62 protein-coding genes and 1 riboswitch (2 of these 63 only partly in view) are annotated in these 54,858 nt (G+C 62.5%); of the genes, 12 read left to right on the plus strand and 50 right to left on the minus strand.

The annotated features are described in order from the left end of the window. Positions 1 to 645 carry the 5' portion of an FAD-dependent oxidoreductase gene (locus FQ755_RS03800; protein ID WP_144151145.1) on the minus strand. 510 nt of this gene lie to the left of the window's left edge, so 645 of the gene's 1,155 nt are visible here — the first part of the coding sequence; it begins with the start codon at positions 643 to 645; its stop codon lies beyond the left edge, outside the window. A gap of 208 nt (positions 646 to 853) precedes the next feature. Then, positions 854 to 965: riboswitch (TPP riboswitch) on the minus strand. Positions 966 to 1,351: 386 nt separating this feature from the next. Here FQ755_RS03800 and FQ755_RS03805 point away from each other — a divergent pair. The 3 genes from FQ755_RS03805 to FQ755_RS03815 all read left to right on the plus strand — a co-directional run bounded on the left by FQ755_RS03805 (position 1,352) and on the right by FQ755_RS03815 (position 4,993). Continuing rightward, positions 1,352 to 3,103, plus strand: coding sequence for an ABC transporter ATP-binding protein/permease (locus FQ755_RS03805; protein WP_144151147.1), 1,752 nt, complete (start codon positions 1,352 to 1,354; stop codon positions 3,101 to 3,103). 447 nt (positions 3,104 to 3,550) lie between these two features. Further along, on the plus strand, positions 3,551 to 4,120 hold the full coding sequence (locus FQ755_RS03810) for a hypothetical protein (protein ID WP_260858289.1): 570 nt from the start codon (positions 3,551 to 3,553) through the stop codon (positions 4,118 to 4,120). 126 nt (positions 4,121 to 4,246) lie between these two features. Next, positions 4,247 to 4,993, plus strand: coding sequence for a response regulator (locus FQ755_RS03815; RefSeq protein WP_144151151.1), 747 nt, complete (start codon positions 4,247 to 4,249; stop codon positions 4,991 to 4,993). 44 nt (positions 4,994 to 5,037) lie between these two features. On the opposite strand, the gene FQ755_RS03820 is transcribed toward FQ755_RS03815, so the two are convergent. The 5 genes from FQ755_RS03820 to FQ755_RS37140 all read right to left on the minus strand — a co-directional run bounded on the left by FQ755_RS03820 (position 5,038) and on the right by FQ755_RS37140 (position 7,461). Then, the gene (locus FQ755_RS03820) at positions 5,038 to 5,706 is read right to left on the minus strand and encodes a flagellar basal body L-ring protein FlgH (protein ID WP_144151153.1); all 669 of its coding nucleotides are present in this window, start codon (positions 5,704 to 5,706) and stop codon (positions 5,038 to 5,040) included. Between the two features lie 59 nt (positions 5,707 to 5,765). Continuing rightward, positions 5,766 to 6,527, minus strand: coding sequence for a hypothetical protein (locus FQ755_RS03825; RefSeq protein ID WP_186308410.1), 762 nt, complete (start codon positions 6,525 to 6,527; stop codon positions 5,766 to 5,768). 3 nt (positions 6,528 to 6,530) lie between these two features. Then, a complete protein-coding gene (locus tag FQ755_RS03830; protein ID WP_313957406.1) occupies positions 6,531 to 6,677 on the minus strand; it encodes a DUF6726 family protein in 147 nt (48 codons plus the stop codon). Between the two features lie 67 nt (positions 6,678 to 6,744). After that, positions 6,745 to 6,918, minus strand: a complete 174-nt coding sequence (locus FQ755_RS37135) for a hypothetical protein (protein ID WP_186308411.1) — start codon at positions 6,916 to 6,918, stop codon at positions 6,745 to 6,747. Between the two features lie 285 nt (positions 6,919 to 7,203). Then, the gene (locus FQ755_RS37140; protein WP_186308414.1) at positions 7,204 to 7,461 is read right to left on the minus strand and encodes a hypothetical protein; all 258 of its coding nucleotides are present in this window, start codon (positions 7,459 to 7,461) and stop codon (positions 7,204 to 7,206) included. On the opposite strand from FQ755_RS37140, the gene FQ755_RS03835 reads away from it, so the two are divergent. Both FQ755_RS03835 and FQ755_RS03840 read left to right on the plus strand, forming a co-directional pair. Then, entirely contained in the window at positions 7,351 to 8,091 is a 741-nt protein-coding gene (locus tag FQ755_RS03835) for a response regulator (RefSeq protein ID WP_144151157.1), read from the plus strand. The genes FQ755_RS37140 and FQ755_RS03835 overlap by 111 nt on opposite strands. Next, positions 8,088 to 9,428 carry an ATP-binding protein gene (locus tag FQ755_RS03840; RefSeq protein WP_144151159.1) on the plus strand — a complete coding sequence of 447 codons (1,341 nt, stop codon included), beginning with the start codon at positions 8,088 to 8,090 and terminating at the stop codon, positions 9,426 to 9,428. The genes FQ755_RS03835 and FQ755_RS03840 overlap by 4 nt, the downstream gene beginning before the upstream one ends. Positions 9,429 to 9,583: 155 nt before the next feature. On the opposite strand, the gene FQ755_RS03845 is transcribed toward FQ755_RS03840, so the two are convergent. The 4 genes from FQ755_RS03845 to FQ755_RS03860 all read right to left on the minus strand — a co-directional run bounded on the left by FQ755_RS03845 (position 9,584) and on the right by FQ755_RS03860 (position 18,116). Continuing rightward, complete coding sequence (locus FQ755_RS03845) at positions 9,584 to 10,504, minus strand: tyrosine-protein phosphatase (protein ID WP_260858277.1); 921 nt, start codon at positions 10,502 to 10,504, stop codon at positions 9,584 to 9,586. A 319-nt stretch (positions 10,505 to 10,823) separates the two neighbouring features. Continuing rightward, positions 10,824 to 12,293: a glutamate synthase subunit beta gene (locus FQ755_RS03850; protein WP_144151163.1), complete on the minus strand. Its 1,470-nt coding sequence runs from the start codon at positions 12,291 to 12,293 to the stop codon at positions 10,824 to 10,826. A 110-nt stretch (positions 12,294 to 12,403) separates the two neighbouring features. After that, positions 12,404 to 17,107, minus strand: a complete 4,704-nt coding sequence (locus FQ755_RS03855; RefSeq protein WP_144151165.1) for a glutamate synthase-related protein — start codon at positions 17,105 to 17,107, stop codon at positions 12,404 to 12,406. 301 nt (positions 17,108 to 17,408) lie between these two features. Continuing rightward, a complete protein-coding gene (locus FQ755_RS03860; protein ID WP_144151166.1) occupies positions 17,409 to 18,116 on the minus strand; it encodes a transposase in 708 nt (235 codons plus the stop codon). Between the two features lie 190 nt (positions 18,117 to 18,306). Here FQ755_RS03860 and FQ755_RS03865 point away from each other — a divergent pair, with 190 nt between their 5' ends. Further along, positions 18,307 to 19,029 (plus strand): OmpW/AlkL family protein, encoded by a 723-nt coding sequence (locus FQ755_RS03865; protein WP_144151169.1) that lies wholly within the window; start codon positions 18,307 to 18,309, stop codon positions 19,027 to 19,029. A gap of 288 nt (positions 19,030 to 19,317) precedes the next feature. After that, positions 19,318 to 19,701 (plus strand): YqjD family protein, encoded by a 384-nt coding sequence (locus FQ755_RS03870; RefSeq protein ID WP_144151171.1) that lies wholly within the window; start codon positions 19,318 to 19,320, stop codon positions 19,699 to 19,701. A gap of 132 nt (positions 19,702 to 19,833) precedes the next feature. On the opposite strand, the gene FQ755_RS03875 is transcribed toward FQ755_RS03870, so the two are convergent. The 7 genes from FQ755_RS03875 to pilM all read right to left on the minus strand — a co-directional run bounded on the left by FQ755_RS03875 (position 19,834) and on the right by pilM (position 27,218). Then, on the minus strand, positions 19,834 to 20,979 hold the full coding sequence (locus tag FQ755_RS03875) for a deoxyguanosinetriphosphate triphosphohydrolase (RefSeq protein WP_144151231.1): 1,146 nt from the start codon (positions 20,977 to 20,979) through the stop codon (positions 19,834 to 19,836). A gap of 263 nt (positions 20,980 to 21,242) precedes the next feature. Further along, positions 21,243 to 22,319 carry a 3-dehydroquinate synthase gene (gene aroB, locus FQ755_RS03880; protein WP_144151173.1) on the minus strand — a complete coding sequence of 359 codons (1,077 nt, stop codon included), beginning with the start codon at positions 22,317 to 22,319 and terminating at the stop codon, positions 21,243 to 21,245. Between the two features lie 7 nt (positions 22,320 to 22,326). After that, on the minus strand, positions 22,327 to 22,878 hold the full coding sequence (locus tag FQ755_RS03885) for a shikimate kinase (RefSeq protein WP_144151175.1): 552 nt from the start codon (positions 22,876 to 22,878) through the stop codon (positions 22,327 to 22,329). Positions 22,879 to 22,973: 95 nt separating this feature from the next. Beyond that, on the minus strand, positions 22,974 to 24,515 hold the full coding sequence (locus FQ755_RS03890; RefSeq protein ID WP_260858278.1) for a type IV pilus secretin PilQ: 1,542 nt from the start codon (positions 24,513 to 24,515) through the stop codon (positions 22,974 to 22,976). 113 nt (positions 24,516 to 24,628) lie between these two features. After that, complete coding sequence (locus FQ755_RS03895; RefSeq protein ID WP_260858280.1) at positions 24,629 to 25,552, minus strand: hypothetical protein; 924 nt, start codon at positions 25,550 to 25,552, stop codon at positions 24,629 to 24,631. Then, complete coding sequence (locus tag FQ755_RS03900) at positions 25,549 to 26,235, minus strand: fimbrial assembly protein (RefSeq protein WP_144151179.1); 687 nt, start codon at positions 26,233 to 26,235, stop codon at positions 25,549 to 25,551. Before FQ755_RS03900 ends, FQ755_RS03895 begins: the two co-directional genes overlap by 4 nt. Beyond that, positions 26,232 to 27,218 (minus strand): pilus assembly protein PilM, encoded by a 987-nt coding sequence (pilM, locus tag FQ755_RS03905; protein ID WP_144151181.1) that lies wholly within the window; start codon positions 27,216 to 27,218, stop codon positions 26,232 to 26,234. Before pilM ends, FQ755_RS03900 begins: the two co-directional genes overlap by 4 nt. Positions 27,219 to 27,504: 286 nt before the next feature. Between pilM and FQ755_RS03910 the strand changes: the two genes are divergently transcribed. After that, positions 27,505 to 29,919, plus strand: a complete 2,415-nt coding sequence (locus FQ755_RS03910) for a penicillin-binding protein 1A (RefSeq protein ID WP_144151183.1) — start codon at positions 27,505 to 27,507, stop codon at positions 29,917 to 29,919. Between the two features lie 83 nt (positions 29,920 to 30,002). On the opposite strand, the gene cyaY is transcribed toward FQ755_RS03910, so the two are convergent. Beyond that, entirely contained in the window at positions 30,003 to 30,320 is a 318-nt protein-coding gene (gene cyaY, locus FQ755_RS03915) for an iron donor protein CyaY (protein ID WP_144151184.1), read from the minus strand. A gap of 35 nt (positions 30,321 to 30,355) precedes the next feature. Here cyaY and lptM point away from each other — a divergent pair, with 35 nt between their 5' ends. Beyond that, positions 30,356 to 30,739, plus strand: a complete 384-nt coding sequence (lptM, locus tag FQ755_RS03920) for an LPS translocon maturation chaperone LptM (protein ID WP_186308412.1) — start codon at positions 30,356 to 30,358, stop codon at positions 30,737 to 30,739. Positions 30,740 to 30,748: 9 nt separating this feature from the next. Beyond that, a complete protein-coding gene (gene lysA, locus FQ755_RS03925; protein WP_144151186.1) occupies positions 30,749 to 32,011 on the plus strand; it encodes a diaminopimelate decarboxylase in 1,263 nt (420 codons plus the stop codon). Positions 32,012 to 32,017: 6 nt separating this feature from the next. Here lysA and msrQ read toward each other — a convergent pair whose 3' ends face one another. The 5 genes from msrQ to FQ755_RS03950 all read right to left on the minus strand — a co-directional run bounded on the left by msrQ (position 32,018) and on the right by FQ755_RS03950 (position 38,096). Continuing rightward, positions 32,018 to 32,716, minus strand: a complete 699-nt coding sequence (gene msrQ / locus FQ755_RS03930; protein ID WP_144151188.1) for a protein-methionine-sulfoxide reductase heme-binding subunit MsrQ — start codon at positions 32,714 to 32,716, stop codon at positions 32,018 to 32,020. Positions 32,717 to 32,728: 12 nt separating this feature from the next. Beyond that, positions 32,729 to 33,724 (minus strand): protein-methionine-sulfoxide reductase catalytic subunit MsrP, encoded by a 996-nt coding sequence (msrP, locus tag FQ755_RS03935; RefSeq protein WP_144151190.1) that lies wholly within the window; start codon positions 33,722 to 33,724, stop codon positions 32,729 to 32,731. A gap of 164 nt (positions 33,725 to 33,888) precedes the next feature. Beyond that, positions 33,889 to 35,103, minus strand: coding sequence for a c-type cytochrome biogenesis protein CcsB (gene ccsB, locus FQ755_RS03940; RefSeq protein WP_144151191.1), 1,215 nt, complete (start codon positions 35,101 to 35,103; stop codon positions 33,889 to 33,891). 4 nt (positions 35,104 to 35,107) lie between these two features. Continuing rightward, on the minus strand, positions 35,108 to 37,315 hold the full coding sequence (locus tag FQ755_RS03945) for a cytochrome c biogenesis protein ResB (RefSeq protein ID WP_144151193.1): 2,208 nt from the start codon (positions 37,313 to 37,315) through the stop codon (positions 35,108 to 35,110). A 127-nt stretch (positions 37,316 to 37,442) separates the two neighbouring features. Continuing rightward, positions 37,443 to 38,096, minus strand: coding sequence for a c-type cytochrome (locus tag FQ755_RS03950; protein WP_144151195.1), 654 nt, complete (start codon positions 38,094 to 38,096; stop codon positions 37,443 to 37,445). Positions 38,097 to 38,298: 202 nt separating this feature from the next. Here FQ755_RS03950 and yihA point away from each other — a divergent pair, with 202 nt between their 5' ends. Beyond that, positions 38,299 to 38,964: a ribosome biogenesis GTP-binding protein YihA/YsxC gene (gene yihA, locus FQ755_RS03955; RefSeq protein WP_144151197.1), complete on the plus strand. Its 666-nt coding sequence runs from the start codon at positions 38,299 to 38,301 to the stop codon at positions 38,962 to 38,964. Between the two features lie 273 nt (positions 38,965 to 39,237). Then, a complete protein-coding gene (gene hemB, locus FQ755_RS03960; protein ID WP_144151199.1) occupies positions 39,238 to 40,236 on the plus strand; it encodes a porphobilinogen synthase in 999 nt (332 codons plus the stop codon). A gap of 206 nt (positions 40,237 to 40,442) precedes the next feature. Here the strand turns inward: hemB and dsbD are convergent, their stop codons facing one another. The 27 genes from dsbD to rplB all read right to left on the minus strand — a co-directional run. After that, positions 40,443 to 42,374, minus strand: a complete 1,932-nt coding sequence (gene dsbD / locus FQ755_RS03965; RefSeq protein ID WP_144151201.1) for a protein-disulfide reductase DsbD — start codon at positions 42,372 to 42,374, stop codon at positions 40,443 to 40,445. Beyond that, positions 42,367 to 42,678, minus strand: coding sequence for a divalent-cation tolerance protein CutA (gene cutA / locus FQ755_RS03970; RefSeq protein ID WP_144151237.1), 312 nt, complete (start codon positions 42,676 to 42,678; stop codon positions 42,367 to 42,369). Before cutA ends, dsbD begins: the two co-directional genes overlap by 8 nt. Positions 42,679 to 42,856: 178 nt before the next feature. Beyond that, complete coding sequence (gene rplQ, locus FQ755_RS03975) at positions 42,857 to 43,249, minus strand: 50S ribosomal protein L17 (protein ID WP_117338015.1); 393 nt, start codon at positions 43,247 to 43,249, stop codon at positions 42,857 to 42,859. A gap of 174 nt (positions 43,250 to 43,423) precedes the next feature. Next, positions 43,424 to 44,401: a DNA-directed RNA polymerase subunit alpha gene (locus FQ755_RS03980; RefSeq protein ID WP_006052226.1), complete on the minus strand. Its 978-nt coding sequence runs from the start codon at positions 44,399 to 44,401 to the stop codon at positions 43,424 to 43,426. A 124-nt stretch (positions 44,402 to 44,525) separates the two neighbouring features. After that, positions 44,526 to 45,149, minus strand: coding sequence for a 30S ribosomal protein S4 (rpsD, locus tag FQ755_RS03985; protein ID WP_074301423.1), 624 nt, complete (start codon positions 45,147 to 45,149; stop codon positions 44,526 to 44,528). Between the two features lie 154 nt (positions 45,150 to 45,303). Further along, positions 45,304 to 45,708 carry a 30S ribosomal protein S11 gene (gene rpsK, locus FQ755_RS03990; RefSeq protein WP_006052224.1) on the minus strand — a complete coding sequence of 135 codons (405 nt, stop codon included), beginning with the start codon at positions 45,706 to 45,708 and terminating at the stop codon, positions 45,304 to 45,306. Positions 45,709 to 45,736: 28 nt separating this feature from the next. Then, entirely contained in the window at positions 45,737 to 46,102 is a 366-nt protein-coding gene (rpsM, locus tag FQ755_RS03995) for a 30S ribosomal protein S13 (protein ID WP_006052223.1), read from the minus strand. Between the two features lie 41 nt (positions 46,103 to 46,143). Further along, positions 46,144 to 46,260, minus strand: a complete 117-nt coding sequence (gene rpmJ / locus FQ755_RS04000) for a 50S ribosomal protein L36 (protein ID WP_004199844.1) — start codon at positions 46,258 to 46,260, stop codon at positions 46,144 to 46,146. Positions 46,261 to 46,280: 20 nt separating this feature from the next. Further along, positions 46,281 to 46,499, minus strand: coding sequence for a translation initiation factor IF-1 (infA, locus tag FQ755_RS04005; RefSeq protein ID WP_004521905.1), 219 nt, complete (start codon positions 46,497 to 46,499; stop codon positions 46,281 to 46,283). Between the two features lie 8 nt (positions 46,500 to 46,507). Then, on the minus strand, positions 46,508 to 47,854 hold the full coding sequence (gene secY / locus FQ755_RS04010; RefSeq protein ID WP_144151203.1) for a preprotein translocase subunit SecY: 1,347 nt from the start codon (positions 47,852 to 47,854) through the stop codon (positions 46,508 to 46,510). Positions 47,855 to 47,900: 46 nt separating this feature from the next. After that, a complete protein-coding gene (rplO, locus tag FQ755_RS04015) occupies positions 47,901 to 48,335 on the minus strand; it encodes a 50S ribosomal protein L15 (protein WP_074301421.1) in 435 nt (144 codons plus the stop codon). 29 nt (positions 48,336 to 48,364) lie between these two features. Continuing rightward, complete coding sequence (gene rpmD / locus FQ755_RS04020; RefSeq protein ID WP_007180126.1) at positions 48,365 to 48,547, minus strand: 50S ribosomal protein L30; 183 nt, start codon at positions 48,545 to 48,547, stop codon at positions 48,365 to 48,367. Positions 48,548 to 48,558: 11 nt separating this feature from the next. Further along, entirely contained in the window at positions 48,559 to 49,077 is a 519-nt protein-coding gene (rpsE, locus tag FQ755_RS04025) for a 30S ribosomal protein S5 (RefSeq protein ID WP_074262697.1), read from the minus strand. 14 nt (positions 49,078 to 49,091) lie between these two features. Further along, complete coding sequence (gene rplR, locus FQ755_RS04030) at positions 49,092 to 49,457, minus strand: 50S ribosomal protein L18 (RefSeq protein ID WP_006052218.1); 366 nt, start codon at positions 49,455 to 49,457, stop codon at positions 49,092 to 49,094. 12 nt (positions 49,458 to 49,469) lie between these two features. Further along, positions 49,470 to 50,000, minus strand: coding sequence for a 50S ribosomal protein L6 (gene rplF, locus FQ755_RS04035; protein ID WP_090695789.1), 531 nt, complete (start codon positions 49,998 to 50,000; stop codon positions 49,470 to 49,472). Positions 50,001 to 50,018: 18 nt separating this feature from the next. Further along, a complete protein-coding gene (rpsH, locus tag FQ755_RS04040; RefSeq protein WP_144151205.1) occupies positions 50,019 to 50,414 on the minus strand; it encodes a 30S ribosomal protein S8 in 396 nt (131 codons plus the stop codon). 14 nt (positions 50,415 to 50,428) lie between these two features. After that, positions 50,429 to 50,734 carry a 30S ribosomal protein S14 gene (gene rpsN / locus FQ755_RS04045; RefSeq protein ID WP_074262700.1) on the minus strand — a complete coding sequence of 102 codons (306 nt, stop codon included), beginning with the start codon at positions 50,732 to 50,734 and terminating at the stop codon, positions 50,429 to 50,431. Between the two features lie 7 nt (positions 50,735 to 50,741). Further along, positions 50,742 to 51,281: a 50S ribosomal protein L5 gene (rplE, locus tag FQ755_RS04050; RefSeq protein WP_006052214.1), complete on the minus strand. Its 540-nt coding sequence runs from the start codon at positions 51,279 to 51,281 to the stop codon at positions 50,742 to 50,744. Positions 51,282 to 51,298: 17 nt separating this feature from the next. Then, a complete protein-coding gene (rplX, locus tag FQ755_RS04055; protein ID WP_144151208.1) occupies positions 51,299 to 51,607 on the minus strand; it encodes a 50S ribosomal protein L24 in 309 nt (102 codons plus the stop codon). A gap of 9 nt (positions 51,608 to 51,616) precedes the next feature. Further along, positions 51,617 to 51,985, minus strand: coding sequence for a 50S ribosomal protein L14 (gene rplN, locus FQ755_RS04060; RefSeq protein WP_006052212.1), 369 nt, complete (start codon positions 51,983 to 51,985; stop codon positions 51,617 to 51,619). A gap of 288 nt (positions 51,986 to 52,273) precedes the next feature. Beyond that, positions 52,274 to 52,546, minus strand: a complete 273-nt coding sequence (gene rpsQ, locus FQ755_RS04065) for a 30S ribosomal protein S17 (RefSeq protein WP_007180129.1) — start codon at positions 52,544 to 52,546, stop codon at positions 52,274 to 52,276. Continuing rightward, positions 52,543 to 52,737 (minus strand): 50S ribosomal protein L29, encoded by a 195-nt coding sequence (gene rpmC / locus FQ755_RS04070; protein WP_007180130.1) that lies wholly within the window; start codon positions 52,735 to 52,737, stop codon positions 52,543 to 52,545. Before rpmC ends, rpsQ begins: the two co-directional genes overlap by 4 nt. Positions 52,738 to 52,747: 10 nt before the next feature. Further along, positions 52,748 to 53,164, minus strand: a complete 417-nt coding sequence (rplP, locus tag FQ755_RS04075) for a 50S ribosomal protein L16 (RefSeq protein WP_074262702.1) — start codon at positions 53,162 to 53,164, stop codon at positions 52,748 to 52,750. 2 nt (positions 53,165 to 53,166) lie between these two features. Continuing rightward, positions 53,167 to 53,982 (minus strand): 30S ribosomal protein S3, encoded by an 816-nt coding sequence (rpsC, locus tag FQ755_RS04080; RefSeq protein ID WP_144151210.1) that lies wholly within the window; start codon positions 53,980 to 53,982, stop codon positions 53,167 to 53,169. A gap of 11 nt (positions 53,983 to 53,993) precedes the next feature. Further along, positions 53,994 to 54,326 carry a 50S ribosomal protein L22 gene (rplV, locus tag FQ755_RS04085; protein ID WP_007180133.1) on the minus strand — a complete coding sequence of 111 codons (333 nt, stop codon included), beginning with the start codon at positions 54,324 to 54,326 and terminating at the stop codon, positions 53,994 to 53,996. A gap of 7 nt (positions 54,327 to 54,333) precedes the next feature. Next, positions 54,334 to 54,609 carry a 30S ribosomal protein S19 gene (gene rpsS, locus FQ755_RS04090; RefSeq protein ID WP_004199273.1) on the minus strand — a complete coding sequence of 92 codons (276 nt, stop codon included), beginning with the start codon at positions 54,607 to 54,609 and terminating at the stop codon, positions 54,334 to 54,336. A 10-nt stretch (positions 54,610 to 54,619) separates the two neighbouring features. Next, on the minus strand, positions 54,620 to 54,858 hold the final stretch of the coding sequence (gene rplB / locus FQ755_RS04095) for a 50S ribosomal protein L2 (RefSeq protein WP_074301418.1). 589 nt of this gene lie beyond the right edge of the window; 239 of the gene's 828 nt are visible here — the last part of the coding sequence; the start codon falls outside the window, past its right edge — the gene reads right to left on this strand; the stop codon is at positions 54,620 to 54,622.

Raw genomic sequence — 54,858 nt, forward strand, 5'->3', positions numbered from 1 at the left:
GCCGCGCAAAGTGGGCAATGCCGGCTTGGCGCCGAGCCCGCGGCAATCGATCGTCACGCGCGCCGGCGGGAAAGCATGCTCGGCGACAGGCGTATTCCAGTGTGTTTCGACGCCGCGCTCGGCGAGACCCGCGGCCAAAGCCTGCAGCACCTGGCGATTATCCAGTTGTCCTTCATTCGGCAACAGCCAGCCTTGCGCGAAGCGGCCGGCCAGCGCCGGTTCGGTGGCGCCCACCTGCGCGCCCGCCAGCGTGACGAAGCCGCCGTCCAGCAGATCCGCCGGTGCATTCGAACGCACGCGGCGCTCGAACAGCGGCGCTTCGGTGCGATCGGCGTGATGCCAGACCACCAGCGTGCCGTTGCGCTGAAAGAACACCGGTTCGGGCAATTCGGCGAGGATGGTCGGCCAGGTATCGAGCGAGGTTGCGCCGAGGCGCGTGATCAGCAGCTCGGCGCTAGCCGCTTCGGCGAGCGGCGCGAGCATTGCCGCCGCCACCCACGCGGCGGCCTGCGAGCCGGCGGCGTCGCCGCGTTCATACAAGGCGACGCGGTAACCCGCGCCGGCAAGCCGCCAGGCGACCAGCCGGCCGCACAGGCCGCCGCCGATCACGGCGAAATCCGGTTGCGTGAGGGCGCGCGTATTCATCGCCATTCCGCCAGCACGCGCGAAGCGGCATCGACCATGAGAGGGCAAACGAGGCAAACAACTGAAGAATGAGCGGTCATCGTATCCTTTCTGTACGGCAACAGGCGCACGTACCCAAGGACGAAACCGGCGGGCGAGGCCGGCCGGGCAAACAGCGCATCCAGTGCTGGACGCCGCCCGGCGGGGCAATGGAAGACACGCGAAGACAAGCCGGCTTCCGGAAACTTCCCGCGCCGGTATTACCCGGATCGGGTGCAAAGGGTCTCTCTCAGCCTCACCGCTGCATACGGCCCGCGTGCAAAGCACCCCTGTTTCGTCGAGAGTCATTAGACCATAAAAGGCGCGCGGGCCGCAAACCGGGGCGGCCGGGCGCCGACGGCCCGCGCCGATTGCTGCTGGCGCGCGCGGCCGTCTGGCACAATGCAACGAGCGCATGCCCGCGCCGTCGGCGCGGCTTGTCGCCGCAGCCACGGCGGCCCTCTCGCGGCGTCTCGCGCGAGCGGTTTTCGCTTAATTTTCACTTAAGGCGGTCACGCCAGAATCGAGCCACCTGCGCCAGCACATCGGCGCCGGGCGCCGGGCGACGGGGTCGAGGCCCGGGCCGCAATTGCATTTCCGCCGTGGCGCCGGTTCGCCATGACTGGGCCACCGAGGCCCAGCCGCGATGAACCGGCCCGAGTTGAGCCAGCATTTCTTCAGGATGGTCATGACACCCAATACTTCCCCTGCCGGCAAGCTAGAACCGGACGAAAAAGTCTCCGCGTGGAGTCTGATCAAGCCCTACTGGGTCTCAGAAGAATGGAAGGTCGCGTGGGCCCTGCTCGTCACCATCATTGCGATCAACCTCGCCAATGTGTGGCTGAGCGTGAAGTTCAACACCTGGAACGGCGACTTCTATAACGCCTTGCAGGCCAAGAACGTTCACGACTTCCCGCACCTGATGGTGGTCTTCTCCGCCATCGTATTCGCGATGATCATTCTGTTCGTGTACGGCCGGTATCTGCGCCAGATGCTCGGATTCCGCTGGCGGCAATGGCTTACGCACCGCTATCTCGAAGAATGGCTCGGCGACGGCGCCTTCTACCGGATCGAGCGCGACCGGCTCGCCGACAACCCCGACCAGCGTATCAGCGACGACCTGCAGTCGTTCGCGACCACCACGCTCACGCTGACGCTCGATCTGCTCTCGACCGTCGTCACGCTCGTCACGTTCGTCACTATCCTCTGGTCGCTCGCCGGAGCATTGACGGTGTCGCTCGGCGGCATGCCGATCACCATTCCCGGCTACATGGTGTGGGTCGCCGCGCTGTATGCACTGGGCGGCTCGTACATGATCTACAAGCTCGGTCACCCGCTCGTTTCGATCACTTACCAGCAGCAGAAAGTCGAGGCTGACTTCCGTTTCGGCCTGATCCGCGTGCGCGAAAACGCCGAGCAGATCGCGTTTTACGACGGCGAAGCCACCGAGCGCGCCACCGCCGGCAATGTCTTCCAGCGCATTCGCGACAACTGGTGGCGCGTGATGAAGTACACCAAGCGCCTGAGCTTCGTGCTGAGTTTCTACGGTCAGATCGCCATCATCTTTCCGATTGTGGTGGCGTCGCCGCGCTACTTCGCTGGCGCCTTCACGTTCGGCGTGCTCATGCAGATCCAGAACTCGTTCGGCACCGTGAGCGATTCGTTTTCCTGGTTCATCAACAGTTACGGCAGCCTTGTCGACTGGCGCGCTACGGTGAATCGTCTGCGCGAATTCAAACGCGTCATCCGCGCCTCGCATCTGAAAGAGACGGTCTCGCCGGCCACCGCGCATGGCGGCATCAACCTGCATTACATAGACGAGGACAAGCTCACCACGGAAGGGTTGTCGCTGTCCTTGCCGAACGGCGCCGCGCTCTCGCAGATCCGCGACATCACCATCCGGCCCGGTTCGCGCTGGCTGGTGCGCGGTCCGTCCGGCTCGGGCAAGAGCACCCTGATGCGCGCGCTTGCCGGACTGTGGCCGTTCGGCGACGGCTCGATCGACGCGCCGGTCAATGCCCGCATGATGTTCATTCCGCAGCAGAGCTACATGCCGATCGGCTCGCTGAAAGCCGCGCTCGCCTACCCGTCCTCGGCCGACACCTACACCGACGAAGAGTGCAGCGAAGCACTGCGCACCTGCCGCCTCGACGACTACGCGGATCGTCTCGACGAATCCGGTCACTGGGCGCGCGTGCTTTCCCCGGGCGAACAGCAGCGCCTCGCCGCCGCCCGCGTGCTGCTGCACAAACCGGACTATCTGTTCCTCGACGAAGCCACTAGCGCGCTCGACGCGGCCAACGAAGCCCTGCTCTATCATCTCTTCACCGAGCGTCTGCCGAAGGCGGCGATTGTCAGCGTGGCGCACCGCGAATCGCTCGCGGCGTTCCACGAAGAGACGCTCGACGTCGAACGTGCGGGCGAACCGGTCGCCGCATAAGCGCCCCGTCAATCAACTCACCGATGCCGGCCCCGGCATCGGTGCAGTTACGCCGACCTCGCACAAGCGCCAATCCCACCCCGGCGCCGCCTCGCTCCCTCCGGCAACATCCTGAAATACGCGTGAACAGTTCGAAAGCATTTACGAACCGTTCAGGCTGTTCCGTGCTTTGAAAGTCCCCCCCAGCAGCGACGATTGACATGCCGGCCCAACACCACGTTGCGGCCCGCACGCCCTCATTGCTACCGGACTTGCCGCCCATGTCATTCGCCCGCATTCATCCTTCCCGCCCTTCGCTGCAACGGCTCACGCATCTGCGCGCCGCACGCTAGGCGTGGCCGCCCTGCGCTTCACCTTCGATCCGACACGCCGAGGTCCCGCATCGTGACCACCTTGCACTCATCGCTGTTTCCCGCCGTCCTGTGGACCCTGCGCTTTCCGTGGACCATCGGACGGCGCTGCTATGCAGGGCTCGCGACGGCAACCCTTCTGTGCGTTGGACTGAACGGCTGCGCGTGGACCCTCATCACGGCGGCCGACGCCACCGGCTCGGTGATCCAGGCGGGCTATGCCATCGCCTCGAACTATTCGTCGCCGACCTTCGTCAACGGCCGGCCTGCAGCCATCAGCACGGTGTGCATCGAAGTGAACCAGATGGTGTCCGTCGGCGACTTCGTCCCGTCGCTGCAGCTCGCGCTCAACCGGCGCGGCATTCGCTCGGACGTCTATAACCCGGGCACCGCTCCTGTCAGTTGCGAGGCGCGGCTGGTCTATAACGCCTCGGTCGACTACGGCCGGCGCGAGTTCAACGACAACCCGATCCAGTACCTTTCGGTGATCGATCTCACGCTGATTCAGCAAGGCCATATTCTCGTCACCGCGCGCTATCAGACCGGCGAACTCGGCGTGGACCGCTTCTCGAATGCGTCGGTGAAACTCGGCGGCATGATCGACAAGATGGTGGTGGATCGCACCGAGTTGCGGCCGCAGACCATTCAAACCTCGCAGATCAACTGACCTCAACGCACCTCACCTCAACTCAACACCTGGCCACGCGCGCCGGCTTCCTCGCACGGCTGACGGAAAGGTTTAGAAAGCATTGCGCGCTATCAGCGTCCCGACGTATCTCATAAGATTGCCGGAATGAACCAATCCATTCTCGTCGTCGACGACGATCCCGTCGTCCGCGACCTTGTGCGCGAATATCTGCACGGACGCGGCTTTTCGGTAACGGTGCTGGAGCACGGCATGGGCTTACAGCGCGCGCTGCAAAACGAACGGCCGGCGCTGGTGGTGCTCGACATCATGATGCCGGAACTGGACGGCATCAGCGCGCTGCGCGCCTTGCGTCTCGCCGGCGACGACATTCCCGTGATCCTCTTGACGGCGCGTGCCGATGTGATCGATCGCGTAATCGGTCTCGAACTCGGCGCGGACGATTATCTGGGCAAGCCCTTCGAACCGAGCGAACTGGTGGCGCGCATCCGCACCGTGTTGCGTCGGCGCGGCGCGATTGCGCCTGGCGCGCCGGAGAATCGCGCGCCATACCGCTTTGGCCGCTTCGAGGTGAATTTTCCGGCGCGCGAATTGCGCCGCGACAACGAACGCATCGTGCTGCGATCGAGCGAATTCGCCATGCTCAAAGTATTCGTCACACATGCGATGACGGTGCTCACGCGCGCACAACTGCTCGAGAAATTGCATGGCAATAGCGAGGCGCATCGCAATCGCAGCCTCGACGTTTCCATCTGGCGTCTGCGGCGCCTGATCGAAGTGGACCCGTCCGAGCCGCGCTACGTGCAGACGGTCTGGGGTCGTGGCTATGTGTTCGTGCCGGATGGAGAAATCGGCGCGGCGGAACGGATCGCGCCGCCGCTCGCCGACGCCTAGCCGTCAACCGCCTCGGCTCGCAGGATACGCGAGCCAGAAGCGCGCTAGAACGTCAGCACGCTCAGGAACATCCGCTGCAGCCAGCCCACCGTGGTCGAATCGCTGACGATGCCGCGTCCGGCCTGCTCGATGCGCGCATTCGCCACCTTGCCCGACGAAACGAAGTTGCCTGCTTCGATGTCCTTAGGATTGACGATGCCCGACAGCCGCAGGCGATCGTGATTGCCGTTCATCGCGATCAGCTTCTCGCCCGACACCAGCAGATTGCCGGTCGGCATCGTGCCGATCACGGTCACCGCCAGCGTCCCGGTCATGCCGCTGGTGTCGGTCATCGCGCCCTGGCCCTTGAAGTCGGTATTCGCGGAACCGATGTTGAAAAGGCGCGCGAGCCGCGCCGCGGCGCCGGTCGATTGATCGGCTGCGGTGGCGCTGATATCGCTCGCGCGGCTCGCCGTCGTATTCGCGCTGCTGTTGCCGCTGTACGACTCGGACAGGCGAATCGTCAGCACGTCGCCCACGTGCTGTGCACGCGGCGTCTCGTATAAAAGCAGCGACGCACCGGCCTGATAGATCGCGCCCTGCGTATTGATGTTGAGCGGCGCGCTCACGAGCGGCGGCAGCATCGGCGTATCGACGATCGAATCCTGGTGGCTCGCGCAAGCGCTCAAATACAGCGCGGCGGTGAGCGTCGCCGCGAGACGTAGCGTGGTCATAAAGGTTGCTCCGCTGGAATGAAGTTGGGATAGACGGGCGGCGCCAGGCATCCCGTTGCTCAACCCGCCTCGGGACTGCTCGCCTGCCACTGGCGCACCAGCGACTTCACCCACGCGTCCGGGTCTTTCAGCAGATAGGTCAGCGTGCCGTTGCGGGTGGACGGCAAAAAGCACAAGGTGATCGAACTCACCGCGTTTTCCCAGACATACGTCGGGACCGTGCTGCTCGCCGCCGCCGTGTCCTGGGTGGCAAGCCGCGGCGGCCCGTAGCGGTCGGCCAGCGCGTCGCGCAGATCGCCCGCGGTGGCATCGTCGACCACGAACGAAATTTCGTAGAGCCGCAACGCACTCTGGCCGTCGACCCGCGCGAAACGCAACACGTGGTCCTGGGCGGGCGCGCCATCCACGACAGCCTGCGAGACTTGCCAGCGGTCCGCCGCGCGATGCGCCCAGCGGCACGCCACGGTCAGGCTCTCGCTCGTTTTCATGCTCATGCCGAGCGCGCCCGCCAGCATGTCGGTTTCGCAGACCGGCACGCTGCCGACCGGCGTCGCCCGCACGGTCGAGCCGGCGCGAAACTCGTCGAGCGTGATGCCAAGCGGAATGCCGCGAAATGCGAACGGCGTATCCATGAGACGCCTGCGCTCATCTGCACTACTACGTTTCGAAGCCGGCGCGAAAGACGACGCGGAAGCGGACGGCGCCGTGCCTGCGGCAGGCTGCGCGTGCGCGGCCGAGGGCGCCGCCACGCCCAGCCCCACGCACAGCAGCAACGACGCCAACGCGGCGCAATATGGACGGGCGGACGGTCGAGAGTTCATGGCTCAGTCGATGGCTGAAGCACACGCATTGAACGGCGTCGCGGCGGCGTGCCCGACGAGCGGCAGAATATCGAGCGTCGCCGCCGTCAGACGGCACGGCAGCGCGGCGGCGCCGCAGCCGTCGAGCGGCAGCAGCAGCGCACCCAGCATCAGCCAGCTTGCGGCACGCCGGCACCGCCGGAAAACAGTCAGAGTGGACACGAACGCCCTCGCCGGATCAGGCTGTCGTGTTGATATGGTTGCCCAGCAGACCGCCGGGCGACATCGGCGTAGCGGGCTCTTCCGGCAGTGCCTCCGGCTTGGCCGCGTTGTCCTGCGCGGGCGCGGGCGCGGTCCGCTCGCGCGGCGGCGGCGGGAAAGTGGTGGGATGGAGATTGTTCGTAACGGTCATGGTCTGCCTCGCGTGGCACTCGATGTGCCTGGGTGCGGATTCGATTACCGCATTGACGCGGGCCGTCGGAAGAAAACTCCACCTTCAGGCCAGCGAAATGCGGCGGCGATGAAATACAGGTCGAATCATCACGCTGCGGGAAGCGTCACCATGCGCGAAGAAACGCGCGCTTTTCCACGGTGCTTACGAGGGGTTTCGGTTGCGCGCCAAACCTTTCCTCGCGGCAATTCCGGTAAGCGGTTTCCCAGCCGATGCGTCCCTCAAAGGCTCTTTATATGGACGGTTTTAGCGCCGCAAACCGGCCGCCTGGCCTTGCTCAACAAGGCTTGCGTCGGTGACGGAGAAAACCGCGGGGCGCACCGGCGGCGCAAGGTAAGTGTTGGTAAGAAAACAATCGGCCGCTCGCCGGGCGCGCCAGTCTAAAATTTCAAGATGAATCCACAGGTCCTTATCGTCGACGACGACCCGGTTGTGCGCGATCTGCTTTGCCGCTTTTTGCAATCGAACGGGTACGACGCTTCCGTGCTCCACGACGGCACGCATCTGCAACGCCGCCTCGAACGAGAGCGGCCTTCGGTCGTGGTGCTCGACATCATGATGCCGAACACCGACGGCCTGCGCGCGCTCACCGCCTTGCGCGCGGCCGGCGACGACATTCCGGTGATCTTCGTGACGGCGCGCGGCACCGTGGCGGATCGCATCGTCGGTTTGTCGCTCGGCGCCGACGACTATCTGACCAAGCCGTTCGATCCACGCGAACTGCTGGCCCGCATCCAGACCGTGCTGCGCCGGCGCGGACCGTCGACCACCAGTGCGCCCGAAGCCCGCAAGCCGTATCGATTCGGGCCGTTCGAACTCGACTTCGCCACCCGCACGCTGTCACGTGACCACACACGGCTCGCGCTGCGCGACAGCGAATTCGCGCTGCTGAAAATCTTCGTCAACAATCCGTACAAGGTGCTTTCGCGCGTGCTGATTCACGATCTGGTGCACCGCGACAACCTCGCCTTTCGCGACCGCAGTCTCGATGTGCCGATCTGGCGCCTGCGCCGCGTGATCGAAGACGATCCGTCCAATCCGTGCTACGTCCAGACCGTGCGCGGCAAGGGTTATGTGTTCGTGCCGGACGCCGACGGCACGCCGTTCTCGATCGAGGGCTCGGCAGACTCATGAGAAACCCGTTGAACACGCTATTCGGCAGAATGGCGTTGCTCTCGACGGCAGTATTGTTGGCAATTCAGGCCGGCTGGTTCGTGCTGGTCGTCATGCAGCCGCCTCATCATGAGGTCGACGGCTTCGCGCGCGGCATCCTGCTGATGCTGCAGGCCGCCAATGGCGAACCGGTGCAAGGCGCGGATCTCGCGCCCGCGATGCGCGTGCATCTGGTGCCGACCTGGAACATGCCTTCCACGATTCATCTTCATACGCCTGGCGAACGGCAGTTCGTCGAACTCAGCCAGCATCTGCGCGAACGCCTGCCACGAGGCACGCAGATCGAAGTCGACGATGCGCGGCCGCCGCGCCTGTGGATCCGCTATCCGGGCAAATCGACGTGGGTGGTGGTGCCGGTGGATATCCCGCCGCGGCCGCGCTTCATCATCGAAACGGTGTCGATGCTGGTGGCGGCGCTGATTCTCTCGCTACTGGCGGTGTGGCAGATGCAGCGGCCGCTGTCGCGCGTGGCGCTTGCCGCGCGCGCGTTCGGCGCGGGCGGGCGGCCCGAGCCCGTCAACGTCCAGGGACCGCGCGAGCTGCGCGACCTGATCGGCTCGTTCAACGACATGATGCGGCGCCTGAATGAAGCCGGCGACGACCAGGCGGTGATGCTGGCCGGCGTCGCGCACGATCTGAAGGCGCCGCTTACGCGGCTCAAGCTGCGCGCGAGCGTGCTGGTGGCGGAAAACGAACGCGCCGGCCTGATTCGCGATGTCGATTCGCTTACCAATATCGTCCAGCAGTTTCTGGAATTCGCCGGCCAGTCCGCCGATGCCGGACCGCCAGTCGAAGTGGACGCGTTCCTGCGCGAACAGTTTTCCGACGCCGCCGTCTCCGATACCGCCGAGCCCGACGACCTCGCCGAGCCCGGTGACCCTGCGGACATAGCCGAGGCCGACCTTCCCTCTGCCCCGCTCTTCAGCCTCGATCTGCGCGCGGGTCCGCACTTCGCGCTGCCGCGCACGCTGCTCGACCGGCTGGTGACGAACCTCGTGGACAACGCGCTCGAACACGGCGCGCCACCCGTCGAAATTACGACGGCGCGCGACGACCGCCATTGGATCGTGAGCGTGCGCGATCACGGCCCCGGCATTCCCGACGACCGGATCGCCGCCGCCATGAAACCGTTCGTGCGGCTCGATGCCGCGCGCGGCGGCGAAGGCCATTGCGGCCTCGGACTGGCGATCGTGGCAAGGCTCGCGCTCGATCGCGGCGGGCGCTGCGATGTGTATAACCATGCCGCAGGCGGCTTATGCGTGCGTATCGCCTTATCCATCGCATCGCAGAGCGCGTGACGCATGCTGCAGGCATCGCCGCTGCACTTACATGCCCTTACCGGGCGGCCTGATCGAGCTGCCGCGCACGTATAGTCTGCGCGGGCTTCCTCGATGGCCCCCTGTTCGGTCCGCCCTGCTGTTGCCCGGGCGGGCCGCTTTTTCCCCTGTTTTATCTAGACGAGCAGACGGTCGCGCAATGCATCGACGCTCGCCTGAGTCATGCCGAGCCCGGTCGTCAGATAGGCCGACATGGTTCCGTAGCTCGCCTGCACCTGATCGAAACCCGCCTGGAGAAAGCTGTCCTGCACGCTAAAAAACGGCGCGTCCAGCATGGCCGCCGCGTCGCCGTTTTCCGCTTGGACCGCCGCGACCTTTGCGTTGATCGAGGCCGCCGAATAGGTGTTCGTCAGCAGATAGTCCTGCATGATGATGTCGAGCGGGACATTCGCCATGCTGAGCAGGAGCGCGGCAACCCAGCCGGTGCGGTCCTTGCCCGCAGCGGAATGGATGAGCTGCACGCCCGGCGTGGCCGCCAGTTGCGAAAGCAGCGCGCCGTAAGCCGCCCGCTGCGTCGCGCCGGTCACGTATGCGCGCTCGGCGCTTTCCATCATCGCCGTGGCGCTGCTCGACATCTGAACGGGCGGCACGGTCTGGTCATCGTCGCCGGTGACGTTGATGCTGTGATAGGCCGCGCCCGTCGGCATCACGTCCGCGACGCGAGCGATTTCGCCCGGCGTGCGCAGATCGTAGACGGTGGCGATGTTAAGCGTGTCGATGACCGCCTTATCCGCCGCGCTCAAGGTTAACGTATTCGAGCGGTAAAACACGCCGCGCCGGACCTGCCGGCCATCGACGGTCTGATAGCCGCCGCCGGCCCCGGCGATATCGCGGAAATTGTCCACCGAAGCCAGTCGCGGCGTATCCGGCAAATCCGCCGACGAGCCCCCGCCGCCGCACGCCGAAAGCAGCGCGCTGCCGAACCCCGACATCAGCAACGCGCTCGCCGAGCTTCTCAGGAAGGCACGACGCGACGAAAGCTCACCGTCCGGTACAAACACCGCCGACCGCGCGTGGGCCGCGCGGGTCGCAGGCAAGCGAACTTTCGCAATGAAATCCATGGAGTGTATGGGTGAGGCGCGTATGCCGCCTGCGCGCGCTGAAAGGCCGACGGATGGCGCGAAAGAGACAGCGCCGCAGCCGAGTGTAGCGGGCAAAAGTATCCATTGCATTACAAAGTAGGCAACGGTAAGGGTTTGAAATTGATGCCAGATCGGGAGATCGAAGAAGGGCGCGGATGGGTGAGGCGTTTCGTTGACGGTAAAAAAGCCGGGGCGCCCTTACGGATGCCCGGCTTCGATTACCGCTTTACCGCCTTCTCGTTTCCACCTTGCCCTGCAAACGGCTACCGAAGACTCAACGCGGCAGTTCCGACTGTCCCATCAAAAACGCATCCACCGAACGCGCGCACTGACGGCCTTCGCGGATCGCCCACACCACCAGCGATTGACCACGACGCATGTCGCCCGCCGTGAACACCTTGTCCACCGACGTGTAGTACGCCTTGTCGCCCTCAGTCGACGAACGCACGTTGCCGCGCGCGTCCTTATCCACGCCGAATGCTTCCAGCACCGGCGAGACCGGTTGCGTGAAGCCCATCGCCAGCAGCACGAGGTCGGCCTTCATTTCGAACTCGGAATCCGGCACTTCCTGCATCTTGCCGTCCTTCCATTCGACGCGCACCGCAACCAGCTTTTCGACCTTGCCGTTCTTGCCTTCGAGACGCTTGGTCGCCACCGCCCAGTCGCGCTCGCACCCTTCTTCGTGCGACGACGACGTGCGCAGCTTGATCGGCCAGTACGGCCACACCAGCGGCTTGTTCTCTTCTTCCGGCGGTTGCGGCAGCAATTCGAACTGCGTCACGCTCTTCGCGCCGTGGCGGTTGGACGTGCCCACGCAATCGGAACCCGTATCGCCGCCGCCGATCACCACGACGTGCTTGCCCTTCGCCAGCAGCTGCGAGGCGAGCTTGTCGCCCGCGTTGACCTTGTTCTGCTGCGGCAGGAATTCCATCGCGTAGTAGATGCCTTCCAGCTCGCGGCCCGGCACCGGCAAGTCGCGCGGCGTTTCCGAGCCGCCCGACAGCACCACGGCGTCGAACTGCTCTTTCAGTTCGGCCGGCGTGATGGTTTCCTTCGCCGTGTTGCCGATGTATCCCGGCAGCGAGTCCGCCTTGCCGATGAACACATTGGCGCGGAACGTGACGCCTTCGGCTTCCATCTGACGCATGCGGCGATCGATCAGCCACTTTTCCAGCTTGAAATCGGGGATGCCATAACGCAGCAGGCCGCCAATGCGGTCGTTCTTTTCGAACACGGTGACATCGTGCCCCGCGCGCGCGAGTTGCTGCGCGACGGCGAGTCCGGCGGGGCCGGATCCGACCACCGCGACCTTCTTGCCCGTTTTGTGCTTCGCCGGCTGCGGCGCGACCCAGCCTTCGGCCCACGCCTTGTCGATGATCGCGTGCTCAATCGACTTGATGCCAACGGCGTCGTCATTGATACCGAGCGTGCACGCCGCTTCGCACGGCGCCGGGCAGATGCGGCCGGTGAACTCCGGGAAGTTGTTGGTGGAATGCAGCACTTCGATCGCGGTCTTCCAGTCCTGATGGAACACCAGGTCGTTGAAGTCCGGGATGATGTTGTTCACCGGGCAGCCGTTATTGCAGAACGGGATGCCGCAGTCCATGCAACGTGCGCCTTGAATCTTCGCTTCGTCGTCGGACAATGCCGCGACGAATTCCTTGTAGTGCTTCACACGCGTGAGCGGAGCTTCGTACGTCTCGTGGCGACGTTCGAACTCGAGAAAACCGGTTGCCTTGCCCATGTGGTTCTCTTATCTATCTATACAGGTGGGGAATCGGCGCCTGCCGCACACGAGGGCGGCAGGCACATCTAACAGGTTTTTAACCTGACGTTTGGGTCTGGCGCTGCGGGTTAAGCGGCGAGCACTTCCTTGTTCGCCTTCTTCGCCGCCATCTCGCCCAGCGCGCGCTTGTATTCCGTCGGGAACACCTTGACGAACTGACGGCGCGACGCGTCCCAGTTTTCGAGCAGCGCCTTCGCGCGCGGCGAACCGGTGAACTGGAAGTGACGTTCGATCAGCCCCTTGAGCAGCACTTCGTCGGTTTCGTTCGCGTGCCACAGACCCTTGTCGACCGTGCGTTCCTGTTCGGCCTGTTGCAGCACCGGATCGAGCGCGACCATCGACTTGTTGCACTTGCCGGCAAACGTGTTGTCCGGATCGAACACATACGCGATGCCGCCCGACATGCCGGCCGCGAAGTTACGCCCCGTCTCGCCGAGCACCACCACCGTGCCGCCCGTCATGTATTCGCAACCGTGGTCACCGGTACCTTCCACCACTGCGGTCGCGCCCGAGTTACGCACGCAGAAGCGCTCGCCGGCCACACCGCGGAAGAATGCTTCGCCTTCGATCGCGCCGTACATCACCGTATTGCCGCAGATGATGTTTTCTTCCGACTTGCCGCGGAAATCGTTAGTCGGACGAATGATGATGCGTCCACCCGACAGGCCCTTGCCGACATAGTCGTTGCCGTCGCCGACCAGGTCCAGCGTCACGCCGCGGGCGAGAAACGCGCCGAAACTCTGGCCCGCCGTCCCCTTCAACTGGATATGCACCGTATCGTCGGGCAGGCCGTCGTGGCCGTACTTCTTCGCGATCGTGCCGGACAACATGGCGCCGACCGTGCGGTTGACGTTGCGCACCGGCTGGATGAACGAGACGTGCTCGCCCTTCTCGATGGCCGCCTTTGCCTTCTCGATCAGGGTGTGATCGAGTGCCTTGTCGAGGCCATGGTCCTGCACGTCGACGTGCTTGCGCGCCACTTCCGCCGGCACCGACGGCTGGTAGAACACGCGCGAGAAGTCCAGCCCCTTCGCCTTCCAGTGTTCGACGCCCTTCTTCGTGTCGAGCAGTTCGGCATGGCCGACCAGGTCGTCGAACTTGCGAATACCCAGTTGCGCCATGATTTCGCGCACCTCTTCCGCAACGAAGAAGAAGAAGTTGACGACGTGTTCCGGCTGGCCCTTGAACTTCGCGCGCAGCACCGGATCTTGCGTGGCCACGCCCACCGGGCAGGTATTCAGATGGCACTTGCGCATCATGATGCAGCCCTGGACCACGAGCGGCGCCGTCGCAAAGCCAAATTCATCCGCGCCGAGCAGCGCGCCGATCACGACATCGCGGCCGGTCTTCATCTGACCGTCCGCCTGCACGCGGATACGGCCGCGCAGCTGGTTCAGCACCAGGGTCTGCTGCGTTTCGGCGAGACCGAGCTCCCACGGCGTGCCGGCGTGCTTGAGCGACGACAGCGGCGAAGCGCCCGTACCGCCATCATGGCCCGCGATCACGACGTGATCGGCCTTGGCCTTGGCGACACCCGCAGCCACCGTGCCGACGCCCGATTCCGAGACGAGCTTGACCGAAATGCTGGAAGACGAGTTGACGTTCTTCAGGTCGTGGATCAGTTGCGCCAGATCTTCGATCGAATAGATGTCGTGGTGCGGCGGCGGCGAGATCAGCCCGACGCCCGGCACCGAGTAACGCAGCTTGCCGATGTAATCCGACACCTTGTGACCCGGCAACTGGCCGCCTTCGCCCGGCTTCGCGCCCTGCGCCATCTTGATCTGGATCTGATCGGCCGAGGCGAGATATTCCGCCGTCACGCCAAAACGACCCGACGCCACCTGCTTGATCTTCGAGCGCAGCGAATCGCCGTCCTTCAGCGGAATGTCGACGATGACTTCGTCGCCGATCACCGACTTCATGGTGTCGCCGTTCTTGATCGGAATGCCGCGCAGTTCGTTGCGATAGCGGTTCGCATCCTCGCCGCCTTCGCCGGTGTTCGACTTGCCGCCGATGCGGTTCATCGCCACCGCCAGCGTGGCATGGGCTTCCGTGCTGATCGAGCCGAGCGACATCGCGCCCGTTGCAAAGCGCTTGACGATTTCCTTCGCCGGTTCGACTTCGTCGAGCGGAATCGCTTTGGTCGGATCGAACTTGAATTCGAACAGGCCGCGGAACGTCATGTGGCGCTTCGTCTGATCGTTGATCAGGTGGGCGTATTCCTTGTACGTCTGGTACGAATTGCTGCGCGCCGAGTGTTGCAGCTTGGCGATCGCATCCGGCGTCCACATATGTTCTTCGCCGCGCACGCGGTAGGCGTACTCGCCACCCGCGTCGAGCATGTTGGCGAGAACCGGGCTGTCGCCGAACGCGTCACGGTGCAGACGGATGGCTTCTTCCGCCACGTCGAACAGGCCAATGCCGCCCACCTTCGACGAGGTGCCGCGGAAGTACTTCGACACCAGGTCTTCGGCAAGGCCGACTGCTTCGAAGATCTGCGCGCCGGTGTACGACATGTAGGTCGAAATGCCCATCTTCGACATGACCTTCTGCAGGCCCTTGCCGACTGCCTTGGTGAAGTTGTAGACCGCCTTCTCCGCCGACAGGTCGCCCTTCAGGCCAGCGGCCATTTGCGCGAGCGTTTCCATGGCGAGATACGGATGCACGGCTTCCGCGCCGTAACCGGCGAGCAACGCGAAGTGATGCGTCTCGCGCGCCGAACCGGTTTCGACCACCAGACCCGCGCTCGTGCGCAGACCGTGCTGCACCAGATGCGTGTGGATCGCGGCCGTGGCGAGCAGCGCGGGAATCGCGACGTTGTCGCGGTCGGTCTTGCGGTCGGACACGATCAGCATGTTGTAGCCGGACTTCACCGCATCGACAGCTTCCGCGCACAACGAGGCCAGACGCGCTTCGATGCCTTCCTTGCCCCAGGCCACCGGATAGCAGATGTTCAGCTCATACGAACTGAACTTGCCGCCGGTGTACTGATCGATTGCGCGGATCTTGGCGATGTCCTTGAAGTCCAGCACCGGCTGCGACACCTCGAGACGCATCGGCGGGTTGATGTTGTTCGTGTCCAGCAGATTCGGCTTCGGACCGACGAACGACACCAGCGACATCACCATGTTTTCGCGGATCGGGTCGATCGGCGGGTTCGTGACTTGCGCGAACAACTGCTTGAAGTAGTGATAGAGCGTCTTGTTCTTGTTGGACATGACTGCCAGCGGCGAGTCGTTGCCCATCGAGCCGACGGCCTCTTCACCGGCTTGCGCCATCGGCGCCATCAGGAACTTGAGGTCTTCCTGTGTGTAGCCGAAGGCCTGCTGACGATCCAGCAAGGCTGCGGGTTCGCGACGCTCCGTCACGACGTCTTCCGCGCTCGGCTCGATTTCGTCGAGCTTGATGCGCACCGCGTCGATCCAGCTCTTGTATGGCTTGGCGTTGGCGAGGTTGTCCTTGAGTTCCTTGTCGTCGATGATGCGGCCGTGTTCCATGTCGATCAGGAACATCTTGCCCGGCTGCAGACGCCACTTCTTGACGATCTTCGATTCGGGAATCGGCAACGTGCCGGCTTCCGACGCCATGATGACGAGGTCGTCGTCCGTGACGATGTAGCGTGCCGGACGCAGACCGTTACGGTCGAGCGTGGCGCCGATCTGACGGCCGTCGGTGAAGGCAATCGCGGCGGGGCCGTCCCACGGCTCCATCATCGCGGCGTGGTATTCGTAGAACGCGCGGCGGTTGTCGTCCATCAGCGTGTGCTGTTCCCAGGCTTCCGGGATCATCATCATCATCGCGTGGACGAGCGGGTAACCGGCCATCACCAGCAGTTCGAGACAGTTGTCGAACGAGGCGGTGTCCGATTGGCCCGGATAGATCAGCGGCCACAGCTTCGGCAGGTCGTCACCGAGCACGTGCGAGGCGATCGCGCCGGTACGCGCATTCAGCCAGTTGACGTTGCCCTTCACCGTGTTGATTTCGCCGTTGTGGGCAATCATCCGGTACGGGTGAGCCAGTTCCCACGCCGGGAACGTGTTCGTGGAGAAGCGTTGGTGCACCAGCGCCAGCGCCGACACGGTGCGGTCGTCCTGCAGGTCGCGGTAGTACACGCCCACCTGCCCGGCCAGCAGCAGGCCCTTGTAGACCACCGTGCGCGCCGACATGGACGGCACGAAGTATTCCTTGCCGTGCTTGAGCTTGAGCGCCTGGATGCGGTGGCTGGCGGTCTTGCGGATCACGTACAGCTTCCGTTCGAGCGCGTCGGTCACCATGATGTCCTTGCCGCGGCCAATGAAGATCTGGCGGATCAGCGGCTCGCTCGCCTTGACGGTGGGCGAAATGGGCATGGAGTGGTCGACCGGCACGTCGCGCCAGCCCAGCACCACCTGGCCCTCGGCCTTCACCGTGCGTTCCAGTTCCTGTTCGCAGGCGAGACGCGAGGCGTGTTCCTTCGGCAGAAAGATCATGCCGACGCCGTATTCGCCGAACGGCGGCAACGTCACGCCCTGTTTGGCCATTTCCTCACGATAGAAACCGTCCGGCACCTGAATCAGGATGCCCGCGCCGTCGCCCATCAGCGGATCGGCGCCGACGGCGCCCCGGTGGTCGAGGTTCTCGAGAATCTTCAGGCCCTGCTGGATGATCTCGTGACTTTTCTTGCCCTTGATGTGAGCGACGAAGCCGACGCCGCAGGCGTCATGCTCGTTTTGCGGGTCATAGAGACCTTGCGCGGCGGGAACCGAGGAGACCGGTTGCTGGTGATCGTTCATGGGGACACCGTCTGTAGGGGGCCGAGGAAGGCCGTTGAACCGTTTTTTATTGCCCGCAGTCGCACTGCAACTACGCAGCCGGCTTCGAGGCAACGCGCATCGAAACAGCCGGAATTCGGAATATACGCGACGAATCAAGGGAATAGCAAATAAAACGTGATGATCGATCCCCTATTATCAGATTGGTGCATTGCACTCTATTTTTATTGGTTCCATATCAAAAACAGTGCAAAAGAAAGCGGCATTGAAAAATGCCGCTTTTCGCAAGCCCTTGATGTCAAACGCCTTATCGGGTCAAGCCTTATTGGGTCTGCGGCGTTTCGCGGACCTTGCGCGGCCGGCCGCGCGGCAATGGCGAGACCCGGCGATTCGCCGCCCGCGCCGCCCACTCGCGGTACGAATCGCTGCCGAGCACCCAGCCTTTTAGCGTGGCCTGCTGCAACTGGCTGGCTTCGCGCTCGTCCAGCGGCTGCTCGCAGAGCTCGCGATAGGCTCGCTGCCGTTCGAACGGCGTATTGCCGAGCGACCAGTAGAGCGGGTGGTCGGTGATCAGGCTGTCGAGCGTCAGGCCAATATGATGCCGATAGCTCGACCAGCGGTAATCTTCAGGCGCGCTCACCAGTTGCCCGCGCACCGGGCACATTTCGACCACCCGGCTCGCGAGCAGAAAGTAGCGCTCGCCTTCGATGACGGTGGCCCGGTAGCGACCCTCCCACAAAGTGCCGCGCCGCGAGTAGCGCCGGTTGAAGTGGGCGACGTAGCGGCGACCCACCGCTTGCATCGCCTTCGGCAGGCTCGACTCCTCCGTAGGCGTGACGAGAAGTTGCACCGCACCCGGCATCAACGCGTAGGCGTGGATGGACAGATGATGGTCGCGGGAAGCCGCCTTCAGACAATCGATGAAGAGCTCGTAATCCTGATCGTCGACAAATGCGGGCTGTTGATCGAGTCCGCGCAGGATGACGTGTTGCGGCTGGTCGGGGACATAAAGACGTGCAAGCCGTGCCATGCTGGAGTATCCAATAGTCGCGTTGGTATATACCCGAAGGTCCAAAAAAGCCGAACGCCCGTACGATTCGGTGCGAAGCGGCTCAGCGGAAAACCACGCGGGGCTTAGGGAGAAAGCTCTAACCGGGGCGTATGGTTTGTTTCAAACGTTCTGGTCATAATGAGCGGGCCTTTTCTGGAGGAGCACACATATGAAATTAAAACAGGCCATAACGGGGATCGCGGCGCTCGCCTGCATGACGGCAGCTCACGCTCAATCGGCCGGAACCTTTTACGTCACAACAGGCTGGTTGCATCTCGCACCTCAGTCCAGTAGCGATCCATTGAAGGAGACAAGCGTTGGCGGTTCACCCGTTAATGTCTCACTGCCTAACACAGGCGCCACGCTCGACAGCGCCGACACACTCGGCTTCACCGCGGGCTACTTCGTTACCGACCACATCGCCACAGAATTCGTGATTGGCATTCCGCCGAAGTTCAATCTCGACGGCTCGGGCTCCTTCTCGTCCTACGGCAAACTCGGCGACGCCAAGCAGTGGAGCCCCACGCTGCTGTTCAAATACTACTTCCGCGACGCCCAGGCGAAGTTCCGTCCGTATCTCGGTATTGGCGTCACCCGGGTCTCGTTCACCGACGAAGAAATCACCAACAGTGCGTTCGAACAGCAGGTACTGCATGGTCCGACCTCGGTATCTACGGATAGTTCGTGGGAGCCGGTGTTTAATGGGGGCTTCACCTACGCTTTCGACCAGCACTGGTTCGCCGGCTTCTCGCTGTCCTACCTGCCGCTCAGCACCACGGCCAAGCTGAACACCGAAGCCGCCACGCCGGTGGGCACGCTCAACGTCCAGTCGCAGACGAAGATCAAGCTCAATCCGATCGTGACCTACGTCAACATTGGTTATCGCTTCTGACAGTAAGACTAAGGGTAGACGAGTTTTGGGGGCTTGAACAATGCCGTCATGCATTCATGGCGGCATTTTCATTGGTATGGCGCACAAAGCGCATTCATATGACCCAACTGCCCAGCGCTTTGTAAATTTGACCCGCACAAGCCTGCTTGCGATGCAAATTGTGCCACCGCGATCATGCGCAGACTGGCATGAAACCGCTCTTTGAGCCGTGGCACCGAAGTTGCGTCACATGGGGTTTCCCGCGTCATTCATGCGGGACATCTTTGACTCATCAACGACGGAGCGACCATGACTGCACTACCGAACACGCGAGACGCCCTTGGCGAATCCTGGACGTCGACGAGCCGCCGTGCGCGCCGCATCGCGCGCCATAGCCGCCACGCGGCGGAAGACATCGCCACTGAACTGCGCTCACTGATGTCGGAGCTTGAAGATACGCTGGCGGACGGCACCCAGGCCGACGCCGCAGCGCTGCGCGCCCAGTTGAGCAAACGCCTCGATACGGCCCGCGCCCGCCTGAACGATACCCGAGATGCGGTGCGCCAACGCGCCGAAGTCGCGCTATCCGACGCCGACGACTACGTGCGTGAAAACCCGTGGCAGACCATTGCGATCGTGGGCGGCATTGCCCTGATCGCCGGTGCATTGTTCGCGCGCGGCTGGTCCGACTGATATTCGCGTAGCGTAAATACGCCTCTTTTCTGCGGACGAGAGGCGGTTTATGCCGGACGACTGAGGCGCGGTTTATGCCGGGCGAGGCGCGGTTTGCCGGGCAGCGCCCGGTTTGCGCGCAGCGGTGTCCGGTCAGTTATCCGCGATGACAAACAGCCGCTGATACTCCTTGAGCGCATAGCGGTCCGTCATGCCCGCGATGTAATGCGCGATCAGCCGCGGCTGAACGGCTGCATCCGGTGACTGGTACGCGGGCGGCAGCAGCCGCGGGTCGTCAGTGAACGCGTCGAACAGGCCGACCACCACGCGGCGCGCCTTGTTGGTCATGCGCATCACGCGATAGTGACGGTACAGGTTCTTGAACAGAAAGCGCTTGAGCACGGCCGCCTGCGCAGCAACGCCCGCGCTGTGCGCGACGAGCGGCGGCACCGCGCGCACGGCGTCGATCGATGCCGGCGCGTGCTCGACGAGGTTACGGCTGGTCGTCTCGATCAGATCGACAATCAGCGTGTTGATGATGCGCCGCACCGTTTCGTGGATCAGCCTGCGGCCTTCGATCTGCGGATAATCGCGCCGCGCCGCTTCGTAATGCGACTGCCACAACTCGACTTCAGCCAGTTGCTCGACCGTCAGCAGACCGGAGCGCAGACCGTCATCGACATCGTGATTGTTGTAGGCGATTTCGTCAGCGACGTTCGCAATCTGCGCTTCGATGGACGGTTGCCGCCCTTCGAGAAAGCGCTCGCCCAGCGCGCCAAGCCGCCGCGCATTTTCCCGCGAGCAGTGCTTGAGAATGCCCTCGCGCGTTTCGAAGCAGAGATTGAGGCCGTTAAACGCGCCGTAATGCTCCTCCAGATCGTCGACCACGGCGAGGCTCTGCAAGTTGTGCTCGAAGCCGCCGTGCTCGTGCATGCATTCGTTCAGTGCGTCCTGACCGGCATGGCCGAACGGCGTGTGCCCCAGATCGTGAGCGAGTGAGATGGCTTCGACCAGATCTTCGTTGACCCGTAGGTTGCGCGCCACCGACCGCGCAATCTGCGCCACTTCCAGGCTATGCGTGAGACGGGTGCGGAACAGATCGCCCTCGTGATTCACGAACACCTGGGTCTTGTATTCGAGACGCCGAAAGGCCGTGGAGTGGACGATGCGGTCGCGATCACGCTGAAACTCGGTGCGCGCGCTAGGCGGCGCCTCGGGGTGACGGCGGCCGCGCGATTGCGACGCATGCGCGGCATAAGGCGCAAGATGGGATTCTTCGAGTGCAGTGAGGCCGGGGATGGTTTGCGGCGGCGGCTTTACACCTGAGGGCGTACCACCAGGAGAAACATTCAGGGATTCGCTACGCGTTTCACTCACCGGCTTCTCCGAATCAAAGACCACTTCGATACGCAACGCCACGGACTTTTTCGGGCAATACGGCGCCGCGCCGGGCTTCTGCCCCGCTGGAGCCGCCACTCCAAAAGACTCCACCTTCAGGGCTTGGGGGCTTACCGCCGCGGGTGGCCTGATTTCGCGCGAAGCGAAGCCTTTTCTGCCTGCGCCTAAACGGCCGCCGCCAGCGTGGCGTGCACCGCGGCATCCGGCGCCGGGCCGATTAGCGTCTCACCGAAACGCTTCAGCAGAATGAATTTGATCTCACCCGCTTCGGCCTTCTTGTCGACCCGCATCAGGTCGACATACCTCGATTCGCCGAGAGCCGGCGCGCGAACCGGCAGATGCGCGGCCTTGATGACGTCGACGAGACGCCGGCGCGATGCTTCGTCGAGATGGCCGAGGCGCACCGACAAATCGGCCGCCATCACCATCCCGCAACCGACGGCCTCGCCATGCAGCCACTCACCGTAGCCGAGCCCGGCTTCGATGGCATGGCCGAACGTATGGCCGAAATTCAGAATCGCCCGCAGACCGCCTTCGCGTTCATCCGCCGCCACGACCGAGGCCTTGATCTCACACGAGCGCTTGACCGCCTCCGCGAGCGCCTGCGGCTCGCAGCCGTTCAACGCGTCGACATTCGCCTCGATCCACTCGAAAAAAGCCGCGTCCGCAATGGCGCCGGTCTTGATGACTTCGGCGACGCCCGCCGCCAGCTCACGCGCAGGCAGCGTGCGCAACGCGCCGATGTCCGCGATCACGGCTTGCGGCTGGTAGAACGCGCCGATCATGTTCTTGCCGAGCGGATGATTGATGCCGGTCTTGCCGCCCACCGACGAATCCACCTGCGAAAGCAGCGTGGTGGGCACCTGGATGAACGGCACGCCGCGCATGTAGCAGGCAGCGGCAAAGCCGGTCATGTCGCCAATCACCCCGCCGCCCAGCGCGATCAAGGTGGTCTTGCGGTCGGCCCGCGCGCCCAGCAGGGCGTCGAAGATCAGATTGAGCGTTTCCAGGTTCTTGTAGGCCTCGCCATCCGGCAGCACGACCGTGGACACCTGCTTGCCGAGCGGTGCGAGCGCCTCACGCAGCAGGTCGCCGTAAAGCGGGTCGACAGTGGTGTTGGTGACGACGGTCACGGACGAACCGGCGATATGCGGAGCAAACAGCGCCGTCTGGCCGATCAGGTCGGCGCCGATATGGATGGGATAGGCGCGGTCGCCCAGTTCGACTTTGACGGTAATCATGCTTGCATTATGACGCAGGATGTTTGGCGACGCCGGCCATCTCGAGCTGCATCAGCACCATGTTGACGAGGCCATTGACCGACGGCCGGCCGGTTTCGATGACGAAATGCGCGCACTCGCGATACAGCGGGTCGCGCACCTCGTAGAGTTCTTCCAGCCGCGCCTTCGGGTCTTCGGTTTGCAGCAGCGGGCGGTTTTTGTCGCGCCGCGTGCGCAGCCACAGATCGTGCGGATTGGCGCGCAAATACACCACCAGCCCGTTACTCTGCAGCGCGCGACGGTTTTCCGGCCGCAACACCGCGCCGCCGCCCGTGGCCAGCACGATGTTCTGCTGCAGGGTGAGATCGGTGATGACCTGCGACTCACGGTCGCGAAAGCCCGCTTCACCTTCCAGTTCGAAGATGACGGGGATGCGCGCCCCTGTGCGCGCCTCGATTTCGTGGTCGGAATCGAAGAACGGACGATCCAGCCGGCGCGCCACCGCGCGGCCCACGGTGGTTTTGCCTGCCCCCATGAGCCCTACAAAAAATACATTGGCGTGTGCGTCCCGCGCTTGCAACGGTGTCCTCTGGCTAATCCGGTATGGTTCGTGCCGCAGCTTACTGGCAAAGCGACTGCCTTGTCGAGCCTGCGGGCCGCGGCTGCGGCAGGCGCTCAATCCGTCTGCACGACGCGCGGCGTGATAAAAACGACCAGCTCGCTGCGCTGGTCACGATGCGCCCGGTGACGGAAAAGTGCGCCCAAAACGGGTATTTTGCCCAGAAGTGGCACCTGAGTCACATCATCCCTGTCATCCGTGGCGTAGATGCCGCCAATCGAGACGGTGCCGCCGTTCTCCACTTCGACCCGCGTCTGCACGTGCTTGGTGTTGATGGCGGGCCCCGCAGCGGTCTGCTCGCCGACGCTGTCCTTGGCGATATCGAGATCCAGCACCACCCGGCCGTCCGGCGTAATCTGCGGCTCGACCTCCAGTTTCAGGCTGGCGCGGCGAAACTGCACGCCGGAGACGCCCTGGCCCACTTTCGCCTGGTAAGGCAGTTCGGTACCCTGCTCGACGACCGCCTTCATCCGGTCTGCCGTCACCACGCGCGGGCTCGACACGGTTTCGCCATGTCCTTCGGTCTCCAGCGCGCTCAATTCTATATTGAGCAGCCGTGTCGCCTTGGCGGCGAACAGCGTAAGTCCGACGGTAGCGGCGTCGAACCCTGACAGCGGCCCAGCCGACAGGTCATAGACGGCGCCGTCCTTGCCGCCGCTCAAGCCGGTTGGGGTGCCGCCGTCCGCGCCCACCCCGGCAAGCGAGAGCCGCACGCCCAGATTGCGTGAAAAGCCCTGCTCCCCTTCGACGATGCGCGCTTCGATCAACACCTGGCGGGACGGCCGGTCGATCGACGTCAGCAGTTCGGCGATCTGCGCGAGGCGCGCGTCGAGATCGGTGACGAACAGCAGATTGGTGCGCGCGTCCGCCATCGCCGCACCGCGCTTTGACAGCACGCGCTGGGTCCCCGAGCCGGTCAACAGGCGCCGCACGTCTTCGGCGTGGGCGTAATGCAGCTCGAAGGTCCGGCTCGCGAGCGGTTCCAGGTCGGCCACCCGTGCATGCGCCTCGAAGCGCTGCCGCTCGCGCGCCGCCAGGTCCGCCTGCGGCGCGACCCAGATCACGTTGCCGTGGCGCTCCATGGCGAGACCGTTGACGTCGAGCAGGGTATCGAATGCCGTGCGCCACGACACCTTGTCGAGCCGCAACGACACCGTGCCGCGAACCCTGTCGCTGGCGACGATATTCAGCCCTGTGAACTGCGCGAACGCGTTCAGCACCGCGGGCAATTCCGCGCGCTGAAAATTCAGCGAGATAGGTTTGTCGGGCGCGAGGCCGTCGTCGATCGTGTGGCTCAGCGCGTCGCCCAGACGCTGCGCTGGGGCGAGCGGCACAGGCGAGCCTTCCAGCGCGCCGGTGGCTGTGCCGGTTTCTGTTTCAGCCTGCTGCGCACGCGCCCCTCGTGTTCGCGAGGCGGGAAGCGGAGCGCCTTCGAGCGGCGTACCGTCCAGGTCGTCGCTGGCCGCGCTCACCGGATTCACGGAGGGCGAAGTGTCGTCGGGCTCGTCGGGGAGCACGAAGGGATTGGGTATGTCGGCCGCCACGTTGCGCGGCAATGGCGGTGTGTCGTAGGGCGCGACCGTGTCGTCGGATGGCATGACCGCCGGAAGCGGCGGCAACGCCGCATGCGCCGCGCCCGCGACGAGAACAGCACCTCCGATTACGCACTGGACTCGCCGGATTCGCCGGATTAGTTTATTTCGCGCCGTCATCATGACGCCTCCGTCAGTGCAAGCGTGCGCGTGCCAAGGCGATTGGTCAGGGTGATGCTGATCGCGTCCATGCTCGTGACACGGTCGTTGCCCACCAGCTGTCCTCGCTCGACCGTCGCAGCGCCGTCAGCCGTTTCGAGCAGCGCAAGACCACGCGTGCGGTCGCGCAACACACCGGCGAGGCGCAACGAGCCTGCTTCCGACGCGTCGCCGTCGGCTTGCGCCTCGCGCAGGAAGGGGTCGTAGAACACCACGTCTTCATCGTCCGCCTCCATGTCTTCGTCAACGTAGAGATCGGGCGTGAGCGCCACTGGAACCAGCTCGGCAAACACATGCAGGGTCGCGCTCACCAGCAGTCCAGCCGCACCGCGCTTCACGGTGACGTCTTCAGGCACGACGAGCACCGGCAAGTCCGACAGGCCGCGCAGGAACACCATCAGGTGCAGGAAATCGGACTGTACGGTGAGATGCAGCGAGCGCACGACATCCGAGCCTGCGCCGCTTCCCATAGCCGGCGCGAGCGTGAGCAAAGTCACGCCGCTGCGCACTGCCAGCACCGACATTAAACGCACGTCGTCAGCCGGTGTCAGCGTGACCGCGCTTTGACCACTGGCGGTAGAGTGTGCCGCGGCATGGCGGCGTAACGCGGGCAACTGGGCGAGCGACTGCCGTGCCTGCGCAATCCGGCGTTGCGCTTCGGATTGCGCGGTGCGGCCTGCCTGCACACCGGCCAGGTCGGCGGCAATCCACGCGTTCGCGCCGGCAATGAACACCATCGCTGCGATCAGGCATCCGACCAGCAAACGGCGCCGCCCGCTCCACGCTTCGAGCGGCAAGCGCATGCGTTTCAACCACGCCGAGGCGGGCGCGGCCGGATCCACGGTCGTGGCCGTGACGCGTGGGGCAAACAGCGTGCGGCTCATCGTGCGCCTCGCGATTTGTCGGAGGCAGGCGGGCGCGCGCTCGCCGTTGCGCTCAACTGTCCCGCGTCCTTCGTCGCTTCGCCCCATTGCAACCTGGCGACGAACTCAACCGGGCCGCCGGCGACCGCCGAGGCGGCGCGTCCGACCTGCGCCAAAGGATGCAGGTCGGCCACTTCGGAACTTCTCACGCCGCGTATCGTGCTCAATTGCTTGAGCCAGAGCGAGGACGCGACGGGATCCGTGGAGGTGGCCAGCAGTTCCGTCTCGTGTGCATGCTGCTTCAACTGTTGCAGGACGACGCCGTCGGCGGGCACGCGGCTTAACATATCCAGAAGGTCGAGCAGACGCGTCAGAGGCTCGGTCAACACAACTGCGCGTGCGGCACGTTTGCCCTGCTCTTCAGCGTCGCGCCGCAGTCGCGCCTGCTCTGCGAGCGGTGCCGCGAGGCTCGCCAGTTCACGCTCGGTCGCCGCACGTTGCGCGTCGAGCCGCGTTCGCTCAAACGCCTGCCAGCCCACGATCGTCAGCACCGCGGCGCAGCCCACCAAAACCGCCGCCAGCCATTCGATCAGACAGCGCCGCCGCGCCAGGCGCGCATTGCGCTGACGATGAGGCAGCAGATTGAAGCCGCCGATCCAGACCGGTCGTCCGGCCGCGCTCATACGCGCATTCACCCCGCTCATTCCAATACCCCGCGCAAGGCGAGACCAAACGCGACCGCATACTTCGGTTCGTGCAGCAGGTCGATGGATAACGGGCGCGCGCAATCGCCGAGCGACGCGCATTCGAACGGCAGCACGCTGCAGCCCAGCACGTCGCCAAGATCCGCGACGCAGACGCCCACTCCGTCGAGCAGGTCGAGCTCTCCGCCCACTAACGCGTAGTCGAGCTCCGTCACGTTGCCGCGCGCCAGGTCGCGCAACGCATCCGCGAGATCGGCGTGCTCGGGCGCCGGATAGCGCACCTCGGCAATGATTGTCTCGTCTTCGATGCGCCAGCCGTAGACACCGTCCGCGCCGACCCAGACTGCCGCGTAGACGTCCTGGGGCTCGAGTTCAAGCATGGCTGAGTGACGCAGCGCGCGAAGTGCTACATGCGGCTCGCCGTCGATCGCCGTCAAGGTCACGCCGGCCCCGGCCGCGCATTCGATGCGCGCCTCCAGATGCTGACGGCCGGCCGCCGCAATCGTCACCGATCCCGCGCGGCGCGGCGAATGATCGACAAACCAGTCCACTGCCAGCGCGTGACGCTCGATGCCGGCAACCCGCTCCGCTTCGCTCAGGACTGCTGATTCAAGCTCGGCGTGCATAGCACCCCTGACCATCGCGACCTCGCCCGCAGCGCCGAAGCGCGCGAGCGGCAAGCTCGACATCAGCGTGGCCGAGCCCGGCAACGCCATCGCGCAACGCAGCGTGTGCGAGGCACAGGCGCGCGGCAGATCCGCGAACACTTCGCGCAAGGCCCGTGTCACGGCGGCACGATCCACGATCTCCACACCCGCCATCGCGCCGGCAGCGAGCGGCGCCGCCGCGAGGTGCTCGATGCGCATCTGCTCACCCATGCGCAAGCGCTGACTCAACACTGCGAGCCGCACCGCGTCGCGACTCACGTCGATTCCTGCAGCGAAACGCCGCACCTTCACGACTAACGTACTTTTCATCGCCATCCTGCCTCCCATTCAGACACATGCAAAACCGGCCGCTCACGCGACGAATCACTCGAACGCGAGAGCGCGGCACCGCCAAAATCCGGCGCTTTCTTCTGGGGACAATTGTGCGCAACAGCGGCGCCGCGCGATATTCGGCCGAATGGCTAACGTGAGGCTCACGGCTCCAAATGCGGCATCAAAGCGTCTACAGTTAAGTCATCCCCTGCACCACCATCCGCCGTAAGCGTGTCGAAAGCTAACGGCTCAGACGGCTATAATCGCGGGACTGTTTTTTGGTGTTCCTATGCAATCTTCGTCCCCTACTTCCCCGCCGCCCGCGCCGCCAAAGCGCAAACGCCCGTTGTGGCTCACGCTCGTTCTGGCGCTGGTAGGTCTGATGTTTGCCGGCGTCGCGTGCGCTGGACTCGTGCTCGGCTATGCGCTGGTGGTGGCCACGCCGAACCTGCCTTCGCTCGAGGCGCTCACCGACTACCGGCCGAAGGTGCCGTTGCGCATCTACACGGCGGATCACGTGCTGATCGGTGAATTCGGTGAAGAACGGCGTGACGTCGTGCACATTCAGGACGTGCCCGACAGCCTGAAGAAGGCCGTGCTCGCGATTGAAGACGCGCGCTTTTACGATCACGGCGGCGTCGACCTGACGGGCATTGCGCGCGCCGGTTTCGTCGCGCTGACCAATGGCCACGCCACGCAAGGCGCCAGCACGATCACCATGCAGGTGGCGAGAAACTTCTTTCTATCGAGCGAAAAAACCTACACGCGCAAGATCTACGAGATGTTGCTGGCGTACAAAATCGAGTCGAAGCTGACGAAAGATCAGATTCTCGAGGTGTACATGAATCAGATTTATCTCGGCCAGCGCGCCTATGGTTTCGCGAGCGCGGCGCGGGTGTATTTCGGCAAGGATATGAAGGACCTCACGCTCGCCGAATCCGCGATGCTCGCGGGTCTGCCCAAGGCGCCGTCAGCATATAACCCGGTCGTCAATCCGAAGCGCGCCAAGGTTCGTCAGGAGTACATCCTGACGCGCATGCTTGAATTGCACTACATCACCCAGGAACAGTACGACGAGGCAAGCCGTCAACCGCTCGCCGTCAAGGGAGCCGGCAAGGAATACAGCGTGCACGCTGAGTACATCGCGGAAATGGTGCGGCAGATGATGTACGCGCAGTTTCACGAAGAGGCGTACACGCGCGGGCTCAATGTCGTCACCACGATCGACTCCGCCGACCAGGACGTGGCGTATCACGCGCTGCGTAAAGGTCTGATGGACTACGAACGGCGTCACGGCTATCGCGGCCCGGAAGCATTCATCGATCTGCCCGCGGACGCGGACGAGCGCGAGCAGGCAATCGACGACGCCTTGCTCGAACACCCGGACAACGGCGAGATCATCGCGGCGGTGGTGACCAGCGCCAATCCGAAGCAGATCCAGGCAACGCTTGCCGACGGCAACGTGGCGACACTGCAAGGCGACGGCCTGCGTTTCGCCGCGTTTGCGCTCAGCCCGCGCGCGCAGCCGAATCAGCGCCTCCGTCCGGGCGCGATCATTCGTGTCGTCAGGGATGACGACGGCAACTGGTCGATCACGCAGTTGCCGCAAGTGGAAGGCGCCTTTGTCTCCGTGGTGCCGCAAGACGGCGCGATTCGCGCGCTGGTGGGCGGCTTCGATTTCAACAAGAACAAATTCAATCACGTCACCCAGGCATGGCGGCAACCGGGCTCCAGCTTCAAGCCGTTTATCTATTCGGCGTCGCTGGAAAAAGGCTTGGGGCCGGCTACGGTGATCAACGACGCGCCACTGTTTTTCACCGCTGCCGAAACGGGCGGCCAGGCGTGGGAGCCGAAAAATTACGGCGGCGGTTTCGACGGCCCCATGACGATGCGCACCGCGCTGCAGAAATCGAAGAACCTCGTGTCGATCCGTATCCTCAACCAGATCGGCCCGAAGTACGCGCAGGGCTACATCACACGCTTCGGTTTCGACGCGGATCGCCACCCGGCCTATCTGCCGATGGCGCTCGGCGCCGGACTCGTCACGCCGCTGCAGATGGCCGGCGGTTTCTCGGTATTCGCCAACGGCGGCTATCGGATCAACCCGTACCTGATCGCCGAGGTCACCGACCAACGCGGCAGCGTGGTGGCGCAAGCGCAGCCGCTCGTCGCCGGACAGAGCGCGCCGCACGCCATCGACGTGCGCAATGCCTATGTGATGAACAGCCTGTTGCAAAGCGTCGCGCAACGCGGCACCGGCGCAAAAAGCAATGTCCTGAAGCGCACCGACCTGGGCGGTAAGACGGGTACCACCAATGATTCACGCGACGCGTGGTTCGCGGGCTACCAGCACACGCTCACCGCTATCGCGTGGATCGGTTATGACAATCCGCGCAGTCTCGGCGACAAGGAGACCGGCGGCGGTCTCGCCTTGCCGGTGTGGATCGACTATATGGCGAAGGCACTGAAAGGCGTGCCGGAGTACAGGATGCCCATGCCGGCCGGCATCGTCATGCTCGGCGATGAACCGTATTTCGATAACTTCACGCCGGGCAACGGCTTCATCGCAACGGTGGGTGTGAGCCAGGCCGATCTCGACGCCGAAGCGAGCGATGCGGCCTCCGGTGCGGAGCAGGCGCCGGCTCCGCAACAGGTCGGCGATCAGGAGAAGCAGGACATCATGAATCTGTTCCGCGGGCATTAGTCCGCGGCGGCGTCACGCACTTTTACCGCGAGTCAGACAGCCACGGCGTCCGGGCATTGGAAGCCCGACGCCCGGCCAGCCGCTCAGGCTTCGAAATGAACCGGCTCGCCCGCCTGCTGCGTCGCATAGTCGGACAATGCGGCGAAAAACTCGGTGCCGTTGCGGGTGTCGCGCCATGCGTCGTCGACGAAACGGAAATGGAAACCACCGGCTTTGGCGGCGATCCAGATCTCGCGCATCGGCGGCTGCAGATTGACGATGATCTTCGAGCCGTTCTCGAATTCGAGCGTCAGAACATTGCCGCTGCGTTCGAATTCGACATCGGCTTCAATATCGTCGAGCGTGCGTTCGATGGCCGCGAGTGCGGCCTCGGCGCGGGTCAGGTATTCGCTATCGGACATGCTAAACTCCAACGATCATTTTTTCAGGGACAGTCATGCGAGTCGTTTCTCGGATGCGGGCAATGGCGCCGGACTTCGGGCAGCCTCGCGCAGCGGCGCACGGCTTCAGGCAGCCCCGCGCGATTGTAGCCGCTTTGGTCATTGTCGCAGGTTGCGCGCTGGGCGGCTGCGGGCAGCGCGGCGCGCTCTACATGCCGACCGTGCCGCCGCTGCCGGCCAAACCCACCGACGAAACCCTGGCGCCGTCGCCCGATACGGCCAATCCGGCAGTAAAACCGGATTCCCAGGCCGTCTCCGGCAGCGTGCCCGACACATCCGGCACGCCTTTATCGCTGTCGCCGGAAACCGAACTCCATGCTGCACCCGACTCCGCTGCATCGGCACCGCAACTGCCGGCCTCCGACAGCACCGCTCAATAAGACTTTCGCATGACTCGATCCGCATTTGCCCATGTCGACGGCGTTTTGCACGCTGAAGGCGTGTCCGCCGTCTCGCTCGCCGAACAGTTCGGCACGCCGCTGTACGTCTACTCGCGCGCCGCCTTGACCGACGCCTGGCAAGCCTACGCCGGCGCCTGCGCGGGCCGGCGCGCCACCGTCCACGCGGCCGTCAAGGCGAACAGCAATCTGGCGGTGCTGAACGTATTCGCGCGGCTCGGCGCGAGCTTCGATATCGTCTCGGCCGGCGAACTGGCGCGTGTGCTGGCTGCCGGCGGCAAGGCTGAAAACACGGTGTTTTCCGGCGTCGGCAAGAGCGTCGCGGAAATGCGCGAGGCGCTCGAAGCGGGCGTGAAGTGCTTCAATGTCGAATCGATTCCCGAGCTCGATCGTCTGAATGCCGTGGCCGCTTCGGTGGGCAAGACGGCGCCGGTGTCGTTGCGCGTCAATCCCGACGTCGATGCGAAAACGCATCCATATATCTCCACTGGCCTGAAGTCGAACAAGTTCGGCATCGCCTTCGACGAGGCGCGCGCCGCCTATCGTGCAGCCGCCGCCATGACGCATCTGCGCGTGGTGGGAATCGACTGCCATATCGGCTCGCAGATCACCGAAATCGAGCCGTATCTCGACGCCGTGGACAAGCTGCTCGAACTGGTCACGCAGATCGAAACGGACGGTGTGACGATTCACCATGTCGACGTCGGCGGTGGCCTCGGCATTACTTACGACGACGAAACGCCACCGGACATCGGCGAGTTCGTGCGCACGGTGCTCGATCGGATCGAATCGCGCGGTCACGGCCATCGTGAAGTGTATTTCGAGCCGGGCCGCTCGCTGGTCGGCAACGCCGGCATTCTGCTGACGCGCGTCGAGTATCTGAAGCCCGGCGCGGAAAAGAATTTCGCCATCGTCGACGCGGCCATGAACGATCTCGCGCGTCCGGCCATGTATCAGGCGTATCACGGCATCGAACCGGTCGTGCAGCGCGATGTCCCGTCGCACGTCTACGACGTGGTGGGTCCGGTCTGCGAAAGCGGCGACTGGCTCGGCCGCGAACGGCTGCTGGCAATCGAGCCGGGCGACCTGCTCGCCGTGCGCTCGGCCGGCGCATACGGCTTCGTGATGAGTTCGAATTACAACACGCGTGGCCGCGCGGCCGAAGTCATGGTCGACGGCGACAAGGCGTATGTGGTCCGCGCGCGCGAAGAGGTCAGGCAGTTGTTCGCCGGAGAAACGATTCTGCCGGCCTAAGCGAGGTCAACGCCTCCTGTCGCGCAACCACAGCAGCACCCGCCATCCCAGTAACACCACCATGATCGCGCCGTAGATCTTCGGCAAAAGCAGGTCGTGCTTGCCGGACTTCATCCACCAGAAGTGCAGGATCGCGAGCACGCCGGCGGCGTAGATCGCACGGTGCAGCGTCTGCCAGCGGCGTCCCAGTTTCCTCACCATTGCGCGCGGCGAGGTGACGGCCAGCGCAATCAGCAGCACGAATGCCGCGAAGCCCACCATGATGAACGGGCGCTTGCCGATATCCTTCAGAATCGCCGCGACATCGAACCACTTGTCGAACCACAGATAAGTCGTGAAATGCAGCGCGGCATAGAAGAAGGCGTACAGGCCGAGCATGCGCCGGAACCGCACCAGCGCGCTCACGCCCGTCAGCCGGCGCAGCGGCGTCACGGCGAGCGTGATGCACAGGAATACGAGCGTCCACAGCCCCGTTGAGCGCGTGATGAATTCGATCGGATTGGCGCCGAGCCGGTCGGTCAAACCGAACAACACGATGCGCGCGAGCGGATATAACGCCGCCACGAACGCGGCGACCTTCGCCGGCACCACCCAGCGGGCGCCCGCCGCCACGGGGCGCTTCACAGCGGAAGGCGGCTGCGGCTGCGGCTGCGGCTGCGCGCCAGGTTTAGCCGCAGTTTGCGTCGTCGTTTCGGAAGATGCCATCACCTTTCCCGCTCAGAAATTCTTCTTCAGGTCCATGCCCTGGTACAGCGAGGCAACCTGATCGCCGTAGCCGTTGAACATCAACGTCTTGCGCTTGGGCGTGAAAAAGCCGTCTTCACCGATGCGCCGCTCCGTGGCCTGGCTCCAGCGCGGGTGATCGACATTCGGATTCACGTTCGAGTAAAAGCCGTATTCGGTTGGCGCGTAGACATTCCAACTGGTGGCCGGCTGCTTGTCGACAAAACGGATCTTCACCAGCGATTTGCCGCTCTTGAAGCCGTATTTCCACGGCACGATGATCCGCAGCGGCGCGCCGTTCTGATTGCGCAGCACTTCGCCGTACATGCCGACCGTCAGCAGCGTCAGCGGATTCATCGCCTCATCCATGCGCAGTCCTTCGGAATACGGCCAGTCCAGAATTGGCGTGGACAGACCCGGCATCTGCGACGGATCGGCCAGCGTGATGAACTGCACGTATTTGGCATTGCCAGTGGGCTGCGCGCGCTTGATCAGCTCCGATAGCGGAAAGCCGATCCACGGCATCACCATCGACCACCCTTCGACGCAGCGGTGCCGGTAGACGCGCTCTTCGAGCGGCGCCATCTTCAGCAGATCGTCGAGGTCGTACACCTTGGCGTTCTTCACCTCGCCTTCGACACTCACCCGCCACGGACGCGGCCGCAATGTGCCGGCGTTTTGCGCGGGGTCGCTCTTGTCGGTGCCGAATTCGTAGAAGTTGTTGTAGGTGGTTATGTCCTTGTAAGGTGATACCTTGTCCTGCGCAACGAACTTCGGATTGGTCTTCGCCGCCAGCTTCGGCCCCTTGGCATCCGGGGAGGTGTACATGGCATACGCCTCGCCGCTCGTGCCCATCAGACTGCCCACCGCCAGCGCGCCGGCCGCCCGCAGCACGCGCCGCCGGTTCTCGTACACGATTTGCGGCGTGATTTCGCTACGGGCGATGTCGTCGCCCTGCAATGCAATTCGCTCGCTCCGCTTGATCCACATAGTGCTGCTCCTGGTGGCCCGAGGGCCGCTTCAATAATCGTTCGACTGCTGATTCCGGGTCCTGTTCTAACGAACACCCTGGGAGCACAGATATTCCCGCGCCAAAGAAAAAACCGCCGGTGCGGAGCACACGGCGGTTCTTGGTCGGTCTGGAACGGCGAATATTACAGCTTGCCGTAGCTATGCAGCCCGGAGAGGAACATATTGACGCCAAGGAACGCGAAGGTCGTCACCAGCAGGCCGGTCAGCGCCCACCAGGCGGCGACGGCGCCGCGCAGGCCCTTCATGAGCCGCATGTGCAGCCAGGCCGCATAGTTCAGCCAGACGATCAGCGCCCACGTTTCCTTCGGATCCCAGCTCCAGTAGCCGCCCCAGGCCTGAGCCGCCCACAGCGCGCCGAGGATCGTGGCAATCGTGAAGAACGCGAAACCGACCGCGATCGACTTGTACATCAGGTCGTCGAGCACGTCGAGCGGCGGCAGGCGGTCGGCCAACATGCCGTGTTCCTTGACGAGATACGCCACGCCGACCATCGCCGACAGCGCAAAACTGCCGTAGCCGATGAAATTGGCCGGCACGTGGATCTTCATCCACCAGCTTTGCAGCGCCGGCACGAGCGGCTGGATCTGCTGGGCGTCGCGCGAAATCGAGTACCACATCAGGAAGCCGACCGCGGCGCTGATCACCAGCAGCACGAACGCGCCAAGCGCGCGGGTATTGTAGTGCCGCTCGTAGTACAGGTAGAACAGCGCGGTGATCAGGCTGAACAGCACGAATACTTCGTACAGGTTCGAGATGGGGATATGACCGACGTCCGCGCCGATCAGATACGACTCGTACCAGCGCACCATCAGGCCGACGAAGCCCATCAGCACGGCGGCCCAGGTCATCTTCGAACCGATTGCGGCGCCGGTGGGCGAGCGCGACAGCAGGCCGATCCAGTAGAACAGCGTGGCCAGCACGAACAGCGCGCTCATCCATAAGATAGCGGACTGGCTCGACAGGAAGTATTTGAGGAAGAACGCGCTATCGGCCCGCGCCAGGTCGCCCTGATAGACCTGGATGGCGAACAGCGACAGCACCGCGATACCCGCGATCAGCAGCCGCACCGGTTTCCAGCGCCAGCCGAGCGTGACAAAAACCGGCACCGCGCACACCAGCACCAGCTTGTCGTAGTAATTCATGAACGGGTGATAGCGCGACAGCGCGAAACCCACGCCCGCGACCATCGCCAGCGCGAACAGCCAGTCGAATGCACCGAGGCGCTTGAAGAACGGCCGCTCGTCGAACAGCGCGGGCTGCGGCTCCGGCTGGCTTGCCGCGTTCTTGGCCGGCGCGTTGCTGCGCGAGGGGGAAGAGGAAACCTGAGTCAAGTCCATGATCTTACCGGGTCGAATCCTGTGAGCCTACGGACGATCCGGCACCGGGGGTGCCGGCCTGGTCGGTTGCATCGCTGGGCCTGGCGCCCAGCGTAGCGCCGACGGTATCGCGCGTCTGGGCAAACTCCTTGTCGAAGTCGAACGTCTTGCGCGCGCTCGACATCGCCATCACGACGTTCGTACCGTGCCCGGTATCCTTGATCCAGAACCACAGACGCCGTTCACGGACGTAGAACATCGAGAAGATGCCCAATACGAGGAGCAGGCTGCCAAGATACACGACTTTTTTGCCCGGCGCGCGCGTCAACTGAAATACCGAAGCCTGCACCTGCCTAAATGAGTCGAGTTGTAAATAAACCGGCGAACCATACAAAAAACTGTCGGAAATCGCGTTGATCGAGCTCTGGATGAACCGGCTGGTCTCCGCCGACGGCGTCATGTCCGGCTCGCCGGCCTGCTCACGGGCCAGTTGCCACAGATCCCACGTCGAGCCTTCGAGCATGCGCAGCAGCAGCGAAGCGGCCTTTTCCTGCTCGGGCTTGGGCACCGAATGGTCGATAAACGCCGCGATGGCCTGGAAGCCGCCAATGTTCTGGTCGCCCTGCACGACGCCGACGCTATTGTCCGCGCCCGCAAAGAGGGTCAGGACGCGCAACGCGCTTTCTTCCAGATGCTGCTGGAGATCCGCATTGGAAGACGGCACCGAGCGCTGCGCGAAACGGTGTGCCGCAGCGGCGCGCATGGCCGGATTTTCGAGCACGGCGCGTAGGTTCATCCATTCCTTGACGGTGCCGCCCTGGTCGGCGGGAATGCGCAGGTAGCGGAACGGGTCGTCCGGATTGACGCGCATGCCGGCGAGGAACATCTTCTCGCCGCTGACGTCGACCGGCAGCATGTAGTTGTTGTACTCGCGCGCCTGGCCGTCCTTGCCGCGCACCTTGTACTGCACCGACGGGCCGACGTTATGCAGATCCAGCGGCTTCGAGGTCTTGGCGCCCGAGCCGAGCCGTTCGTCGAAGGCTTCCTTGAGCGTCTGATGCGCGACACCGCGCGCGTCGTTGGCGCCGCTGCCGTTCGAGACGTTTTCGACGTTGATGGCGCGGAAATCGGCGAATTCGATGGTCTGGCCGTCCGCGCCCGGCACGGCGTTGCCGAGCGGCGCCGAATTGCCGATCGTGCCGCCGAACGGCGCGGACTTCGCGGTGTTACCCGTCATCGGATACGCGGTCATCTGCATCTGCGAGCCGCCGTCCTGGAAGCTCGACTGGTAGATCGACACGCCGTCGTACTCGAACGGCTTGTTCACTTCGACCCGCGCCGGGGTCTTCGCGCCGGTCTTGTGATCGATCACGACGATGTCGCTCGCGAACAGCTTCGGCATGCCCGTTGAGTAATAGTCGACGATGAACTTGTTCAGCTGGATCGAGAACGGCAGGTCCTGGATCAGCGAACCGTTCGGCTGGTTCAGGATCGCCGTCGACACATGCTCGCCTTCCGGCACCCACGCGTAACCGCGGAAGGTCGGATTCGATTCGGACAGACGATGCTCGGGCGCAATGTCGTTGATCACCGAATTGCTGTTGATGGGCGTCTTGTTGAACATCCACATCTGCAGCTTGATGGGCAGATTGCTGTCGAGCAGGCCGCCGAGGCAAATGATGACAATTGCCAAATGGGCGGAGATATAACCCAGCTTGGTGAGCGCGCCGCGCTTGGCGGCGATCAGCGTGGCGCCGTCCGACTCGCGCGTCACGAATTTGTAGCCGAGCCGGCCCGAGAGTTTCGCCAGCGTCGCCGTAGTCTCGGCGCGCGTGCCGCTCACCTCGAACTCGCCCTTGTGGTGAAACGCGCGCAGGCTCGATTCGCGGACCTTGTCCTTCCAGCTCTTCATGTCGGCGACCATCTTGGGCGCATTGCGGATCACGCACAGCGACACCGAGACCATCAGAAAGCCGAGGATCAGCATGAACCACCACGAGCTGTACACGGTGTACAGGCTCAGCGAGCGGAAGATGTCCGCCCAGAACGGCCCGAACTGATTGACGTAATTGGGATACGGATCGTCCTGCGTGAGGACGGTGCCGATGATGCTGGCGATCGACAAAATCACGAGCAACGAGATGGCAAACCGCATCGAACTCAGCAGCTCGATGGCCCGGCGCATGGGTTGCTGGCCAGACTTGACTTCAATACCCGACGTGGTGACGCTCATTCACACTCCGACAGAACAGCAAAAAAGGGTGAAAGGCCGCCGCTGACGCACGAAGCGCACGACGCCATCACCCTTTTCTTGTTTTTCACCGGCCTCGCTGGACCGGTTGCATTTGCGTGCGGGCTTCCTAATGCAAGCCCGCGATGTAATCGGCGACGGCCTTGATATCGCTATCCGAGAGCCGCGACGCAATAGTGTGCATCGGGTCGCTATTGTTGCGCGCGCCCGGACCCTGCGTGAACGCGTTCAACTGCGCCACCGTGTAGTCAGCCCACTGCCCCGACAGCCGCGGATACTGCACCGGGATGCCCTGCCCCGTCGGCCCGTGGCAACTTGCGCAAGCCGGCACAGCCCGGTCGGCAATACCGCCGCGGTAAATCTTTTCCCCTAGCGGGACAGTGTTCTTGTTGTGTGCGTAACCCGGCTTCGGCGTCTGCGTCGCGAAATAAGCCGCGACGTTGACCATGTCCTGATTGGACAGCGGCGCCACCATGGCCGCCATAATCGCATTATTGCGAGCGGGTTGCCTGGCGCCGGGCTGGGTTTTGAAATCCATCAACTGCTTGACGAGATATTCGGGATGCTGGCCGGCCAGCTTGGGATATGCCCCGCCGGTGCTATTGCCGTCGGCGCCGTGACACGACGCGCAAACCTGCGTCGCAATTGCCTGCCCCCGGTTGATGTCCGGTTTGCCCGGATCTGCTGCTCGCGCCTGAATTGCCAAAACTGAAAGACCTGCCGCTACTTGAAAAACCATCAGAGCTTTGCACAGTCGATTCATTCGCACACCCTGTTTCGTCTTGTGGGAATTAGAGGTTCTGCAAAACGACGGCGACCGACCTGTTGCAGAGGCACGCGCGCTGGCCCCTCAGGTCTTCAGTAAACCATCGTATTGTACAATAACTCGCTAATCGCTTAGACGCCAGTCGGGCTTGACCCGTCCCCACTCCGGGTTCCCCGGCGTCTCATATCCTGGTTCCCCCATGTCTTCCTTCCTGCTTCACCAATCCCGCTTCTATACGACCGTCAATCACCTGCGTGATCTGCCGGCCACCGCGCAACCGGAAATTGCCTTCGCCGGACGCTCGAATGCGGGTAAATCGACGGCCATCAATCTGCTGTGCAATCAGAAGCGGCTCGCCTTCGCCAGTAAGACGCCCGGCCGCACCCAGCACATCAATTATTTCTCGGTGGGACCGGCGGCGGAACCGGTGGCGCATCTGGTGGATCTGCCCGGTTACGGCTACGCGGAAGTGCCGGGAGCGGCCAAGGCGCATTGGGAAGCGCTGCTGTCCACCTACCTGCAGTCGCGCTCGCAACTGCGCGGCATGATTCTGATGATGGATTCGCGCCGGCCGCTGACTGATCTGGACCGCCGCATGATCGAATGGTTTGCGCCGACCGGCAAGCCGATCCACACGCTGCTGACGAAGTGCGACAAATTGACTCGCCAGGAAAGCATCAATGCGCTGCGGGCCACCCAGAAGGGGCTGGCCGAATACAGCGCGGGCGGCTATCAGGGAGAATTGACCGTTCAGCTCTTTTCGGCCCTCAAGCGAATCGGGCTGGACGAAGCCCACGAACTGATCGAAGGCTGGCTGATCCCCAAGGACACGGCCGCCGCAGACGACGCAGCCGCCGCAGAATAGACCCGCTGCCGGCCTGCGGAAGGCTCGCGGAAACCGGTTCGATTATCGGTTTGGGCCCTATTTCGCGCGCCCATAAAAAAACCCGCCGCTGTTGACGGCGGGTCAAACAGCCTAATCGAAAAAAACGACAGGCACCCGCTCAGGGAGGAGAAGCGGGGAGGTCAGCGCCAGGCGCCTTGCTCGATCGGTATGATATACCATTGTCTCGAAAAGAGTTTCCGGCAGGCGGAGGCAGGCGTTTTTGTCATCTCCACGTTATCCAAGACATCCGATATGAGCTTCTATCCGCATCACCGTCCGCGCCGTATGCGCCGTGACGACTTCTCGCGCCGCCTCATGCGCGAAAACATCCTCACCACCAACGACCTGATCTATCCCGTGTTCGTCGTCGAAGGCACCAACGTGCGGCAGGCCGTGCCGTCGATGCCGGGCGTCGAGCGTGTGTCGGTCGATCTGCTGATGGGCGTGGCCGAGCAATGCGTCGAACTCGGCGTGCCGGTGCTGTCGCTGTTTCCGGCGATCGAACCGTCGCTGAAGACGCCGGATGGCCGCGAAGCCACCAACGAAGCCGGTCTGATTCCGCGCGCCGTGCGCGAACTGAAAAAGCGCTTTCCCGAGCTGGGCGTGCTCACCGACGTCGCGCTCGACCCGTACACGAGCCATGGCCAGGACGGCGTGATCGATGAGGCGGGCTATGTGATCAACGACATCACCGTCGAGATTCTGGTCGAGCAGGCGCGCGCCCAGGCCGAAGCCGGCGTCGACATCGTGGCGCCCTCGGACATGATGGACGGCCGCATTGGCGCGATCCGCGAAATGCTCGAGAGCGAGGATCACATCCACACGAAGATCATGGCCTATTCGGCCAAATTCGCGTCGGCGTTTTACGGCCCGTTCCGCGACGCGGTGGGTTCGGCGACGAACCTCGGCAAGAGCAACAAGATGACTTATCAGATGGACCCGTCGAACTCCGATGAAGCGCTGCGCGAAGTGCGCGCCGACATCGAGGAAGGCGCGGACATGGTGATGGTCAAGCCCGGCATGCCCTACCTCGATATTCTGCGGCGCGTGAAAGACGAGTTCCGCTTTCCGACGTATGTGTATCAGGTGAGCGGCGAGTACGCGATGCTGAAGGCCGCCGCGCAGAACGGCTGGCTCGATCACGACAAGGCGATGATGGAATCGCTGCTGGCGTTCAAGCGGGCCGGCGCGGACGGCGTGCTGACGTATTTCGCGCTGGATGCCGCGCGGATTTTGCGGGCGCAGAAGTAGCGGCTGCTCGGGCGCGGGTTTGCGCGCTGTGTCGATGCAGGAAGACAGGCGGAGGTGCTGGAGACGGCGCCTTCGTTTTTTTTATGACCGCGTTTTGCTGGCGGTCGCGCATCGCGGTTGGTGCGATTGCCGCGAATCGTGCGATTCTCGCGCGCCGCCTGCCGCCCGCCGCTTGCCGTGGACACCGCGCGAGGCGTCCGCCCCGCTTACGATTGAGACGGTGTCGAAAGCCGGTCGAGACTATGCAGGAAAGTATCCGCCGACTCGTAACCCACCACGCGCAGAACCTCGGCGCCGCTGTGATCGAAGAAGATGATGCCCGGCGGCCCAAACAGCTTGAACCGCTTCAGCAGTGCCTGATCATCGGGGTTGTTGGCCGTGATATCCGCGCGCAACAGGTTGAGTTGCTGCAGCCTCGCGTGCACGCGCGGGTCGCTGAAGGTGAATTTCTCCATTTCCTTGCAACTCACACACCAGTCGGCATAGAAGTCCAGCATGGCCGGCTGGGCGGCCGTTTTCACAGCCTGATCGAGCTGCCCGGACGAGCGCACCGGGGCAAACGTGAGGCTGTCAGCCGGGCTGGCGCCGGATGCATCCGCAGACGCCCCCGCGAGATTGGCGACGCCACCGGCGCCGCCACGTGAGGCCAGTACCGCGAGCGGCTTGAGCGGATCCGACGAGCCGGCCGCCAGACCCACTAGCAGTACCGCCGCCCAGATGGTCAGCGCGACACCCAGCCCACGGCCGAGCCGGCGCCATACCGAACTGGCGCCCGCAGGCGGCGAAAACAGGCCGAGGGCCGCGGCCGCGACCAGCAGCCATAGCGCGCTCAGCAGCATCTGCGCGACGGCGCCAAGCACCGGCCAGACGATCCACAGCGCGGCAGCGAGCAGCACCACACCGAAGAAGACCTTCACGCCATCCATCCACGCACCCGCACGCGGCAGGAAGGTGCCGGCGCCAAGCCCGATGATCAGGAGCGGCACGCCGAGACCGATGCCCATCGAAAACAGCGCCGCCCCGCCAAGGACCGCATTGCCGGTGTGCGCGATAAAGGCCAGAACGGCGAACAGCGGCGCCGTCATGCACGCGCCGACCACCAACGCCGATAGCGCGCCCATCGCCGCCACGGCCGCGAATTTGCCTCCGGAGCGCCCTTGCGATGCGCGCGAAGCCCCGTCTTGCCAGCGCTGCGGCAAGGCGATGTCGTAGCCGGCGATCAGCGTCACGGCAAACACGGCCAGCAGCACGCCGAATGCCCCGAGCACCCACGGATTCTGCAGCCACGCACCGAGACTTTGCCCGACCAGCGCCGCCGCGATGCCCAGCACCGTGTACACCAGCGCCATGCCGATCACATACGCCAGCGATAACGAAAAACCACGCCCGCGCGTCACTCGCGCCCCTTCGCCGATGATGATGGCCGACAGAATCGGGATCATCGGATACGAACACGGCAGCAGGCTCAGCACGGCGCCGACGACAAAGAACACCCCGACGATCGCGAGGAAGCTGCCGCCTTGCAGGAGCGACTGGGCGTAGTCGGCGCTGGTGGTGCGTTCGTACCAGGAAGATGTGTCGGCGACGGTGTTTGGCGTGCTCGGCACGGCTGCGGCCGTGGTCGCGGCGGTCGCAGCAACGGTGGCCGGCGTGGGACTCGCACTCGCGGGATGCAGCGCGGCGCCCTCCACGTGGTAGACGCGTTCCATGGGCGGATAGCAGATGCCCGCGTCCGCGCAACCCTGCGAGGTCACCGCCAGATCGAACGGACCCGCCGCCTGTTTCACCGGGACGTGGATGGTCAATTCGTTGCGATAAGTCTCGACGTTCTTGCCGAATGTCTGATCGAACTTGATGTGGCCCGGCGGCAATTGCGCGTCACCGATGGTCACGGTGCCGTTGCGCGTCGCGAACGAGAAACGCTCCCGATACATGTAATAGCCGTCCGCAATCTTGTAGTGAACGACGACTTCACCAGGCTGCTCCGTGGCGCTGAACCTGAAGGCGACCGTCGGATCGAGAAAGTCCGCGTCGGCGCGCGCGACGCCGGCGGACATCACGACGACCAGCAGGCAGGAGATGAACAGGACGGCCGCGCGCAACGTGTCGCGCCCCCGTCGGTGCAGAGCGTTAAACATGAAGGGGGCGTTGTGTTTCAGCATTAACCCACTGGCCGTATGCCGCGGACGCGGTGACCTGCCAGCAGAGGATTTCGGGGGTGTCGTATGGGTGGTGCTTCTGGATGAACTGCTCGAGCTCAAGCGCCCGCGCGAGGCTGGTTTTGAACAGCATCTGAATCTCTTGCGCCGATTCGAGCTTGCCCTGCCAGTGATACGTGGAGTGCACGGCGCCTTGCTGGCTGACACAGGCGGCAAGGCGCGCTTCCAGTACCTGTGCCGCGAGCTTGTGTGCTGTGTCCAGGTCGGGCACGGTCGTCATCATCAACGTCACATTCGCACTCACAAACCGCTCCGGCAGGATAGAACAGGGTTGCCGCTATCGTATCACCGCGGTTAATCAGCCGCTGATGGTCAATCCGCCGCCAACTGTAGTGCTGTTTTGTGTCACCAGAAACAAAAAGGCCAGGCATTTGCCTGGCCTTTTCGCCTATGCAGGGAGCTTATTCAGCTTCTTGCACTTCCGTTTCTTCAACTTCCGGACGGTCCATCAATTCGACCAGTGCCATCGGTGCATTGTCGCCAACGCGGAAACCGAACTTCAGGATGCGCAGATAGCCACCCGGACGGTTTGCGAAGCGCGGGCCCAGCACGTCGAACAGCTTCGAGACCGAGTCACGATCGCGCAGGCGGTTGAACGCCAGACGACGATTTGCCAGCGACGGCTTCTTGCCGAGCGTGATCAGCGGCTCGACGACTTTACGGAGTTCCTTCGCCTTCGGCAGCGTCGTCTTGATGACTTCGTGCTCGATCAGCGAGTTGGACATGTTACGGAGCATTGCCAGACGGTGGCTGCTCGTGCGGTTCAGTTTCCGCAGACCATGACGGTGACGCATGTTAATTCCTTCGATTCAAAGTTTTGGTCCAGCTCTTCTATCGCGCTCGGCAAACCCGAAGGGCTGCGAGTGCACGGGCCGGTAGTTTAAAAAAGGCAAGACGCGGATTTTAAAGGAAAATCCGCGCCCGTGCCAGTATTGCAACGGTGACTTTCGTCCCGGATGCAGCCTCGATTACTTGTCCAGACCAGCCGGCGGCCAGTTTTCGAGCTTCATGCCGAGCGTCAAGCCACGCGACGCCAGTACTTCCTTGATTTCGTTCAACGACTTGCGGCCCAGATTCGGCGTCTTCAGCAGTTCGTTTTCCGTGCGCTGGATCAGGTCGCCGATGTAGTAAATGTTCTCGGCCTTCAGGCAGTTCGCGGAACGAACCGTAAGTTCGAGATCATCCACCGGACGCAGCAGGATCGGATCGATCTGCGGCGCACGCGACGGCGCTTCAGCCGTAGCTTCCGTGCCTTCCAGTGCAGCGAACACCGACAACTGATCGACCAGAATGCGCGCCGATTGACGGATCGCTTCTTCCGGCGAAATCACACCGTTGGTTTCGATGTTCATGACGAGCTTGTCGAGGTCGGTACGCTGTTCGACACGCGCGCTTTCCACGGCATAGCTCACCCGGCGAACCGGCGAGAACGACGCGTCCAGCACGATACGGCCGATGATCTTGGCCGACTCTTCGCCATAGCGACGCACGTTACCCGGCACGTAACCGCGGCCCTTTTCGACCTTGATCTGCACGTCGAGCTTGCCGCCCTTCGACAGATGCGCAATCACGTGATCCGGATTGATCACTTCGCAATCGTGCGCGAGTTCGATGTCGCCAGCGGTGACAACGCCTTCGCCTTCCTTGCGCAGCGTAACCGTCACTTCGTCACGGTTATGCAGCTTGAAGACCACGCCCTTCAGGTTCAACAACAGGTTGACTACGTCCTCTTGCACACCGTCGAGCGTCGAATACTCATGAACGACGCCTGCAATCGTCACTTCGGTCGGCGCGTAGCCGATCATCGACGACAGCAGCACGCGCCGAAGCGCGTTACCCAAGGTGTGGCCGTAACCGCGTTCAAACGGTTCCATGACCACTTTCGCATGGCTCTCGCCAAGCGATTCAACCGCGATGATCTTGGGCTTCAACAAACTGGTTTGCATAGGTTTTCCTTTTCAATACCCTCGGCTCGTTACACCGATAAGGCTGACCGGTAACAACCTGAAAATAAACAGCCGAGGCGCCCCCTTGCGCATCGCAATCAGGGTGCCCCGGCCGTCAATCCGATTACCGCGAATACAATTCGACGATCAGGCTTTCGTTGATATCGCCAGCGATATCGCTGCGTTCCGGCTTGCTCTTGAACGTGCCTTCGAACTTCTTCGAATCGACAGCGACCCAGCTTGCCAGACCACCTTGTTCAGCCAGCGACAGCGCTTCGACGATACGCGCCTGCTTCTTCGACTGCTCGCGCACGGCGACGACATCACCCGCCTTGATCTGCATCGACGGAATGTTCGACACCACGCCGTTCACCGTGATCGCCTTGTGGCTCACGAGCTGACGCGCTTCAGCGCGCGTCGAGCCGAAGCCCATGCGATACACGACGTTGTCGAGACGCGACTCGAGCAATTGCAGCAGGTTTTCACCCGTGTTGCCCTTGAGGCGGTCGGCTTCAGCAAAGTAACGGCGGAACTGGCGCTCGAGAACGCCGTAGATGCGCTTCACTTTTTGCTTTTCGCGCAGCTGCGTGCCGTAGTCGGACGTACGGGCGCCCGAGGTGCGGCCATGTTGGCCGGGCTTGCTGTCAAGCTTGCACTTGTCAGCCAGCGAACGACGGGCGCTCTTCAGGAAGAGGTCAGTGCCTTCACGGCGGGACAGCTTGGCCTTAGGGCCGATATAACGTGCCACGTTGATTCCTTCAATGATTGATCACGCGAACTCGCGTTCACGCTAGTCCGAGCCCTTTGGGTCGAACGGTGGGCTTAGTCAATTCAATAACGCAAGCAGCCCGCTGTCGCCGGCACATGACCCGGCGGCAACAGGCGCTAGCGAAACACGCGTCTTAGATACGACGACGCTTCGGCGGACGGCAGCCGTTGTGCGGTACCGGCGTCACGTCGGAGATCGCGGTGATCTTGATGCCAAGACCATGCAGCGCGCGCACCGCGGACTCACGGCCAGGACCGGGGCCCTTGATCCGCACTTCGAGGTTCTTCACGCCGTATTCCATCGCCACGCGGCCAGCCGATTCGGCTGCCACCTGAGCTGCAAACGGGGTCGATTTGCGCGAACCCTTGAAGCCCTGACCACCCGACGTTGCCCAGGCGAGTGCATTGCCTTGACGATCGGTGATCGTGATGATGGTGTTGTTGAACGACGCGTGAACGTGAACCACGCCCTCGGCGACGTTCTTCTTGACCTTCTTGCGAACGCGTTGCGCCGCGGAGTTGTTCGAAGCCTTAGCCATTACGTTTTCCTGTAACTGTCAGTTCCGCTTACTTCTTCAGCGATTGCGCTGCACGACGCGGACCCTTGCGCGTACGGGCATTCGTACGCGTGCGTTGGCCACGCAGGGGCAAGCCCTTACGGTGACGCACGCCACGATAGCAGCCGAGATCCATCAGGCGCTTGATGTTCATCGTCGTTTCACGGCGAAGATCGCCTTCAACGATGAACTTGCCGACTTCTTCACGCAGCTTTTCGAGGTCTGCGTCGTTCAGGTCCTTGACCTTCTTCGAAAATGCCACACCAGCAGCGACGCAAATGTCGCGCGAGCGCGTGCGGCCAATACCGTAAATCGCCGTCAGGCCAATTTCGGTATGCTGGTGATTCGGGATGTTAACCCCTGCGATACGAGCCATTGTTTTTCCTCAAACAAAAAGCGCAAGCAAAAGCGCGGCGTTCAGCCTTGACGCTGTTTGTGGCGCGGATCAGAGCTGCAAATCACGCGCACAACGCCTTTGCGCTTGATGATCTTGCAATTGCGGCAAATGCGCTTAACCGATGCCATCACTTTCATGATATTACCCTTTTTTCAAATCACTTCGCCCGGAACACGATCCGCGCACGCGACAGATCGTAAGGCGTTAATTCAACCGTCACCTTGTCGCCCGGCAGGATTCGGATGTAGTGCATCCGCATCTTGCCGGATATGTGTCCCAATACGACATGGCCGTTTTCCAGCTTCACCCTGAAGGTAGCATTAGGCAGGTTTTCGATGACTTCACCCTGCATCTGGATCACATCGTCTTTGGCCATAAGTCCTTTCAACGCATCGGGACGCCGCCGCCTTTGAAATTGGCTTTCTTCAGCAGCGATTCATACTGTTGCGACATAACGTACGACTGCACCTGCGCCATGAAATCCATTGTGACGACGACAATGATCAGCAGCGACGTTCCACCAAAATAAAACGGTACGTTCCAGCGCAGCACCAGAAATTCGGGCAGCAGACACACGAACACGATGTAGATCGCACCAGCCAGCGTCAGACGCGTGAGGATGCGGTCGATATATCGAGCCGTCTGATCGCCCGGACGGATACCCGGGACGAAAGCGCCGCTCTTCTTCAGGTTGTCGGCCGTTTCCCTGCTGTTGAACACCAGTGCGGTGTAGAAGAAGCAGAAGAAGACGATCGCCAACGCGTACAACAACACATACACCGGTTGACCAGGCTTGAGGGCCTCAGCCACGTTGTGCAGTGTGTCTGCGAACCAGCTGTTACGCGACCCCGAACTGAACCAGTTCAGGATAGTTGCCGGGAAGAGAATGATCGACGATGCGAAGATCGGCGGAATCACGCCCGACATGTTCAGCTTCAGCGGCAGATGTGACGACTGCCCGCCGTAAATCTTGTTACCGACTTGCCGCTTCGCATAGTTCACGAGGATCTTGCGCTGGCCGCGTTCGATGAACACCACCAGATACGTCACAGCAGCAATCAGTGCAACCACGATAATCGCCGAGACCGGACCCATCGAGCCGGTTCGCACCAGTTCGAACAGACCGCCAATTGCATTCGGGAAACCCGCTGCAATCCCGCCGAAAATAATGATCGAGATGCCGTTGCCAAGCCCGCGCTCCGTGATCTGCTCACCCAGCCACATCAGGAACATCGTGCCGGTCACCAGCGTTACGACCGTTGTCAGCCGGAACACCATACCCGGATCGATCACGAGGCCTTGCTGGTTCTCAAGCGCGACGGCAATGCCGAACGCCTGGAACGTCGCCAGCAGGACCGTAAAGACACGCGTGTACTGCGTAATCTTCCGTTGACCCGCCTGCCCTTCTTTTTTCAGCGCTTCCATTTGCGGCGAGACGATCGCCAGCAACTGCATGATGATCGACGCCGAAATGTACGGCATGATCCCAAGCGCGAAAATCGTGAACCGCGAAAGTGCGCCACCCGAGAACATGTTGAACATGCCAAGGATGCCACCCGACTGGCTTTGGAACAGCTTTGCCAGCTGGTCCGGATCAATACCCGGAACCGGAATATGCGCGCCGATACGGTAGACGACCAGCGCCAGCAGCAGGAACACTGCTCGCCGACGCAGATCGCCAAACTTCGCCGCGCTTCGACCGGGTTTTGCGAGACTCGGGCTGTTAGCCAAGTAGCTTCTCCGATGCAAATGCTAGTGACGGCAAACGACTTGCACGTTACTCGGCAAAGGAGCCGCCAGCTGCTTCAATCGCAGCGCGCGCACCCTTCGTCGCACCCAGACCCTTCACAACGATCTTGCGCTTCAGCTCGCCCGTCGCGATGATCTTGGCGCTCTTGATCAGCTCACCGACCAGGCCGGCTTGCTTCAGAGCCAGCAGATCGATCTCGTCGACCGGCAGCTTTTCCAGATCCGACAGACGCACTTCACCGACGAATTCCTTCGTCAGCGAGGTGAAGCCCCGCTTCGGCAGGCGACGTTGCAGCGGCATTTGACCGCCTTCGAAGCCAACCTTGTGGAAGCCGCCCGAACGCGACTTCTGACCCTTGTGACCACGGCCAGCCGTCTTGCCGAGGCCCGAACCGATACCACGACCCACGCGACGCTTTGCGTGCTTCGAGCCTTCGGCCGGCTTCAGGTTATTCAATTCCATTATCAACTCCTTGAGTCCGGGTCAGCCGCTTAGCTGATGACCTTAACGAGGTACGAAACCTTGTTGATCATGCCACGCACAGCCGGCGTGTCCTGCAACTCGCTAACCGAGTTGAGTCGACGCAGACCGAGGCCACGCACCGTAGCGCGGTGCGTTTCGCGGGTCCCGATCAGGCTCTTGACGAGCTGAACCTTGACAGTTTTATCAGACATGGTGTCCACCTTTAGCCCAGAATTTCTTCGACGGACTTGCCACGCTTCGCCGCGATGTCGCCCGGCGTGGACTGCTTGCGCAGGCCGTCGAGCGTTGCACGAACGAGGTTGTACGGGTTCGTCGAACCGTGGCTCTTGGCCACCACATTCTGCACGCCCATCACGTCGAACACAGCGCGCATCGGGCCGCCAGCGATCACGCCGGTACCATCCTTCGCCGGAGCGAGGAGGACTGCGGATGCGCCGTGCTTACCGTGCACTTCGTGTTGCAACGTGCCGTTCTTGAGCGGCACCTTGAACATGTTGCGGCGAGCTTGTTCCATTGCCTTCTGAACAGCAACCGGAACTTCCTTCGCTTTGCCCTTGCCCATGCCGATGCGGCCATCGCCGTCGCCAACCACGGTCAGTGCGGCAAAACCGAGAATCCGGCCGCCCTTCACAACCTTGGTCACGCGGTTGACCGAAATCATCTTTTCGCGCAGGCCGTCGTCGCGTTCGTCAGCCTGAACTTTCGCTTGCATCTTTGCCATGACGAATTCTTCCCTTAGAACTTGAGTCCGGCTTCGCGCGCCGCATCAGCCAGCGCTTTCACGCGGCCGTGGTAACGGAAACCCGAACGGTCGAAGGCGACGGATTCGATGCCGGCAGCCTTAGCCTTTTCTGCAATGCGCTTACCGATCAGCGTAGCCGCAGCAACGTTGCCGCCCTTGCCGGTCTGATCAGCCAGTTGCGCACGCACTTCGGCTTCGAGCGTCGACGCGCTGGCGAGCACCTTGGTGCCGCACGGCGAGAACACTTGCGCATAGATGTGCGTGTTCGTGCGATGCACGGCGAGACGCGCGACCTGCAGCTCAGCGATCTTGATACGCGTCTGACGAGCGCGGCGCAGGCGAGATTGAGTCTTATCCATGATTGCGCACCCTTACTTCTTCTTCGTTTCTTTGAGGATCACAACCTCATTGGCGTAACGCACACCCTTGCCCTTGTAGGGCTCCGGCGGGCGATAGCCGCGCACTTCTGCAGCGACCTGGCCAACTTGTTGCTTATTGATCCCCTTGATCACGATTTCGGTTTGCGTCGGGGTTTCAGCCTTGACGCCTTCCGGCATCTGGTGCACCACGGGGTGCGAGAAACCCAGCGACAGGTTCAGCTTGTCGCCTTGCGCCTGTGCGCGGTAACCGACGCCAACCAGCGTCAGCTTGCGCTCGAAACCCTTCGTCACGCCGTTCACCATGTTCGCAACGAGTGCGCGCATCGTGCCCGACATCGCGTTCGCTTCGCGGCTTTCGTCAACCGGCTCGAACTTCAGCGTGCCGTTGTCGTTCACCACTTTCACGAGGCGGTTTGCAGCTTGCGTAATCGTGCCCAGCGGACCCTTGACGGTGATGCGTTCGTCGCTCAGGGCCACTTCTGCGCCTTGCAGCGCGATCGGGCTTTTACCTACTCGAGACATGTTTCTCTCCTTTCGGCCTTAAGCGACGTAGCAGATGACTTCGCCGCCAACGCCCGTTGCGCGCGCCTTGCGGTCCGTCATCACGCCCTTCGGCGTCGACACGATTGCCACGCCGAGGCCATTCATGACCACAGGGATGTCGTTACGGCCGCGGTACACACGCAGACCAGGCTTCGAGACGCGTTCAATGCGCTCGATGACCGGACGGCCGGCGTAGTACTTCAACACGATGTTCAATTCCGACTTCGCACCTTCAGCCTTCACTGCGAAATCGTCGATATAGCCTTCGTCCTTCAGGACCTGCGCGATCGCAACCTTCACTTTCGACGAGGGCATTTGCACCGAAACCTTCTCAACCATCTGCGCATTGCGGATGCGAGTCAGCATATCGGCGATAGGATCACTCATGCTCATTTACGTTTCTCCTATTACCAGCTCGCCTTGGTCAGGCCAGGGATCTCACCGCGGAACGCGATTTCGCGAATCTTGTTACGCGCCAGCCCGAATTTACGGAACGTGCCGCGCGGGCGACCGGTAATTGCGCAACGGTTGCGCTTACGGGTCGGATTAGAGTTGCGCGGCAGTTGTTGCAGTTCGAGACGGGCTGCGTAATGCTCTTCGTCCGACTTGCTCATATCGCCAATGATCGCCTTCAACTCGTTACGCTTGGGAGCGTACTTAGCAGCGAGGCGAGCACGCTTCTTTTCACGTTCGATCAGTGCCAGTTTAGCCACGGTAACCTCAGTTTCTGAACGGGAACTTGAAGCTGGCGAGCAGAGCCTTTGCTTCGTCGTCGGTCTTCGCAGTTGTCGTGATGCTGATGTTCAGCCCACGCAGTGCGTCGATCTTGTCGTAGTCGATTTCGGGGAAAATGATCTGCTCTTTCACACCGATGTTGTAGTTGCCGCGACCATCGAACGCACGACCCGACACGCCACGGAAGTCGCGCACACGGGGGAGCGCAACCGTCACGAAACGGTCCAGAAATTCGTACATTGCCTGACCACGCAACGTGACCATTGCACCGATCGGATAGCCCTGACGGATCTTGAAGCCAGCGATTGCCTTGCGTGCCTTCGTGATCACCGGCTTCTGGCCTGCGATCTTCGTCAGGTCGCCAACGGCGTTTTCGATGATCTTCTTGTCAGCAACCGCTTCGCCAAGGCCCATATTCAGGGTGATCTTGGTGATGCGCGGCACTTCCATCACGGACTTGTAACCGAACTTCTCGATGAGGCCGGGTACAACCTTTTCTTTGTAAAACTCTTGCAAACGAGCCATTTTTTTACTCCGCAGCGTCAGGCGCTCAGCTCGGCACCGGTCGTCTTGAGGAAACGGACTTTCTTGTCTCCCTCGACCTTGATGCCTACACGCGACGCCTTGCCATTCGCGTCGACCAATGCGACGTTCGAAATTTGCAGCGGCATCGTCTTGGCTTCAACACCACCCGTCGTACCCTTCATCGGGTTCGGCTTGACGTGTTTCTTGACGAGGTTGATACCCTCGACAACAACCTTATCTTCGCCAACGGACAGCACGACGCCGCGCTTGCCTTTATCTTTGCCGGTGATGACGATAACTTCGTCACCTTTGCGAATCTTGTTCATCGCGACTCCTTACAGCACTTCCGGTGCCAGCGAAACGATCTTCATGAATCGTTCGCTACGCAACTCGCGCGTGACAGGCCCGAAAATACGGGTGCCAATAGGTTCGAGCTTGGCATTCAACAACACAGCGGCGTTGCCATCGAACTTGATCAGCGAGCCGTCCTGACGACGAACGCCCTTGGCGGTGCGAACCACCACGGCGTTATAAATTTCGCCTTTCTTCACGCGCCCGCGCGGCGTTGCTTCTTTGACGGTCACCTTGATGATGTCGCCAATGCTGGCATAACGACGCTTCGAGCCGCCGAGCACCTTGATGCACATGACTTCACGTGCACCCGTGTTGTCGGCCACTTCAAGCCGAGTTTCGGTCTGGATCATGGTTTATCATTCCCAACTTAATCCGGTCACACCACCATGGCGTACCCGGTCAGTCTTGGTCCCGTCAGCCAATCGGCTGCTTGGGTTAGAACAGCAGCGACGGCAAACGAAACCCGCCATCGCAATCCGGTGAATCCTTCGGAACAGGCTGGCGCCCGAACCGCTTCCCCCACCAACTTCGCCCGCGACGGGGCTCCCACAAAGAGGGAAGACCGAGATTATAACAAATAATCTCGGTCTTGCAAGCGAAACTTACTGCGATTTCAACTACTTCTACAACTTGCGGCGTCAGATGACGCGAGCAGCCTCAACCAGGCGAGCCACAACCCAAGCTTTCGTCTTCGAAATCGGACGCGTTTCCTGGATTTCAACGAGGTCGCCCTCGTTGTACGTGTTCGCATCGTCGTGCGCGTGATACTTCTTCGAACGCACAACGTACTTGCCGTAGATCGGGTGCTTCACGCGGTGCTCAACCAGCACGGTGACCGTCTTGTCCATCTTGTTGCTGACGACCTTGCCGACCAGCGTCCGCTTGAGCGAGGTTTTTACGCTATCGTTCATTTCTGGTTCGCCTTCTCAGTCAGGACGGTCCGCACACGTGCGATGTCGCGACGGACCTTCTTCAGCTGGCTCGTGTTCGTGAGCTGCTGGGTCGCGAGTTGCATGCGCAGGCCGAATTGCGCCTTCAACAGGTCCGACAGCTCCTTGTTGAGCGCGGCCTGATCTTTCTGGTGAAGTTCGGAAGCCTTCATCATTTGCTCCTTAGGCGCCGAGCTGGCGAACGATAACGGTCGTCTTGAGCGGCAGCTTCGCTGCAGCCAGACGGAACGCTTCGCGTGCCAACTCTTCGGTTACGCCGTCCATTTCGTACAGCATCTTGCCCGGTTGAATCTCTGCGACGTAGTACTCAGGGTTACCTTTACCGTTACCCATACGTACTTCAGCCGGCTTATGCGAGATCGGCTTGTCCGGGAAAATGCGGATCCAGATACGGCCACCACGCTTGATGTGACGGGTCATTGCACGACGCGCCGCTTCAATCTGGCGCGCGGTCAGACGACCACGACCGATAGCCTTCAGACCGTATTCACCGAACGACACCGCGTTGCCGCGGGTAGCGATACCGGTGTTACGACCCTTCTGCTCTTTGCGATACTTTCTGCGTTTCGGTTGCAGCATCGTTATTCTCCAGTCTTGCCGTCGCCGCCGGCGCCACCAGCACCGCCTGCACGACGCGGGGCGCCACGGCGTGCACCCGCCGGACCACCACCTTCACCATCGCGACGCGGACGGCGATCGCCACCCGGGCGTGCGTTACGGCGCGGACGCTTTTCTTCGGCGACTTCTTCAACCACCGGTGCGTCGTTGCGGCCGAGCGTATCGCCCTTGTAGACCCACACCTTCACGCCGATGATGCCGTATGTCGTCTTCGCTTCCGAAGTTGCGTAGTCGATGTCGGCACGCAGCGTGTGAAGGGGCACGCGACCTTCGCGATACCACTCCGTACGGGCGATTTCGATGCCGTTCAGACGGCCTGCGCTCATGATCTTGATGCCTTGAGCACCCAGACGCATGGCGTTTTGCATCGCACGCTTCATCGCGCGGCGGAACATAATCCGGCGCTCGAGCTGTTGCGTGATCGAATCGGCGATCAGTTGCGCATCGGTTTCCGGCTTGCGGATTTCTTCGATGTTGACGTGAACCGGAACGCCCATACGCTTCTGGAGTTCCGACTTCAACAGTTCGATATCCTCGCCCTTCTTGCCGATGACCACACCCGGACGCGAGCTATAAATCGTGATGCGCGCGTTCTTCGCCGGACGCTCGATAACGACGCGGCCAACCGAAGCGTTTTTCAGCTTCTTCTTCAGGTATTCACGCACACCGATGTCTTCCTGCAACATCGCCGCGAAATTGTTGTTGTTCGCGTACCAACGCGACGCCCAATTGCGGCTGACGGCCAAACGGAAGCCAGTCGGATGAATTTTCTGTCCCATCGTATGACCCCTTAATTCCCGACCGTCACAGTGATGTGACAGGATTGCTTCTCGATGCGGTTACCACGGCCTTTAGCGCGCGCGGTAAAACGCTTGAGCGAGGCAGCCTTGTCGATGTAGATGCTCGTGATCTTGAGCTCATCGATATCGGCGCCTTCGTTGTGCTCCGCATTCGCGATCGCCGACAGCACGACCTTTTTCACGATTCCCGCAGCCTTCTTCGGCGAGAACGTCAGAACGTTCAGCGCCTTGTCGACCGGCAAACCGCGGATCTGGTCAGCCACAAGGCGCGTTTTCTGCGCCGAGATGCGGGCACCGCGATGAATTGCTTTCACTTCCATCATGAGCCCCTTATTTCTTAGCCTTCTTGTCGGCCGCGTGACCCTTGAACGTCCGGGTCAATGCGAACTCGCCAAGCTTGTGGCCGACCATGTTTTCCGAGATATACACCGGAACGTGTTGACGGCCGTTATGCACGGCAATCGTCAGACCGATGAAATCCGGCAGAATCGTCGAACGGCGCGACCAGGTTTTGATCGGCTTCTTATCCCGCGAAGCTGCAGCCGCCTCAACTTTCTTCAGCAAATGGGCGTCGCAGAACGGACCTTTTTTTACAGAACGTGCCATTGCCTACTCCTTAACGCTTGTGACGGCGCTGGACGATCATGCTCGTCGTGCGCTTGTTGCTGCGGGTACGATAACCCTTCGTAGGCGTGCCCCACGGGCTCACCGGGTCGCGACCTGCAGCCGTCTTGCCTTCACCACCGCCGTGCGGGTGATCGACCGGGTTCATTGCAACGCCACGCACCGTCGGGCGGATACCGCGCCAGCGGTTTGCGCCAGCCTTACCGATTTGACGGAGGCTGTGCTCTTCGT

The organism is Paraburkholderia sp. BCC1885 (genome assembly GCF_900996235.1).
Taxonomy (GTDB): domain Bacteria; phylum Pseudomonadota; class Gammaproteobacteria; order Burkholderiales; family Burkholderiaceae; genus Paraburkholderia.

What these genes read in the sequence shown, in the direction of transcription:
- FQ755_RS03805 (WP_144151147.1), top strand. Translation starts at nt 1,352, where the DNA reads ATGACACCCAATACTTCCCCTGCCGGCAAGCTAGAACCGGACGAAAAA.
- FQ755_RS03815 (WP_144151151.1), top strand. Translation starts at nt 4,247, where the DNA reads ATGAACCAATCCATTCTCGTCGTCGACGACGATCCCGTCGTCCGCGAC.
- FQ755_RS03820 (WP_144151153.1), bottom strand. Translation starts at nt 5,706, where the DNA reads ATGACCACGCTACGTCTCGCGGCGACGCTCACCGCCGCGCTGTATTTG.
- FQ755_RS03825 (WP_186308410.1), bottom strand. Translation starts at nt 6,527, where the DNA reads ATGAACTCTCGACCGTCCGCCCGTCCATATTGCGCCGCGTTGGCGTCG.
- FQ755_RS03830 (WP_313957406.1), bottom strand. Translation starts at nt 6,677, where the DNA reads ATGCTGGGTGCGCTGCTGCTGCCGCTCGACGGCTGCGGCGCCGCCGCG.
- FQ755_RS37135 (WP_186308411.1), bottom strand. Translation starts at nt 6,918, where the DNA reads ATGACCGTTACGAACAATCTCCATCCCACCACTTTCCCGCCGCCGCCG.
- FQ755_RS03835 (WP_144151157.1), top strand. Translation starts at nt 7,351, where the DNA reads ATGAATCCACAGGTCCTTATCGTCGACGACGACCCGGTTGTGCGCGAT.
- FQ755_RS37140 (WP_186308414.1), bottom strand. Translation starts at nt 7,461, where the DNA reads ATGCGTGCCGTCGTGGAGCACGGAAGCGTCGTACCCGTTCGATTGCAA.
- FQ755_RS03840 (WP_144151159.1), top strand. Translation starts at nt 8,088, where the DNA reads ATGAGAAACCCGTTGAACACGCTATTCGGCAGAATGGCGTTGCTCTCG.
- FQ755_RS03850 (WP_144151163.1), bottom strand. Translation starts at nt 12,293, where the DNA reads ATGGGCAAGGCAACCGGTTTTCTCGAGTTCGAACGTCGCCACGAGACG.
- FQ755_RS03855 (WP_144151165.1), bottom strand. Translation starts at nt 17,107, where the DNA reads ATGAACGATCACCAGCAACCGGTCTCCTCGGTTCCCGCCGCGCAAGGT.
- FQ755_RS03860 (WP_144151166.1), bottom strand. Translation starts at nt 18,116, where the DNA reads ATGGCACGGCTTGCACGTCTTTATGTCCCCGACCAGCCGCAACACGTC.
- FQ755_RS03865 (WP_144151169.1), top strand. Translation starts at nt 18,307, where the DNA reads ATGAAATTAAAACAGGCCATAACGGGGATCGCGGCGCTCGCCTGCATG.
- FQ755_RS03870 (WP_144151171.1), top strand. Translation starts at nt 19,318, where the DNA reads ATGACTGCACTACCGAACACGCGAGACGCCCTTGGCGAATCCTGGACG.
- aroB (WP_144151173.1), bottom strand. Translation starts at nt 22,319, where the DNA reads ATGATTACCGTCAAAGTCGAACTGGGCGACCGCGCCTATCCCATCCAT.
- FQ755_RS03890 (WP_260858278.1), bottom strand. Translation starts at nt 24,515, where the DNA reads ATGCCATCCGACGACACGGTCGCGCCCTACGACACACCGCCATTGCCG.
- FQ755_RS03895 (WP_260858280.1), bottom strand. Translation starts at nt 25,552, where the DNA reads ATGAGCCGCACGCTGTTTGCCCCACGCGTCACGGCCACGACCGTGGAT.
- FQ755_RS03900 (WP_144151179.1), bottom strand. Translation starts at nt 26,235, where the DNA reads ATGAGCGGGGTGAATGCGCGTATGAGCGCGGCCGGACGACCGGTCTGG.
- pilM (WP_144151181.1), bottom strand. Translation starts at nt 27,218, where the DNA reads ATGGCGATGAAAAGTACGTTAGTCGTGAAGGTGCGGCGTTTCGCTGCA.
- FQ755_RS03910 (WP_144151183.1), top strand. Translation starts at nt 27,505, where the DNA reads ATGCAATCTTCGTCCCCTACTTCCCCGCCGCCCGCGCCGCCAAAGCGC.
- cyaY (WP_144151184.1), bottom strand. Translation starts at nt 30,320, where the DNA reads ATGTCCGATAGCGAATACCTGACCCGCGCCGAGGCCGCACTCGCGGCC.
- lptM (WP_186308412.1), top strand. Translation starts at nt 30,356, where the DNA reads ATGCGAGTCGTTTCTCGGATGCGGGCAATGGCGCCGGACTTCGGGCAG.
- lysA (WP_144151186.1), top strand. Translation starts at nt 30,749, where the DNA reads ATGACTCGATCCGCATTTGCCCATGTCGACGGCGTTTTGCACGCTGAA.
- msrQ (WP_144151188.1), bottom strand. Translation starts at nt 32,716, where the DNA reads ATGGCATCTTCCGAAACGACGACGCAAACTGCGGCTAAACCTGGCGCG.
- msrP (WP_144151190.1), bottom strand. Translation starts at nt 33,724, where the DNA reads ATGTGGATCAAGCGGAGCGAGCGAATTGCATTGCAGGGCGACGACATC.
- ccsB (WP_144151191.1), bottom strand. Translation starts at nt 35,103, where the DNA reads ATGGACTTGACTCAGGTTTCCTCTTCCCCCTCGCGCAGCAACGCGCCG.
- FQ755_RS03945 (WP_144151193.1), bottom strand. Translation starts at nt 37,315, where the DNA reads ATGAGCGTCACCACGTCGGGTATTGAAGTCAAGTCTGGCCAGCAACCC.
- FQ755_RS03950 (WP_144151195.1), bottom strand. Translation starts at nt 38,096, where the DNA reads ATGAATCGACTGTGCAAAGCTCTGATGGTTTTTCAAGTAGCGGCAGGT.
- yihA (WP_144151197.1), top strand. Translation starts at nt 38,299, where the DNA reads ATGTCTTCCTTCCTGCTTCACCAATCCCGCTTCTATACGACCGTCAAT.
- hemB (WP_144151199.1), top strand. Translation starts at nt 39,238, where the DNA reads ATGAGCTTCTATCCGCATCACCGTCCGCGCCGTATGCGCCGTGACGAC.
- dsbD (WP_144151201.1), bottom strand. Translation starts at nt 42,374, where the DNA reads ATGTTTAACGCTCTGCACCGACGGGGGCGCGACACGTTGCGCGCGGCC.
- cutA (WP_144151237.1), bottom strand. Translation starts at nt 42,678, where the DNA reads ATGATGACGACCGTGCCCGACCTGGACACAGCACACAAGCTCGCGGCA.
- rplQ (WP_117338015.1), bottom strand. Translation starts at nt 43,249, where the DNA reads ATGCGTCACCGTCATGGTCTGCGGAAACTGAACCGCACGAGCAGCCAC.
- FQ755_RS03980 (WP_006052226.1), bottom strand. Translation starts at nt 44,401, where the DNA reads ATGCAAACCAGTTTGTTGAAGCCCAAGATCATCGCGGTTGAATCGCTT.
- rpsK (WP_006052224.1), bottom strand. Translation starts at nt 45,708, where the DNA reads ATGGCTAAGGCTTCGAACAACTCCGCGGCGCAACGCGTTCGCAAGAAG.
- rpsM (WP_006052223.1), bottom strand. Translation starts at nt 46,102, where the DNA reads ATGGCTCGTATCGCAGGGGTTAACATCCCGAATCACCAGCATACCGAA.
- rpmJ (WP_004199844.1), bottom strand. Translation starts at nt 46,260, where the DNA reads ATGAAAGTGATGGCATCGGTTAAGCGCATTTGCCGCAATTGCAAGATC.
- infA (WP_004521905.1), bottom strand. Translation starts at nt 46,499, where the DNA reads ATGGCCAAAGACGATGTGATCCAGATGCAGGGTGAAGTCATCGAAAAC.
- rplO (WP_074301421.1), bottom strand. Translation starts at nt 48,335, where the DNA reads ATGGAATTGAATAACCTGAAGCCGGCCGAAGGCTCGAAGCACGCAAAG.
- rpmD (WP_007180126.1), bottom strand. Translation starts at nt 48,547, where the DNA reads ATGTCTGATAAAACTGTCAAGGTTCAGCTCGTCAAGAGCCTGATCGGG.
- rpsE (WP_074262697.1), bottom strand. Translation starts at nt 49,077, where the DNA reads ATGGCAAAGATGCAAGCGAAAGTTCAGGCTGACGAACGCGACGACGGC.
- rplR (WP_006052218.1), bottom strand. Translation starts at nt 49,457, where the DNA reads ATGGATAAGACTCAATCTCGCCTGCGCCGCGCTCGTCAGACGCGTATC.
- rplF (WP_090695789.1), bottom strand. Translation starts at nt 50,000, where the DNA reads ATGTCTCGAGTAGGTAAAAGCCCGATCGCGCTGCAAGGCGCAGAAGTG.
- rpsH (WP_144151205.1), bottom strand. Translation starts at nt 50,414, where the DNA reads ATGAGCATGAGTGATCCTATCGCCGATATGCTGACTCGCATCCGCAAT.
- rplE (WP_006052214.1), bottom strand. Translation starts at nt 51,281, where the DNA reads ATGGCTCGTTTGCAAGAGTTTTACAAAGAAAAGGTTGTACCCGGCCTC.
- rplX (WP_144151208.1), bottom strand. Translation starts at nt 51,607, where the DNA reads ATGAACAAGATTCGCAAAGGTGACGAAGTTATCGTCATCACCGGCAAA.
- rplN (WP_006052212.1), bottom strand. Translation starts at nt 51,985, where the DNA reads ATGATCCAGACCGAAACTCGGCTTGAAGTGGCCGACAACACGGGTGCA.
- rpsQ (WP_007180129.1), bottom strand. Translation starts at nt 52,546, where the DNA reads ATGAACGATAGCGTAAAAACCTCGCTCAAGCGGACGCTGGTCGGCAAG.
- rpmC (WP_007180130.1), bottom strand. Translation starts at nt 52,737, where the DNA reads ATGAAGGCTTCCGAACTTCACCAGAAAGATCAGGCCGCGCTCAACAAG.
- rplP (WP_074262702.1), bottom strand. Translation starts at nt 53,164, where the DNA reads ATGCTGCAACCGAAACGCAGAAAGTATCGCAAAGAGCAGAAGGGTCGT.
- rpsC (WP_144151210.1), bottom strand. Translation starts at nt 53,982, where the DNA reads ATGGGACAGAAAATTCATCCGACTGGCTTCCGTTTGGCCGTCAGCCGC.
- rplV (WP_007180133.1), bottom strand. Translation starts at nt 54,326, where the DNA reads ATGATGGAAGTGAAAGCAATTCATCGCGGTGCCCGCATCTCGGCGCAG.
- rpsS (WP_004199273.1), bottom strand. Translation starts at nt 54,609, where the DNA reads ATGGCACGTTCTGTAAAAAAAGGTCCGTTCTGCGACGCCCATTTGCTG.